Below are 55,480 nucleotides of genomic sequence, written 5' to 3' on the forward strand. Positions count from 1 at the left end.
TTCCACGGAATGAAGCCGAGCAGCTTCGTGCGCGGCGGGCGCGCATTATGGCGGAAGCCGGATTCGGTGTAGATCGTGGCCATTAACACGGCAACGGGAACACCATATTCCCGCTCGGCGCTGTTGGCGGCTCGCCGCCAGTTCTCGAAAAGGCCATCGCGCTGCTCGAAGATGGCACAGGCATTCTGCGTCTGCCTAGGAACGGACGCACAGCCAGTGAGCAGCAGGAGGACGACGATCAACACGCAACGCATCGAAAATCCTCAAAATTTGCGGATATTTATAATTGGTAAATCTTAAGAATTGGTTTTGATTCAATTGCCGCCCATCGCGTCCCATTCATCGGCGTGATCCGCCCATCAAATATGCAAATGCATTATTTTGTTGCGCTTTTTACCCTCTGGGCCTAATCAATCTGCAGCACGCCGGCCCTTCGCGCACGATTGTTCCGGACCGTGAATGAACCCCTTCCCCTCCGGATTCAGGCCAGCGCCATCCGGGCGCGGGATGGTTTTCGACCGGGCCCTCCCAAGGCCATAAGTTCAGGAGAACGACCCATGAAGAAGCCTCTTTTCGCCGCCGCCGCCCTTGCCGCATCCGTCGCCTTCGCGCCGCTGGCGCATGCCGATATCGTCATCGGCCTTATCGCACCGCTGACCGGCCCGGTTGCCGCTTACGGCGACCAGGTCAAGAACGGTGCGGAAGCCGCTGTCGAAAACATCAACAAGAACGGCGGCATCCTCGGCGAACAGGTCGTGCTGAAGCTGACGGACGATGCCGGCGAGCCCAAGCAGGGCGTATCGGCTGCCAACCAGATCGTCGGCGAAGGCATTCGCTTCGTCGTCGGCCCGGTGACCTCCGGCGTCGCCATTCCGGCCTCCGACGTTCTGGCTGAAAACGGTATCCTGATGGTCACCCCAACCGCCACGGCACCGGACCTGACGGCCCGCGGCCTCACCAACGTTCTGCGCACCTGCGGCCGTGACGACCAGCAGGCCGAAGTCGCCGCCGCCTATGTGCTCGAAAAGCTCAAGGACAAGAAGGTCGCCGTGATCCACGACAAGGGCGCCTACGGCAAGGGCCTGGCAGACGCCTTCAAGGCCGCGATCAACAAGGGCGGCATCACCGAAGCGCTCTACGATTCGGTCACGCCCGGCGAGAAGGATTTCAGCGCGCTCTTGACCCGCCTCAAGGCTGACGGCGTCGAAGTGATCTATTTCGGCGGCTACCACCCGGAAGGCGGCCTGCTCGCCCGCCAGCTGAAGGACCTCTCGGTCAACGCCACCATCATCGGCGGTGAAGGCCTGTCGAACAGCGAATACTGGGCGATCGGCAACGAAGCCGCTGCCGGCACGCTCTTCACCAATGCGTCGGACGCGCTGAAGAACCCCGATTCCTCGGCCGCCGTCGCGGTTCTCAAGGAAAAGGGCATTCCGCCGGAAGCCTTCACGCTCAACGCCTATGCCGCCGTCGAAGTTCTGAAGGCCGGCATCGAGAAGGCCGGCAGCGCCGAAGACGCCGCCGCCGTCACGGCAGCCCTGAAGTCCGGTGAAGCCATCCCGACCGCTATCGGCAAGCTCACCTACGGCGAAAACGGCGACCTCACCTCGCAGAGCTTCTCGCTCTTCAAGTGGGAAGACGGCAAGATCGTCGCCGCTGAGTAAGCTTCTGACGGCATGAAATGCGAACGCCGGGGTGAAAACCCCGGCGTTTTTGTTTGGCGGGATGGAAGCGCCCTCACCTTCCCGCGCGAAACTTCTCCTTCAGCCGCGCGATATCCTCCGCACTCCAGTCCGTCACGCCGGTCACGGCAATCCACGGCTCGACATAGTGTTCACCGGCATAGACATGACCCAGGCCCATGGGCGTCGTCGTCGCCATCGCCAGGTCGAGCGTCAGCTGCAGGAAGGTGACGACCGGATACCATTGGAAATCCGGCGAGACATCCGGCCCGCGCGGCGTGTCCATCCAGGCCGGCTGGCGGTAGAAGGCGTAGGGATCGTAAAACGTGATCGGGTCGCTGGCATATTGCAGATAGACGATGCGCATCGGCCCCCAATGGTCGCCCGCTTCGGGCAAGGCATTGCGCTGGCTGGTGAACCGCACATAGGAACCGTCGCGGAAGCGCGGCAACCAGGCCGGCGTGCCGGGGTTGCGATCCGCCGTCATCTTGCGCCAGATGCGGCTCGGGAATGGCGGGCCGGACCAGAGTGCGCCCTGATAGGGATCGCCGATCACCTCGAACAGCTCCGCCGACTGCTCCGACGACAGGGCGCCGAGGCTGAGGCCGTAGAGATAGAGTTTCGGCCGCCTCTCCTTCGGCAGGCTCGTCCAGTGGCCGTAGACCGCCCGGAAAAGTGCGCGGGCCGCTTCCGCGCCATAGTCCGGCTCGGCCAGCAGCGAGAGCCAGCTCGCAAGGTAGGAATACTGGATGGCGATGCTGGCGATGTCGCCGTGGTGCAGATACTCGACCGTATCGATACCCTCCGGATCGACCCAGCCCGTGCCGGTCGGCATGATGACGACAAGTGTCGAGCGCTCGAAACCGCCGACGCGGATCAACTCGTCCAGCGCGATCTTCGCCCGTTCACCCGGCGTCCGGCCGGCATTGAGGCCGGCATAGACCCGCAAGGGCTCCATCGCCGGCTTGCCGGTGAAGGTGGATATATCCGTGGCCGTCGGCCCGCTCGCCACGAAGGAGCGCCCCATGCGACCGAGTTCGTTCCAGCGTACCAGCGAGGCCGCGCTACCCGATTTCAGGGGGTCGGACGGCTCGGCCGTATCGGGCTCGATCACCTGATCCAGCCGGCGGAAGGAGGAGTCGGCGGTGTGCAGCACGAAGCGCACCAGCACGCCATCCGCCAGCGTCCAGAACAGGATCGCCGCCAGCGCCGTGCCGATGACATAGGACAGCCGTCGCGGCGCAGCACGGCGCGACGTGTTGGCAAAGAGCTTGACGAGCAGCGTGAAGAAACGCCCGAGGCCGATGAAAACGACGAAGACGGCCAACGCGATGAGACCGACATAGAACGGATGCGCTGTCTCGATCGGCGGCAGGTTCATCAATGTGCGGATGGAATTCTGCCATTCGGCGGTGCGCCACAGGAAGACGAGCACCACGACGCCGCAGACACCACCCGCCGCCACCTTCAGCCACACCCGCACCCGATCCCTCAGCTCCGGCAACTCAAGCCAGAACCACAGCAGCGACAGCAACACGCCAAGCCCGTATCCGCAGGCCATGGCGACACCGGAGAGCAGGCCTTGGGTGATGTAGGTGCGCGGCAGCAGGCTCGGCGTCAGGGAGGCGGCAAACAACAGTGTGCCAAGCACGAGGCCGGCGGCAGAGAAAGACAGCAGAAAAGACCACAACCGATCCCGCATCCGCACCCTCTCCTTCGCAATCATAAGCAAGCGTTGCACGGCAACGGCCACGAGGCAACCGCCGTCCCGGCGCTTTTCGCGTTTATTCGTCGCGCACGAAGCGTGGGTTGCCAGGCCATGCGGGATGCGGTATCTGCGCGATGTCGATGAGCAATCGGCCGTAAGCGTTTGACGTCAAGCAACGCATCCAGACCTGAAATCGTCCGTGAGGGCGTTTCCGCAAAGGTTCGAGATGCCGACGCCGAAGACGATTTCCCCTTCAAAAGGAAAACTGCCATGCAGCTTACGCGCCTGCCGGCCCGCTATGCCGGCATTCTCATGCCCTTCCTCCTCTCCATCGTCATGACCATGGTCGTGTCGGCCGTCGCCACCTGGCGCAATCTCGGCATGGGAGCCGATTTCCCCACCCATTGGCTGCCGGCCTGGGCGATGTCCTGGACAATCGCCTTCCCCACCCTGCTTCTTGCTCTACCACTCACGCGCCGCCTCGTGCGGCTGCTTGTCCGCGCGGCCTGACGTGGAAACGCAAAAGGCCCGGTCGTAAAACGACCGGGCCCTTGCAAGAATTCGAGACAGGCTTAGCTGTCGAGGAACGAACGCAGCTTACGCGAACGGCTCGGGTGCTTCAGCTTGCGCAGCGCCTTCGCCTCGATCTGGCGAATACGTTCGCGGGTAACCGAGAACTGCTGGCCGACTTCTTCGAGCGTGTGGTCGGTGTTCATGCCGATGCCGAAGCGCATGCGCAGCACGCGCTCTTCGCGCGGCGTAAGCGATGCCAGCACGCGGGTCGTCGTCTCGCGCAGGTTGGCCTGAATGGCGGCGTCGATCGGCAGAAGCGCGTTCTTGTCCTCGATGAAATCGCCGAGATGCGAATCCTCTTCGTCACCCACGGGGGTTTCGAGCGAGATCGGCTCCTTGGCGATCTTCAGGACCTTGCGGACCTTTTCGAGCGGCATGGCGAGCTTTTCGGCCAGTTCTTCCGGGGTCGGCTCGCGGCCGATCTCGTGCAGCATCTGGCGCGAGGTGCGGACGATCTTGTTGATCGTCTCGATCATGTGCACCGGGATACGGATCGTGCGCGCCTGGTCGGCGATCGAACGGGTGATCGCCTGACGGATCCACCACGTCGCGTAGGTGGAGAACTTGTAGCCGCGGCGATACTCGAACTTGTCGACCGCCTTCATGAGGCCGATATTGCCTTCCTGGATGAGATCGAGGAACTGAAGGCCACGGTTCGTGTACTTCTTGGCAATCGAGATCACGAGACGGAGGTTGGCTTCCACCATCTCCTTCTTGGCGATACGGGCTTCGCGCTCGCCCTTCTGCACCATCGAAACGATGCGGCGGAATTCGGCGATCGAGATGCCGGTTTCCGTGGCGAGGTTCTGAATCTCCTGACGGATATCGCGGATCGTCGTGTTTTCCGAACGCGCGAACTCCTTCCAGCCGCGGGCGGCCAGATTGGCGATCGACTTCATCCAGTTCGGATCGAGCTCCGCGCCGGAATACTGCTCGAGGAACGAATCGCGCTTGACGCCGTAGCTTTCGGCAAGGCGCAGAAGACGGCCCTCGTTCTGCATCAGGCGCTTGGAGATGTCGTAGAGCTGCTCGACGAGGCTGTCGACACGGTTCTGGTTGAGCGACAGCGACTTCACGGCCGTGATCAGCTCGTCCTTGAGCTCCTTGTAGCGGCGCTCCTGGGCGGGCGACAGCGTGCCGGTGGCCTGCAGGCGGGCTTCCACCTGCTGGTCCTGCAGCTTGCGCAGCTTCTTGTAGGTCTCGGCGATCGTGTCGAGCGTTTCCATGACCTGCGGACGCAGTTCCGCTTCCATGGCGGCGAGCGAGAGGTTCGACTCGTCGTCGTCCTCTTCCTCTTCCTCCGGCGGCAGGCCTTCGCCGCCGACATTGGTGATGTCGTCGTCGTTGGCGGCGCGCGGCCGGCGGTTCTTTTCCTTCTCTTCGGCCGCCTTGCGGTCGGCCTCGATCTTTTCCGGGCTCTGGAACTGCGGGGCAGCCTTCGCCTCGGGACCGGAATAGGTCGTCTCGAGATCGATGATCTCGCGCAGCAGCGTCTGGCCTTCGTTGAGTTCATCCCGCCAGATGATGATGGCCTGGAACGTCAGCGGGCTCTCACAGAGGCCGGCGATCATCGTCTCGCGGCCGGCTTCGATGCGCTTGGCGATAGCGATTTCGCCCTCGCGCGACAGGAGCTCGACGGAGCCCATCTCGCGCAGATACATGCGCACCGGGTCGTCCGTGCGGTCCGTCGGCTCTTTCTTCTTGGCCGTCGCAAGTGCCGTGCCGCTGGAAGGCGCAAGCTCGCCGCCTTCGCTCTCGTTCTCGTCGTCGCCGCCGTCGTCTTCGGCCTGGGTCGCCTCTTCGGCGTCCTCGTCCTCGATGACATTGATGCCCATGTCGGAGAGCATGGACATCGTGTCCTCGATCTGCTCCGAGGTCACTTCCTCGGAGGGCAGGACGGAGTTCAGCTCATCCATGGTGACGTAGCCGCGCTTCTTGGCGGCCTTGATCATCTTCTTGACGGCATCATCGGAAAGATCGAGAAGTGGGCCGTCGGATGCGCCTTCGCGTTCGTTTTCGACTTCCTCGTTCTCTTTGACCTTTGTCGCCATTTATTTCGTCGCTTTCCTGAGCATCAGTTTCCAAGCGGTCAGAGTTTCCGCAGCCGAGCGCCCTTCGGCTTGCGCAATCGCTTATCAGCGTCCCTGACCTAACGGATTGACAATTAAATCCCGATTAACCACATCCCGGCCTGCGGGACTATGGATATGTTGCCGAGGCAACACAATTGACATGACTTCCCGATCCGCCGTACCCATTCCTTCTCAGCCAACAATGGTGATTCCCAGAATTTTCGGTTCCGTCAAGCTTTTCCGGCAAAAAAGCCGCAAAAGTCTCCGATTCGGGTTCGCGGACATCAAAGTCGGCGGATCCGGGCGATTGAGCCTTCATGTAGGCGTAAATCCCGAAAAAGCAATAGCGATCGTCCCTGCGCGCCCTACACCCCCTGCACCGCGATTCGCACGCCAGGGTTTCAGTCCGGATTTCAGCCGGGACTTCAGAACGAGCGCCCATCCACCTTGTTGATCGTCAATGTCTCAAGATCGAGCGCCGGAATGCAGCGCAGATTGACCGCCGCCATCCTGTTGCCCTTCGGATCCGAACCCTCGCCATAGGGCGCGATGCCGCAATTGGCACAGAAATGATGCTCGATGACATGGCGGTTGAACGTGTAGGTCGAGAGGTTTTCCCTGGGCGTCGTCAGCCGCAGGTTTTCCGCCGGTACGAAGGCGAGCAGCCCGCCGCGCCGCCGGCACATGGAACAGTTGCAGTCGAGCCCGCTATCGAACTCGCCCTCCACCTCGAAGGCGACATTGCCGCAGTGGCAGCTTCCCTCGTACTTCATCTTCAACGCTCCTCCTACTCTTTGCGCATAACGCTATCGCAAAACCGCCGCGCACTTTTGCGCGCCTGCGTCAATGCCAGTCCATGACGACCTTGCCGGAATTGCCCGAGCGCATCGCCTCGAAGCCATCCCGGAATTCATCGATTTTTATGCGGTGGGTGATGATCGGCGACAGATCGAGCCCGCCCTGCACGAAGGCGATCATCTTGTACCAGGTCTCGAACATCTCGCGGCCATAGATGCCCTTGAGCGTCAGCATCTTGAAGATCACCTTGTTCCAGTCGATGCCGAAGCCATCGGGCGCGATGCCGAGAATGGCAATCTTGCCGCCATTGTTCATGGTGTCGATCATCGAACGGAAGGCCGGCGGCGCACCGGACATCTCCAGACCGACATCGAACCCTTCGGTCATGCCGATTTCCGCCATCACTTCGGCAAGGTCCTGCTTCGAGGCGTCGACGACGTAGTCGATGCCGACCTTTCGCGCGAGGTCGAGCCTGATGGGGTTGATATCGGTGATGACGACCTTTCGCGCGCCGGAGCGTTTGGCCACCATCGCACCCATGATGCCGATCGGGCCGGCGCCGGTGACGAGCACGTCCTCACCGACCAGATCGAACGAGAGCGCGGTGTGCACCGCATTGCCGAAGGGGTCGAAGATCGCCGCCACCTCGTCCGGCACCTCGTCGGGGATCGGCACCACATTGTATTCGGGGATGCAGACGAACTCGCCGAAGGATCCCGGCCGGTTGACGCCGACGCCCTTGGTGTAATGGCACAGATGCCCGCGCCCGGCGCGGCAGTTGCGGCACTTGCCGCAGACGATATGCCCCTCGCCCGAGACGCGCTCGCCGACCTTGTACTTGGTGACGGAGGATCCGACCTCGGCGATCTCGCCGACGAATTCATGGCCCACGACCATCGGCACCGGAATGGTCTTCTGGGCCCACTGATCCCAGTTCCAGATATGCACGTCCGTGCCGCAGATCGCGGATTTCCTGACCCGGATCAGCACGTCGTTCGGGCCGACCTCCGGCACCGGGACATTCTCCATCCACAGGCCGACTTCGGGTTTTGCTTTAACCAGCGCGCGCATCATGTTCGACATGACGAAACCTCCGCAAGGGATTCAGAAGATTCAGGCAATCACGCCCAGTTCACGTCCGACTTCAGCAAAGACTTCAATCGCCTTGCGAACATCCGCCTCGCTATGGGCCGCCGACATCTGGGTGCGGATGCGCGCCTGGCCGCGCGGCACGACGGGAAAGGAAAAGCCGATGACGTAAACGCCTTTGGCGAGCATGCGGGACGCCATGTCCTGCGCCAGCGACGCATCGCCCAGCATGACCGGAATGATCGCATGCCCCTCCCCCGCAAGCGTGAAACCGAGCTTCGTCATCTCGCTGCGGAAGAGATTTGCATTGGCATAGAGGCGCTGACGCAACCCATCGCCATTGTCGACGAGGTCGAAGACCTTGAGCGAGGCGGCCGCGATGACCGGGGCGAGCGTGTTGGAAAAGAGATAGGGCCGGGAGCGCTGGCGCAGCCACTCGACGACCTCGCGCTTGCCCGACGTATAGCCACCCGAAGCGCCGCCGAGCGCCTTGCCGAGCGTGCCGGTGATGATATCCACACGCCCCTCGACGCCGCAATGTTCGGCCGAGCCGCGACCATGCTTGCCGACGAAGCCAACGGCATGGCTGTCGTCCACCATGACCATCGCGCCGTATTTTTCCGCGAGGTCGCAGACCCCTTGCAGGTTGGCGATGATGCCGTCCATCGAGAAGACGCCATCGGTCGCGATCATCTTGAAGCGCGAACCCTCGGCCTTCTTCAGCTCCTCCTCCAGCGCGGCCATGTCGTTGTTGGCATAACGGAAGCGCTTGGCCTTGGAGAGCCGCACGCCGTCGATGATCGAGGCGTGGTTCAGCGCGTCGGAGATGATGGCGTCCTCCTCCGAAAGCAGCGTCTCGAAGAGACCGCCGTTCGCATCGAAGCAGGAGGAATAGAGGATCGTGTCTTCGAGCCCGAGGAAAGACGAGATGCGCGCCTCGAGTTGCTTGTGCTCCTCCTGCGTGCCGCAGATGAAGCGGACCGAGGCCATGCCGTAGCCATAACGATCGAGCGCCGCCTTGCCGGCCTCGGCCAGCTCCGCGCTGTCGGCAAGGCCGAGATAGTTGTTGGCGCAGAAATTCAGCACGCGCTCGCCCGAGGCGACAGCGATCTCGCCGGCCTGCTTGGAGGTGATGACGCGCTCCGACTTGTAGAGGCCTCCTGACTTGAGGCCGTCGATTTCGGATTGCAGATGGGCGATGAAGGCGGAGGTCATGGCAGGCACTCGCAGATTACGGGAAGGGTCGGAAGGGTCAGGCCGTGCGCGCGGCATAGGCGCCAAGCAGCGGCTCCATGTCGTCCATGCCGGGGAATTTTTCAAAGCTGTGTTCGGCGGGCGTCTGCGCCCAGACGAGCTTTTCACTCGTATAGGTCTCGACGAAAGGACTGTACCAGCTCGTATCGTCCAACATGGTCGGCCGCACATTGACGAAGAAATCGAGCCCCGCCGGCCGGGTGAACATCCAGGTCATGCAATCCGGACAGAAGTGATGCCCGGCTTCCGGGCTCGCGCCGGCGACGACCGGTTCGCCCGCGATGACGGCGAAGCCCTCCGTCGGGATGGCGGCGCTCAGCGAATAGGCGCTGCCCGACATGCGCTGGCAGCCGGTGCAGTGGCAGGCCATGGTGATGAGTGGCGGCGCGCTGATGCGGATTTTCACCCGCCCGCAGCGGCATGCGCCGTCGAGCGGCAGTTTCGGTCGATCCATGGGCTCGGCTTCCCTTCCGATTGATGCCAGCGTGTCTTTTTAGATCGTAATGCCGGCAAATGGCTCCACGATGATAGTTCTAGCGCAGCAAAAGCCCGCGTAAAGGGCCGCCGTCAGCCTTTCCCGGTTTTCAAGCTCCGCTTTCAGATGCGGTCGCACGCGATCAGCAGGAACATCGGCCTGTTGAGCTCCACTTGCCATTCCGGATGCTCCGCCAGCTGAGCATCGCTCGGCCGCCATTCCTCGACGTGACGGATGGCAAAACCGGCCGCGATGAGCGCGTTCAACGTCGTGCCGAGCGTGCGGTGATATTTGACGACGCCTTTGGCGAGCCAGTCCGTCGTGCGCGGCCCCTCGACCAGATAACCATCCACCGGCCAGACCGTGCGCCCGCCGACCTCCGCCCAGTTCGGTTCCGAGGGTGCCATGTAGAGCGGATGCTCGATGGTGAAGACGAAAGAAGCCCCCGTTGCGAGTGCGGCATGAAGGGTGCGCACCAGCCTTTCGAAATCCGCGATGTAGTGGAAGGCGAGCGAGGAATAGGCGAAGTCGAAGTCGCTCTCCGGCAGTTCCAGATGATCGAGATCGGCGATCGCGTAGCGCACCGACGGCGATGCCGTCTCCGCCTTCGCCCGGGCGATCATGTTTTCAGAGAGGTCGAGGCCGAGCACGCTTGCCGCCCCCTCGTCCGCCGCATAGCGCGCAAACCAGCCGAAGCCGCAGCCGAGATCGACGATACGCTTGCCTTCGAGGCTGGGCAGCACGGCGCGCACCGATTCCCATTCCGCAGCACCAGCGAGGCCATGCACCGAGCGGGGCAAGCCGCTGTAGCCCTCGAAGAAGGCAGGCTGATCGTAGATATTCTGGGCCATCGCAAAAATCCTTTCGACGCCGGACATACGCCTATCTCGCTCTCCGGCAAAGCCGCACTTTCTGGCAGCGCCCTTTTCCGCAGGGTTGACAGGAGCGTCCAGCCGCTATCCGGTGGCACCGCGAAAGGATGGGCGATGACGATACTAGACAGGTTTTCCCAGAAGGGCCGTGTGGCGCTCGTGACCGGCGGCGGACGCGGCCTCGGCTTCGAGATCGCCAAGGGCCTGGCGGAGGCCGGCGCCCATGTGGTGGTGACGGGCCGCACGCGCGCGACGCTTGAAGAAGCCGTGACGAAGATCGCGGCTGCCGGTGGCACCGCCTCGCATGCCGCATTCGACATCGCCGACCGGGCAGCCCAGCGTGCCGCGCTTGCCGAAATCGAGGAAACCCATGGCCGGCTCGACGTGCTCGTCAACAATGTCGGCGCCCGCGATCGCCGGCCGCTTGCCGACATGGATGACGCGGCGATCGACGAGCTGATCCGCACCGATCTCGCTGCCGGGGTCAGCCTGTCACGCGACGCCGCCCGCCTCATGAAGCGCAACGGCCACGGCCGGCTGATCGCGATCACCTCGATCGGCGGCCATGTCGCCATGCCGAACGACGGCGTCTATCCCGCGGCCAAACACGGCCTCACCGGCCTGATGCGCAGCATGGCCGTCGAATACGGCCCGCACGGCATCACCAGCAACGCCATCGCTCCCGGCTGGTTCGCGACGGAAACCAATGCCGTCATGGCCGCCAATGACGACCTGATGCCGTTCGTCCGCCAGCGCATCCCCGTCCAGCGGTGGGCGCGGCCCGACGAGATCGCCGGTGCGGCTCTCTTCCTCGCCAGCGACGCCGCCTCCTTCGTCAACGGTCATGTGCTGGTGGTGGATGGCGGGATGACCGTCAGGATGTAGCCACGAAAAATTTATTGCGCGGCGCTCGTCAGAACTTGAACGCAATGCCGAGACGGGCGCTGTGGGTTTTGAGCGAAATGTTCAATGGCGGCGCACCCAGAACCTCAAACGACTTCGAGCCGAGATCGGAGTACCGATAGTCGGCTCTGACTATGATCTTGTCCGTGACGGCATATTCCGCACCGACACCGGCCGTCCAGCCGGTGTAGTTCGCGTCAAAATTTTCGATGGCACCGACGAGCCTCTGGGATACGCTTGCAAACGCCACGCCGCCCGCGACATAGGGCAGCCAGCGATCCACGGCATACCCGAAGCGTGCCCGCATCGCGCCAGTCCAGTCAATCTTCTGGACGACAGGGTAATCGGCAGGCCAGGGCGCGCCCGTCGCATCATAGACGAGAACGCTGTCTCTGGCGCCGCTCCACGCGATGTCGGCTTCGACGCCAACGACGATGTCGTTCCCGAACTGATAGTTCGCACCGGTGTAAAAGCCGCCGACAAAACCATCCGGCTCAGGGTGTGCGGTATCACCGCTGCCATAAAAATGGCCATTGCCGCCGATGTAACCCGCCTGAGCGCCGATAAATCCGCCAGACCAGTCGAAAGCCGTGCCGGGTTGCCACGCTGTATCGTCCGCCAAGGCCGGTACGGATCCACCAGCCAGCCCGAAAGCCACGGCGATAGCAAGACTGCGCATGAAAACCCCCTCGACCGGTTCAATCGAGAATGATTCTCTCCCGACCAATAAACACCTCCGGTTGATAACCGAAAGGGCAGGCAAAGCAAACATATATCGGGGGCACGGCGTATGCGGGTTGGTATGCGCCGCAGGCGAACCGGGCTGGGGCCGACGAGGTTCGCGGTGCGGCCCGGTCGAACCTCGTCGGCCCCAGCCCTATCCCGCTGCGGCGGCCTCCAATGGCGCGATGTCGAGTTTGACCATCGTCAGCATCGCCTCGGTGACACGCCTGACCTTTTCCTGGTCCGGATCGTTCATCAATTCGCCGAGCCGCGTCGGAGCGATCTGCCAGGACAGGCCCCAGCGATCTTTCAACCAGCCGCATTGTTCCACCGAACCGCCATCCTTCAGTGCGTCCCAGAGACGGTCGAGATCGCGCTGCGTCTCGCATTCGACCATGATGGAAAAGCTGTGATTGAACGGATCGAGCGGGCCCGCTTCGATGGCCATGTACCGCTGGTCGCCGAGGGTGAAGCTGGCAATCCTGACGCTGCCGGGCGGGCCGCTCGGCGTCTCGGCCGGAAGGGCCGAGATCCAGTGGACCGAGGAACCCGGAACAAGCGAGGTGTAGAAGCCGATGGCGGCCTCCATGTCCTTTTCGAACCAGAGATGCTGCGTGACTTTCATCGTGACGTCCTCCTGTGACCATGCTCAAGGACGAACGAAGCCACAACGTTCCGACAGGCCGCCGCAAAAAGCGTCTACCCCGCAAATTCATCGATCACGGCAAGGAAGGCCTCACCGAACCGGTCACGCTTGGAAACGCCGATGCCGGGAATATCCAGCAACTCCTCCAGGTCGCTCGGTCGCTCCTTGGCGAGCGCAATCAGCGTCGTATCTGGGAAGACGACATAGGGCGGCACGTCGAGATCCTTGGCGATGGAAAGCCGTTCGGCGCGCAAAAGCTCGAACAGTTCGCGGTCCGAACCCGAAAGGTTCGAACGCTCGCGCGCGGCGGGCGAATTGCCGGTCTTCGCCTTGCGCCCCGTCTGCGGTCGGTCCTTGCGGAAGAACACCTCCCGCTCGTGGCGGAAAACAGCACGCGCCTCCGCCTCCAGTTTCAGCGCGCCGAACGCCGAATGATCGACGCTGATAAGGCCCATGGCCAGCAATTGCCGGAAGATCGACTGCCAGATGCGCGGCGCGATGTCCTTCCCGGCACCGAAGACAGGCATTTCCGTGTGACCGAACCGCAGCGTCTTCTCGTTTTCGACGCCCATGAGCACATCGATGACATGGGCTGCGCCAAAACGCTCGCCGGTGCGGTAGACGGCAGCCAGGGCCTTGATCGCCGCCTCGGTGCCGTTCCAGGTCTCGACCGGGTTGCGGCAGGTATCGCAATTGCCGCAATGGCCCGCATGGGCCTCGCCGAAATGGGCCAGGATCGCCTTGCGCCGGCAGCCGGCCGTCTCGCAGATGGCCAGCAGCGCCATGAGCTTGGCGCGCTCGATGCGTTTGATCTCCTCGGCCGCGTTGCCCTCGTCGATCATCCGCCGCCGCTGCACGACGTCTGCCATGCCATAGGCCATCCAGACGTCCGACGGCAGGCCGTCGCGCCCCGCGCGGCCCGTCTCCTGATAATAGGCTTCCACCGAACCCGGCAGATCGAGATGGGCGACATAGCGCACATCCGGCTTGTCGATGCCCATGCCGAAGGCGACGGTGGCGACGAGGCAGAGGTTCTCCTCCTTCAGGAAGGCATCCTGATTGGCATCGCGCACCGCCCGGTCAAAGCCCGCATGATAGGGCAGCGCCCGCACGCCCTGCGTGTTCAGCCACTCGGCCGTGTCCTCCACCTTGGCGCGCGACAGGCAATAGACGATGCCGCTCTCGCCCTGGTGCTTCGAAAGAAAACGCAGGAGCTGCTGGCGTGGCTGGTCGCGCTCGGCGATCTCATAGGAAATGTTCGGCCGGTCGAAGCTGGTGGTGAAGACCTCGGCGTCCTCGAGCCCCAGGCGTTCGATGATGTCGTCGCGCGTATGCGGATCGGCGGTGGCCGTCAGCGCGATGCGCGGCACACCGGGATAACGCTCGCCGAGCATGCCGAGCGTGCGGTATTCCGGCCGGAAGTCATGCCCCCACTGCGACACGCAATGGGCCTCGTCGATGGCGAAAAGCGCGATACGGGCATCCGCCACGAGATCGGCAAAACCGTCCGTGACGATTCGCTCCGGCGTGACATAGAGAAGGTCGAGTTCGCCTGCCCGCATCGCGTCGCGCACGGCGAAAAACTCCTCGCGCGACAGCGAGGAATTGAGCCCGGCCGCGCGAACGCCAAGCTGCTTCAGCGCCTCCACCTGGTCGCGCATCAGCGCGATCAGCGGCGAAATGACGATACCGACACCTTCGCGGCAAAGGGCTGGAATCTGGAAGCACACCGATTTGCCGGCACCGGTTGGAAAGAGCACGACGGCATCACCGCCGCCGGTGACGTGCTCCACCACCGCCTGCTGCTTGCCGCGGAAGGCATCGTAGCCATAGACGCGCTTCAGCACGTCGAGGGGCGCGGCAGCCGGCGCGTCAAATAGGGCGGCAAGGGAACTGGAGGATCTGGTCTGGGTCATGGTCAGCACTTTTTCCTCCATTCTGGCCAAGCCCGCCCTCATGGGCAACCACCTTCGCGTCGACTTTTACCGTCACGCACAATGTTCTTGATTTGTTCCTATTTCAAGATAAAGTTGCAATCGAGGAGGAAAAAACATGACGGATGTCTATGCAACACTTGGCGCGAAGGATGCCGCGGCGGCGGCGACCTTCTACGATGCGGTACTCTCGACGATCGGATGGGCCGTGCGGGACGATTTTCCCGGATGGCGAAGTTATTCGAAAGGCGGTGGGCCTGACGGCTTCACGCTGTGGCTTTGCACGCCGTTCGATGGCGCGGCTGCGAGCGTCGGAAACGGCACGATGATCGGCTTCCCGGCCGCCGCGAGGGAGGATGTCCACGCGTTCCACGCGGCCGCGCTTGCCCATGGCGGGACGGATGAAGGCCCGCCCGGCCCGCGCCCGCATTATGGGCCGGACTGGTACTCCGCCTATATGCGCGATCCCTCGGGCAACAAGCTGTCAATCGTCTTCAACGGATGAGACCTGGCAAGCGGGCAAAGCCGGATTTTGACGCCGCCGGCCGGTCGCGAGAACCCTAACGCGCCGAAGGTCCCTTCACGCGGCCGGACATGACGCCAAAGCCCTCGATGATCGCTTCCTGGTTTTCCAGGCGCACGGTCTCGTGCTGCACTTCCTGAAGCGCGCGGAGGATCTGCGGCACGCGTTCGCCATCTCCCTCCTCCGTCGCTAGCGCCAGTTCGCGTTCCAGTTCGCGGCGCTGCCAGAGCAATGCGCGGGTCCGTTTGTGGAGGGCAAGCGCCTGATTGTAGCCTTCGCTGGCATCCTCGGATGCCGCCTCGGCCGTCGCCGTCCAGAGACGGGAGTTGCGAACCTGCTGCTCCAGGCCCTTGAGCAGCATCTCGAAACCGGCGGCTTCCAGTTCCTCGATCAGCCGGTCGCGATCGAGTCGCGCGCCGACAGTACCGGCAATGCCGATGAGCGACGACCAGAGGCGCTGCAGGTCACGGTTTTCGTATTCGATGATGGCGATCTCGTCATAGTCGCTGAAGAGAAGGCCCGGATGATTGACAACGGTCAGCGCCAGAACACTTTCGCGAAGGGCCGGCAGCTCCTGCGTGCCACGCACCAGCGCCGAACGGGCAAGCCGATCGGAAATGCCCGACGGCATCGCGGTGCCCTGTGCTGCGCCGCGCGTCCCGCCGCCTCTCTGCTGGCGGTTGCCGGCAAAGCCGCCGCCGCTGCCGCTCTGGTGGCGCTGGGCAGGACGGAAGAATGTGTTCAGCCTGTCGCGCATGTCCTGCTGGTAATGTCGGCGCACGTCCTCGTCGCCGATAACCGCCGTGATCTGGCGCAGGCGCGCTTCCAGTGCGGCGCGGCTTTCCGGCGTATCAAAGCTTGCGCCCTGCACCTCACGGCTCCAGATCATCTCCGCCAGCGGCCGGGCGCTGGCCATCACCTTGTCGAACGGTGCCCTGCCCTCATGGCGCACGAGATCGTCCGGGTCCTTGCCGTCGGGCAGCAGCGCGAAGCGCACGGTCCGCTCAGGCTTGATGAAGGGCAGCGCGAGTTCGGCGGCGCGGTTGGCCGCGCGAATGCCCGCGCCGTCGCCGTCGAAGCACAGCACCGGCTCCGGCGTCATCTTCCACAGAAGGTCCAGCTGGTTTTCGGTCAGCGCCGTGCCGAGCGGCGCAACGGCATTTTCGATGCCCGCCTGATATAGCGCGATCACGTCCATGTAACCTTCGACGGCGATGATCGTGCCGGCCGCCTTTTCATCCTGCGCGCCGTTGCCAGCGCGGCCGGCCCCTTGCGCGCTCTTGCGGGCGCGCGCGTGATTGTAAAGCACGCCACCCTTGTGGAAGAGTTCCGTCTCGTTGGAGTTGAGATACTTGGCCGGCGCATCGGGCGACATGGCGCGACCGCCGAAGGCGATGACCTTTTCCCTGACGGAGAGGATCGGGAACATGATGCGATCGCGGAAACGGTCGTAGGAGACGGGGATTTCCGGCCCGTGCACGACGAGGCCGCAGGCCTCGATCGCCTCTTTCGGCACGCCCTTGCCGGCCAGAAACTCTTTCAGCGCGTTGCGGCTTTCCGGTGCAAAACCGAGCCGGAAGGTCTCGATGGTGCGGCCGGTCAGGCCGCGGTCGCGCAGATAGGCGCGCGCCTTGGCGCCGGCCGGCGTCTGGAGCTGGTCTTCGAAGAAGCGGGTCGCCATGTCCATGACCTCGACGAGGCCCATGCGCTCCTTTTCGCGCTGCTCGGCCTGCACGTCCGGCTGGGGCATGGCAACGCCCGCCATGTCGGCGATCTGCTGCACGGCCTCGGGGAAGGACAGCCCGTCGAGGTCGGTGAGGAACCGGAAATGATCGCCGGACACGCCGCAGCCGAAACAATGGTAGCGGCCCTTGCGGTTCTCGCAATGGAAGCTCGGCGATTTTTCGCCGTGGAACGGGCAGCAGGCCCAGTAGTCGCCGCGCGAGACGTTGGTCTTCTTGCGGTCGAAGGTCACGCGCCGGCCGATCACGTCCGAAATGGGGACGCGGTCACGGATCTCGTCTAGGAAGGCGTTGGAAAAGCGCATGGCAACCTCGGTTGAGGTTCATATAACCATCCATGGGGCCAGCCGCCAGCGCTACTCGCCCGCCCACAGCAATTCACAGGATGTAGCGGCGTGCGAGCCTGATCGTCATCCGGGCAAAGGCCATGGCAATCTGTTGCAGGCCGCAGGCTTGATGCTACACTTCGCCGGGAGTTTCAACGGAATCCGGTCGGCAATGGCCTTCATAACGACGTATCACAGCGCACACTTTTCCGGCGTGGAAGCTCTCTGGGCAGAAGCATTTCCAAATGACGCGCCCTGGAATGCCACCGCCCCCTCAATCGCGGAAAAACTCCGCTTTCAGCCTGACTTGATGCTGGTCGCCCTTGATGGGACCCAGGTCGTAGGGTCCGTCATGGCCGGTTATGAAGGGCATCGAGGCTGGATTTCGCGCATCGCGGTGCTGAGGTCGCACAGAAGCCGGGGCGTCGGGCAAGACCTTCTCGCAGAAGCCGAGCGTCGCCTCGCTTCACTCGGCTGCGTCAAGGTGAACTTGCAGGTGGTCGAATCAAACGCGCAGACGGTCGAGTTCTACGAAAGATCCGGCTACCGCATCGAGCCTCGGATCAGCATGAGCAAACATCTCCGATCTTAAGCCTCGTTACCCTCGCGAACATCAGATGCAAAGCTTGTGTTTTGCATCTGATGTTCGGCAAGGACAGATCCGCTACTTCAACAGGTCCTTCACCACGCCGGAGGCCTTGGCGAAGTCCATCTGCCCGGGATAGCGCTCCTTGAGCACGGCCATGACCTTGCCCATGTCGCGCAGGCCCTGCGCGCCGATTTCGGCGATCGCACCGGCGATGAGGTCCTTCATCTTGTCTTCGGAAATCTGCTCCGGCAGAAAACCCTCGATGACCTTGATTTCCTCGCGTTCCTGGGCGGCGAGTTCCGGCCGGGCGTTTTCCGAGAAGATTTTCGCCGATTCCTCGCGCTGCTTGATCATCTTGGCAAGAATCTGCAGGATCTCGTCGTCCTCGACGGGGCCTTTGCCCGCACCGCGGTTGGCGATGTCGCGGTCCTTCAGCGTCGCCAGGATCAGGCGCAGCGTGGAAACACGGCAGGCATCCTTGGCCTTGAGGGCTTCCTTGAGGGCATTTGCGAAAATTTCGCGCATCATTTTCTCCATGGAAGGCCGTTGGCGCCGGATGCGCGGCCACGCCTTCTCGTCGTTCTCTTGTGCATGCTCATAGACCGGCAAAGGCCATATCCGCAAACGGATTGCGTAAGTATTTGATTCCAAATACTTCTTAATTCAACGCAATCCACAGGCGGCGGTTGACCCCGTCAGCCGCTTTGTCTATTTTCCGGCACCTGCACGAAAATTGGCAATCAGGGCGAACCAACGCGGGTTTCCGCGCGCCTTTGCCTGCGACCTCAAATGGTGCCTGGTCCTCCGGCTTTCAAGCCGGCGGCGCCCGGGTGCCGGAAACGGGATGAACATGACCTCGACCCCCGCATGGACCACTGAAAAGCCGACCGCCCTGCTCGTCCTCGCCGACGGCACGGTCATCGAAGGCAAGGGCATCGGCGCCACCGGCAAGGTGACCGCGGAAGTCTGCTTCAACACGGCGCTGACGGGCTACCAGGAAATCCTGACCGACCCCTCCTATCTCGGCCAGATCGTCACCTTCACCTTCCCGCATATCGGCAATATCGGCGCCAATGACGAGGATATCGAAGACCTGACCCCCGCCGCGCGCCACGGCGCCGTCGGCACGATCTTCAAGGCGGACATCACCGCCCCCTCGAATTACCGCTCGGCAAAACATCTCGATGCATGGCTGAAGGCCCGCGGCATCATTGGCCTCTCCGGCATCGACACGCGCGCGCTGACCGCCTGGATTCGCGAGAACGGCGCGCCGAACGCGGTGATCGCCCACGACCCGAACGGTGTCTTCGACATCGAGACGCTGAAGGCCGAAGCGAAGGCCTGGAGCGGCCTCGTCGGCCTCGACCTCGCCAAGGTGGCCTCCTCCGGCCAGTCCTCGCGCTGGAGCGAGAAGCCCTGGGTATGGAACGAGGGGGCGGAAGACCTCGCGGACGGCGACGTGAAATATCATATCGTCGCCCTCGACTATGGCGTGAAGCGCAACATCCTGCGCCTCTTCACCGGCCTCGGCTGCAAGGTCACGGTCATGCCCGCGACATCCAGCGCCGAGGACGTGCTGGCGCAGAAGCCGGATGGCATCTTCCTCTCCAACGGCCCGGGCGACCCGGCTGCAACAGGAGAATATGCCGTGCCGGTCATCCGCAAGCTGATCGAAAGTGGCCTGCCGATCTTCGGCATTTGCCTCGGCCACCAGATGCTGGGCCTCGCCGTCGGCGCAACGACCGAAAAAATGCACCAGGGCCACCACGGCGCGAACCACCCGGTGAAGGACCACACGACTGGCAAGGTGGAAATCGTCTCGATGAACCACGGCTTCGCCGTCGCCTCGACGTCGCTGCCCGAGGGCGTGGAAGAGACCCACGTCTCGCTGTTCGACGGCACGAATTGCGGCCTTCGCCTCGTCGGCAAGCCGGTCTTTTCCGTCCAGCACCACCCGGAAGCCTCCCCCGGCCCGCAGGACAGCCACTACCTCTTCCGCCGCTTCATCAATCTGGTGCGCGAGAAGAAGGGCGAAGAAGCCCTGCCGGAACGGGCGTAAGCGATCCCAATCCATCGACATTCGAAAGGCCCCGCCCCCCTGCGGGGCCTTCTCATTTACGGGCCAAGGCTTTAGCGACGAAACAACCAGAGAATGAAAGAGCCGATCTCGGATGAGTATTGCCCGCTGTACACTCCTCGTCTTGATGGTCCTAAGTGGGGCAAAATCTGCCTTTGCAGCAGCAGAACTGAGATCCGCGCAGCCGGAAATCGTTTGCCACAACGAAATTGTTTTCCTCGATATCTGGCAAGCGCTGAACACCATCTCTCACATGGAATACAGCGGCGCCAAAGCGCGCATCATCGTCCATGGCAAGGCTTGGCGCAAAAGCACGGCAGAGCTGCGGAAGAAAATTGCACTCGCCGCTTATTGCAGAATCCGTGTGGAATACGGTGGCGGAACGGTCGATGTCATGACGAGCGTCACCGGCCCCAGCCGTGGAACTGTGACTGACGGCTATTGGCATGACTCGCTGACGGATTGAACGCCTCACCGAACGTATTGATTCGCGGGCAGCGCCTATTCGCCGCCGGCCGACGGTACGCCCATCAGGCGACCCGCCGCACCAGTCGATAGAAGCGCCAGTTGAGCAGGGCGGCCGCTGCGGCGAGACCGCCGACGAAGCCGAACCAGATGCCGACGCCGCCGAAACCGGCCGGGAAGGCGAAGAACCAGGCGCAGAAGAAGCCGATCGGCCAATAGGAGATCAGCGCCATGACCATCGGGATGCGGGTATCCTTGAGGCCACGCAGCAGGCCGGCAGCGATGGCCTGAAGGCCATCGACCAGCTGGAAGATACCGGCAATCACCACGAAGGGGCCGGCGATGGCCAGAACCGCGGCCGAATCCTTGCCCGCCTCGTCGAGGAAGATCGCGGCAAGCGTCGTGGGGATCGTGGCAAAGAGCAGACCGCCGCCAACGGAAATGACCGCCGCGACGGCAAGGACGGCCAGCGAGGCGCGCACGACGGCGAGGTGATCGCTGCGGCCATGGGCGACGCCGACGCGCACCGTACCGGCCTGGGCGAGGCCGAGCGGAATCATGAAGGCGATGGAGGCAAGCTGCAATGCGATGCCATGGGCTGCCAGCTCCAGCGTGCCGATGTTCCCCATGAGGAGCGAGGCGCCGGTAAAGAGGCTGACTTCGGCCAGCATGGTGAAACCGATCGGCAAGCCGAGATGCACGACCTCGCGAAAAGCCGGCCAATCCGGCCGCCAGAAACGCACGAAGAGCTCGTAGCGGCGCAGTTCCGGCCGCCACTGGATATAAGCCGCGAGGAGCAGGAAACTCAGGATGTTGACGGCAAGCGAGACGACGGCGGCGCCCTGGATGCCCATGGCCGGAAAGCCGAAACGGCCGAGCACCAGCGCATAGGCGAAGAAGGCATTGATCGTCAGGATCGTGATCGTGACATAGAGCACGATGCCGGCGCGGCCATGGGCGCTGACGAGGCCACGCAGCGTCATGAACAGCAGCGCCGGAGCCATGCCCCACTGCACGACCTCCAGGTAGCGGCCGGCAAGGGCCGCCACTTCCGGCTTCTGGCCGGCATAGAGCAGGATGTTTTCAGCACTGTAGAAGATCGGTACCATCAGCGCCGAATAGATCAGCACCACCCACATGCCCATGCGCACCGAGCGGCGCACCGACACCGTATCGCCACGCCCATAGGCCTGCGCGACCATCGGCATGACGGCATTGGCAAAGCCGGAGCCGAGAATGAACAGGGTGAAGAAGAACTGGCTCGACAGCACGAGTGCCGCCAGATGCGCCGCGCCAAGACGGCCGACGATGACCACATCCGTCGTGTGAATGCCGAGCTGGGCGAGCTGCGCGCCGATCAGCGGCACGCCGAGGGTGAACGTCGCCCGGAAATGGGCGCGCCAGCTGTTGTCCTCGCGATGCGTTGCCATGTGCATAATAGTTCTCACTTTCGCATCGCTTCCGATCACAAGTTCCGGTCGCGATCAATCGACTAGGATTGATGTTTTCATCAAAAATGCGCGATTGCGGCCCAACCGGCCGGTTTTCTCGAAAATTTCGTTGAAATGTCACGTTTGAAAGCGGCTTAAGCGCTTCCCGACACGATTTTTCCCACGGGACCGGCTCCCGCCCCGCGCAGCTTCATGACGAAGATCATGAGACCGACGAAGAGGATCAGCGCCGCCACCGCATAGGGCGCCCCGGCAAAGACGACGGGCGCATGCGGCCCGGTGAAATGACTAAAGGCCTGCGTGAAGATCAGCGGCCCGATGATGGTGGTAATGCTCGAGACGCTGGTGAGCGCACCCTGCAACTCGCCCTGCGCCGAGGGCGACACGCGGGCCGACGCAATGGAACGCAGCGGCGGGTCGGCGAGACTTTCGAGTGCGGTCAGCACGATTACCACATAGACCATCCAGCCCTGCCAGGCCGCCGCATATCCCGCGAGGCCGAGAACCGCGAAGGAAAGCCCGATGACGGCCGTGCGGAACTCCCCGAGCTTCGGCACGACGCGCGGCAGGACGAAGGCCATGACGACAGCGCCACCAATGCCAAAGATGCCGAGTGACAGGCCGATCTGCCCTTCGCTCCAGCCGTAGCGCAACGCGGCGACGAAGGGCCAGACCGAAGGATAGACGGCGTGCGCCAGCCAGTAGCAGAAGAAGACGAGCCCGACCCAGAGCACACCGGGATACTGGCGCATCTGGAGAAGCGCACCGAGCGGATTGGCCCGGGAAAGCTCGAACCGTCGGCGGTTTGCCGGTTGCAGGCTTTCCGGCAACAGGAAATATGCGGCCACGAAGTTGAGAAAGGCGAGCACGGCCGCGCCGTAGAAAGGGATGCGCGGCCCGAACTCGCCGAGCAGCCCGCCGATGACAGGGCCGAGCGCAAAGCCCGTACCGAAGGCGATGCCCATCAGGCCGAAGTTCTTGGCGCGCGTCTCCTCCGTCGAGACGTCAGCGATATAGGCCGCCGCCGTGCCGAAACTCGCACCGCTGATACCCGCCAGCACCCGACCGACGAAGAGCATCCAGTAGCTCGCCGCGAGCGCGCAGATGAGATTGTCGACAGCGAAGGTGAAGATGCAGGCCAGCAACACCGGCCGGCGGCCAAAGCGGTCCGACAGATTGCCGATGAATGGCGCGAAGAGGAACTGCATGCCGGCATAGACGAGCAGCAGCCAGCCGCCATCGATCGCCGCCTGGCTGAGATCGTCGCCGGTAAGCTCGCGCAGATAGCTCGGCAGGACCGGCATGATGATGGCGATGCCGATCACGTCGAGAAACATGATCATGAAGACGAGAAAGAGCCCACGCCGGGTGGACCTGGCATCGATCATGGAATGACCTCGAAAAAAGAACGGCACCCGCACCGGCGGACAAAAAAGTCAGGCGACGACTTCTAGTTCAGTTTTTCCAGCGAAACAATCCGTGAACATCGCAAACTTCCTGAGCGTTGCTACGTGTCTGCCTGAGATACCGGCGTGCAATCGCCGGCAGATGACGGGACACGCAAACCGTCAGCGCAGTGTCAGGTTGTTCATGAAAGAAGGTCGGCACGGATCCGATCCACCCTCAGGGAAACCGGGACCGGCATTCCATCGCGAGGCCACCATGTCATCCCAGAGCCGCCATTCCTTCGTCTACAGACCGGCCTTCTCAAGCCAGACCATCGGCATTGCCACGGGCCTGTATCTCTTCCTTCTCACCAGCCGCGACTTCTGGCCGGAGACCCAGGCGTTGCTCGGCAGGCAGCCGGGCACACTGACGCTTCTGGCGGCGGGGCTCGCCTGTCTCTTCATCGGGACCTGCGTGATCGTCTCGTGGAAGAAAATGAGGATGAAGCCATTGTTCGTCGTTTTGGTGCTTCTAACCGCCAGCGCGGTCTGGCTCCTGGATCAGGACAGCCCCTTCCGGGCCAATGGCGGCACTGCCGGCGATTTCGCCGCGCACATGGTGCTCTTTGGTCTCGTGCCGATGGCTCTTCTTCTCTGGGCCCGGGTCCGGCACGGCTCGTTCTTCTGGCAGATGCGCGGCAATCTCGCAGTCGCCGTTCCGGCGCTCGCCATCGCGCTTTGCGTGATGGCGACGCACCTGACGGATTACATCTCGATTGTCGGAGAAGAGATGGGAATCGCCGGTGTCGAGGACACCTGCGCCAATGTCACGGTTCACCCTTGAACGTATCGCAGGCATCGACCCGGCCGGTGTCGAAGCCGCGCTTGAACCAGCGGCGGCGCTGGTCAGACGTGCCGTGGTTGAAGCTTTCTGGAACGACATAACCCTGCATGCGCTTCTGCAGCGTGTCGTCGCCGATCTGCATGGCGGCGTTCAGCGCCTCCTCGAGATCGCCGCGCTCCAGAATGCCCTTCTGCTCCGTATATTTGCCCCAGATGCCGGCGTAGCAATCGGCCTGAAGCTCGACGCGGATCGACATCTGGTTGGCTTCGACTTCGCTCATGCGCTGGCGCTGCTGGTTGAAGCGCGGCAGCACGCCGGTGAGGTTCTGGACATGGTGGCCGACTTCGTGGGCGACCACATAGGCCTGCGCGAAGTCGCCGGCCGCATCGAACTTGTTGGCGAGCTCGTCGAAGAAGCTCATGTCGAGATAGACCTTGCGGTCGCCCGGGCAATAGAACGGACCGGATGCCGCGGAGGCAAAGCCGCAGGCCGATTGCACGGAGCCGGAGAAGAGCACCATCTTCGGCTCCTCGTAACGCTCGCCCGCCGCCTGGAAAATGCCGTTCCAGGTGTCTTCCGTCTCGGCGAGAACCGTCGCCATGAAGGCCTTGGTTTCCTCTTCCTTCGGCGACGAGCGCTGGCTGGCGTTGTCTGTCTGCTCGATGCCGGGTCGGCTGACCTGCCCGCCGCCATCGCCCATCACCTGCAGGAGATCGATGCCCATCGCCTTGAAGATGAAATAGATGACGACGAGGAAGATGATGGTGCCGATGCTCATGCCGCCGCCCGCACTGCGTCCGCCCCCCATGGGGATGCGGAAGCCGCCATTGCCGCGGCCGAAGGGATTGTTCCCGCCCGCAGAAGGCCCGGCTCCGCGCTGGTCCTCGATATTGCCCGACTGGCGACGACCTTTCCATTCCATGGCGCATTCCCCGCATTGATTGCCAACGAACGTCCACGGCGTGAATTCGTTCCTCAGCAACGACTTATAGGGCCAGCCGCGCCGCCTTGCAAAATGAAAAGCAGCGTTTCATCGCCGACGAAAGACGGCGTTGAAACGCGCGCGCCAGCCAGCCTCGCGGATGGCTAGCGCACCGGCCGCCACGAGCAGGATACTGACGACGGCGGCAGCGATCCCGCTCGCAAGACCGGACGTGCCGTCGAAAATGATCATGCCCATCACCCGGTGCGGAACCAGCGTGAAAAGTCCCGCCACCACGATGCCGCCGAAATACATGCTGGCGACGTGAGCGCGGTGGGCGCGGATGTTGCGCTGGCGCGCGGTCTGGATCGTCCTGATGCTGCCGACGATGACGTAGATGGAAAGCAGATGGATGGGGCTGAAACCGCCGACCGTGTTGATGTCGTGAATGAAGAAGGTCGAAAAACTCGTCATGACCATCAGCACCAGCCAGATCTTCCCCAGCAGCCGGTGGGCCGGCGTGCCCTTCGGGCGGGCGAGCAGAACGGCACCGAGCACGGCGGCCGGCAGCACGGTTGCAACATGAAACTGGATGGCGAAGGGGGCATTGATGAGCGGTTCGAAGGTCATGGCAAACTCCGGGACGGTTGAATTCGCCACCGTCTTCAGCCAATGATCAGGCCGCCTCAAACGCTTTGGCCCGAATGGACGGAATACTTCGTGGAACGCACCTTCCTGCAATCCGCGCTTCGTGAACTGCAGGTCTTCCTGCGCGCACCGCGCTTCTGGGCGACCTTCGGCGCGGTCGTCCTGATCTTCTGGGTAACAGGCCCCTATGGCACGGCCGAGCGCCTTGCCACCGCACCCCGCCTTGGCTTCTGGCTTGTCCAGCACGCCGTCGCCTGGGGCATCGCCATCGTCTCCATCGTCCTTGTGAACACGCTTCTCCTCACGCGCGTGCCGAGCCTTCCTGGACGCATGGCAATCGGAACGCTCGTCGCCGGCGCGCCCGTGGGGCTTGCCACAGAGGCGATCAGCCTCGCCACCTTCGGCGGCGCGTCCACGGTTGCGACCATCGCGCAAAGCATCGGAAGCGGCCTCCTCCTTTCCGCCCTGTTCTGCGGCCTCACCTTCCTGACGATGAGCAGCAAGCAGGCGGAAGCCCTTTCCCCGGCATCCGCATCCCCACCGGGGGCAACGGAAGACCGCGCCGAGGTGCAACTGCTGCGCCGGCTGAAACCGGAGAACCGCGGCCCGATCCTGCACATGACCGTCGCCGATCACTATACGGAAGTGACGACAAGCCGCGGGCGGGAGCTGGTGCTGCTGCGCTTTTCCGATGCGCTGGAGGAATTGGGCAATACAGCCGGCCTGCAGGTGCATCGCTCTCATTTCGTCGCCGATGCCCATGTGGACACGCTAACGCGTGCCGAGGGCCGGCTGGCGATCCTAATGAAGGACGGGCGGGAAATTCCAGTCAGCCGCAGCCGTATGGAGGCAGTCCGCAACCGCTGGGGCTGAAGGATTTTTCCACGCCATCTGTCGGATCGACCGTTTGCCGTTCGTCTCTGGGTATCACGTCAACGAACCTGCCAGGAGAAACCCCATGAGAAAGATCATTGTCGGTGCCTTTATCAGCCTCGACGGCGTCATGCAGGCACCGGGCGGACCGGAGGAAGACCCGATCGGCGGCTTCAGGTTCGGCGGCTGGGTCGCACCGCTCTTCGACGAGAAGATGGGCGCCGCGATCGGCGAGATGTTTGCAAAGCCTTTCGATCTGCTGCTCGGCCGCAAGACCTACGACATCTTCGCCGCCCACTGGCCCTATGCCGACAAGAACGACCCGATCGGCCCGCTCTTCGACCGCATCAACAAATATGTCGCGACCCGCAATCCCGGCTTCAGGACCACGTGGCAGAACAGCCATGTGCTGGGTTCCGATACGATCGCGGCGGTGAAGGCGCTGAAGAGCGAGGATGGCCCGGACCTGCTGACGCAGGGCTCGACGGACCTCCTCAAGGCGCTGTTCGAACACGACCTCGTCGACGAGATCAACGTCTTCACCTTCCCGGTCATCCTCGGCAAGGGCAAGCGGCTGTTCGGCGATGCGTCCTTCCCGCGGGCGCTGACGCTTGTGGCCTCGAGCACCAGCGAAAACGGTATCGTTATCAGCAAGTATGCCCGTGCGGGAGACGTCACCACGGGCTCGTTCGAGTTCGAAACGCCGACCGATGCCGAGCTGGAACGCCGCCGCAATCTCACCTGAGCGGCGGCAGCCTTGACCGCCGTCACCTTTGCCGCTCCTATTTGCCGGAGAAAAGCGGGAGGACGGCATGAAAGCGGCGCGGCTGGAGGCGATCGGCAGGTTTAGCGTGCGCGAGGTGGAAAAACCGCTGCCTGGCCCGGACGATCTGCTCGTGCGCGTCGAGGCCGCCGGCATCTGCGGCACCGACCGTCATCTCTTTCACGGCGAGTTTCCCTGTCGTCCGCCGGTGACACTCGGTCACGAATTTTCCGGCATCGTCGAGGCAATCGGCGACGCCGTGCTCCAGATCCGTCCCGGCATGCGCATCACCGGCGATCCGAACATTTCCTGCGGCCGCTGTGCGCAATGCCGGCGCGGCCGCGTCAATCTCTGTGAAAACCTGCAGGCAATCGGCATCCACCGCGATGGCGGCTTTGCCGAATATGTGCTCGTGCCGCAGCGGCAGGCCCATGAACTGCCGCTTTCGCTGCCGCCAGAACATGGCGCTTTCTGCGAACCGCTCGCCTGCTGCCTGCATGGCATCGACATCGCGGACATCCGTCCGGGTAGCACGGTCGTGGTGCTCGGCGGCGGGGTGATCGGCATGCTCACGGTTCAGCTCGCCCGTCTTGCCGGCGCGACATCCGTCGTGCTCGTCACGCGCCAGGCGGCGCGCCGGAAACTGGCCGAAGAAATCGGCGCCACCCATTCCTTCGATCCCGGCGCAGGGGATGTGATCGCAGGCGTCGCGGGCAGGAACGGTCTCGTGCCAGGTGGTGCAGACGTGGTGATCGAATGCGCTGGCGTGGCGGAAACCATGACGCAGGCACCGAAACTTGCCCGCAACGGCGGCACGGTCGTCATTCTCGGCGTGATGCCGCAGGGCAAAAAGGTGGAGATCGAGCCGTTCGATCTGCTCTTCCGCGAGATCAGGATCCTGACGTCCTTCCTCAACCCGCATGTCCATGGCCGTGCCGCCGCGCTGATTGCGTCGGGCACGATCAAGGTCGACCCGCTGATCTCCCGCCGCATCGGCTTCGAGGGCCTGCCGGATGCGGTTGCGAACCCGCCGCGCCCCGGCGAGGTGAAGGTGCTGGTCATGCCTGGCCTCACATAGAGGTCAGGCCAGCCCCTCCCCCGCCACCGTTTCCTCCAGCCATGCCGAAAAGGCCGCCATGGCAGGCGTAACGCTGCGCGACTGCAGGCGCGTCAGCCAGTAGCTGCCGAGCGCGACGCTCGTCCTGAACGGCTGGACGATCGCACCGGAGGAGAGGAGCCGCGAGAACATCAGGGGCGGCGCGAGGCCGACACCGAGGCCTTGCAGCACCGCCTCCATCATGGCGAGCGAGGTATCGAAGACGATGGCATTCTGCGGCGGCGGCGTGCGCGGCAGGCCGACAGCCTCGAACCAGCGGGTCCACTCGTCGCTGCGATAGGAACGCAGCAGCGTCAGGCCCAACAGGTCTTGCGGGCTTTTCAGGTCGCGCGCGACATTCGGGATGGCGAGCACTGACAGCGGGGCGTCAAAAAGGCGGATTGCGTCCGTGCCATGCCAGGCGCCGGCGCCGAAGCGGACGGCGAAATCGAGGCCTTCGGCGGCGAGATCGACACGGTTGTTGTTGGTGGACAGCCGGATCTCCACGAAGGGATGGCGCTCGCGGAAGCCCGCAAGTCTTGGCAGCAGCCAGCCGACGGCGAAGGTGCCGACGGCGCCGATCGTCAGGATTTCCCGCACATGGCCGCCGCGAAAACGCTCCACCACATCCGCCATGCGGTCGAAACTGTCGCGCAGCACCGGCAGCAGGCTTTCTCCCTCCGCCGTGATCATCAGCCCGCGCGGCAGGCGCTTGAAAAGCACGACGCCGAGCTGATCCTCGAGGCTTTTCACCTGGTGGCTGACGGCGGCCTGGGTGACGTTCAGCTCGATCGCCGCGCGGGTAAAACTCAGATGCCGGGCCGAGGCCTCGAAGGCGCGAAAGGCGTTCAATGGAAGATATGGCCGAACCATAGCGATGCCCTAATTTTCCTATTGGCTAAAACCGGTATTGATCTTTTGCCGGCTCATCAAGCCGTTGTTGTCAACACCGCGTAAACCATTCAAAACTCGGGGAAACGGGATGGGCAAACGTCTTTTCGCGGCTGCCGCCATGTTGGCTGCAATTCTGTCTTCGCCGGCTGAGGCCCGCATAATTTATACCATCGTTGCCGATGCCGGCAGCAACGAGGTCATCATGGAAAAGGGTGACGGCAAGACCCGCGTCACTCCCGCCTCCATCTTCAACGCGCCGCTTGCCGTGATGGGCTATGATTCCGGCTTTCTGGAAAGTGGACTATCGCGCCCGAAGATTCAGCCCGTTACCTGAAAAGGGCAAGCACGTTTTCGGAGTTGGAATTCGCTATCTGCAACGCTTGAATGCCAAGTTGCTGCTGCGTTTCAAGTGCCTTGAGACGTGTGGATTCTTCGCTCATATCCGCATCGACCAGCCGGCCTATACCCGACGTATAGGCATCCATGAGGGTGAAGTTAAAATCGCCCGCCATTTCCAGTCGATGTTGAACAGAGCCCAACTTCGCCTGAGCGGAAACTACGCTCTGAATCTTCTGATCGAACTCATTGAGGAAGTGGTCGTACGCGCTGTCTCGAGTGAATCCAGACAATTGAATGACTGATTCCAGATCATATATGACGCTTATACCGACATTGTCGTGAGATTCGTCAAAAATCGTAGAATTGAATATATCAATCGGAGCACTTGTCCACCACCAAGAACCGTCCGGCATCTGTGCTTTGATATTTATATCACCGTCGAGAATACCGGTGTTATTTTCCGTTTCCGCGACTGTTCCGTAACTTGCATAATTGGCGTTGAATAGTACGAGATCCCGCGACGCCACATTGAGTTTCTGCACGTCGCCTTGCGCGTAACCTACGACGAATTTCGCGGCAATGGCGTCATCCAGATCAACCCCATCCTTCGGTTTTGCGAGCAAATTAACGCCGTTGAAACTCGCGGAATCGACCGCACTGTTGATCGCCATGATGTGCTGCAACATATCCACGTCGAGTTTGTGCAGCAATGATCCCGCATATTTCGGATCCACTCGCTTTTCAGCACCAGCGTCCGGGAAATATGTAGAACTGTAGTAAGAAAAGTCAGTGATATCGACAGGCTCCATCGAACGTGCGGAGACGAACAGCGACTTCATCGCGTCAAGATGCTCAACGACGGTATCAAGAGCGGCATAAGCGGTGTCCGCGATTGCCTGAGCCAGGCCGATACTATCGCTGACTGCCGAAAGCACCATGTTTTCCGATCGCATTGTGGTTGCGATCGACCAGTAAGCCGCATTGTCAGCAGCATATTGAACACGCAATCCCGACGACACCCTTCCTTGAGCAGTCGCCATATCCGAGTTTATCGAGCGCAAAGTTTGGAGCGCAGAAATCGCGCCCACATTCGTAAGAATGCTGGTCATATAGGCACACTGGTGAATTGAAGTTTGCCCTTCATGGGCGATCAGGTTGCGTCTATCTAATCGCCAGCATGGCTAACAATGTATTAACAGATAAAATTTTTCCAATGAAACCAGTATTTTAGCATATATTAAATTTGTGCTGCGGCGCCGGCGCATTTTGCCGGGGCTTCCGCTGATGCCACGATGGCGTTCTCGCAACGGAGTGGGCAAAGCTCAGCGCGGCGGAACCATGCCCGCCCCCTTGCGGGCAAGACCCGAGATGTTGAGCGCGAGCTTGCGCCGGAATACCGGCGAGGCACCGATGATACGGAGGGCGAGATTGCGCAGCATGCGGCCGAAGGAACTGCGCACCATCGCCAGCCTTGTCAGGCGATCGGCGAGTTCCAGAACCTCCACCGCGGCGGGGCGGCGCTTTTCCTCGTAAAGATCGAGCGTCGCCTCCGGCGCCTTGCCGTTGATGACATCAGCCAGCAATTGCCCGAGCACGACAGCATCGACGATTCCCGTATTCATCCCCTGCCCGCCGGCCGGACTATGCACATGCGCGGCATCGCCGATGACGAAGAACGGACCGGAACGGTAGCGCGAGGCGATGCGGTGATGCACGCGGAAGCGCGAACTCCAGATCACATCCCGCACGCAGCCAGGCACCTTGCGCGGGCCCCGCGCATCGAGGAGGCCCTGTATGAACGCGGTATCCGGCGCAACAGGTGCGTCCTCGACCGGCGCCACGATGCGAAAATGACCGCCGGGCAACGGCGCGACGACACCCATGCCTTCCGGCGAGAAGAGCAATGTCACCTCGTCGCTGAAACCCCAGTCCATATGCACGTCGGCAAGCACGAAAGCGCCATCGTAGGTCTCGCCATCGAAAGGAATGCCAGCCGCCTCGCGCACCATGCTGTGCATGCCGTCAGCACCGACGACATAGCGGGCGCGGACCGCGTATGCGCCCGCCGTCGATACGAGATGAACGATTGTGCCGCTCGCATCCGTCTCGACCTTCGACGCCGTCACGCCGCGCGCGACGCTGCCGCCCAGCGCCTCCAGCCGCTCGGTGAGAACAGCTTCCGTCTCATCCTGCGGTATCATCAGCACCTCTGCATAGCGCGAAGGGAGCATGGAGAAATCCAGCTCGAGCAGCGCGTTGTCATGATCGCGAAGCGCGAAGCGGGTGAGCGGCAGGCCACGCCGCTCCAGCGCATCCGTGACGCCGATGCGCTGGAGCACTTCGAGCGTATGGGCATGAACGACAGCGGCTCGCGATGTATTCTCGCCAGCGGCGAGGCGGTCCACGATCAAGGAGCGCACGCCTGCCTGGTGCAGGGTGACGGCAAGGGCAAGGCCTGTCGGCCCTGCCCCGACGATGAGCACGTCGGTTTCCAGCGGCAGCATGGGTCCCTCCCGGAATCGATACGCGGCGTAAAGAAGCGGGCCGCTTGATCGCCCGTTATATCGTTGGCGGAGCAGACTGGAACAGCCCCCGCACTTTTCCTGTCGATTGGGTGATTTTCGGGGTTCCGCTTGCCTCCGCATTTGCCTATAAGCCGCTTCTAGCCTTGAAAGACCATTTTGCGCGCCCGGCCCGGTGAACCCATCACCATGGCCGGCTTTTCGCGCACGCGGAAGAACGGATAGAGAGATGCCCAAGCGCCAAGATTTGAAATCGATCCTCATCATCGGCGCGGGGCCGATCGTCATCGGTCAGGCCTGCGAATTCGACTATTCCGGCACCCAGGCCTGCAAGGCGCTGAAGGAGGAAGGCTACCGCGTCATCCTCGTCAACTCCAACCCGGCAACGATCATGACCGACCCGGGCCTCGCCGACGCGACCTATGTCGAGCCGATCACCCCGGAAGTCGTGGCAAAGATCATCGCCAAGGAACGGCCGGACGCGCTGCTGCCGACCATGGGCGGCCAGACGGCGCTCAACACCGCGCTTTCCCTGAAGCGCATGGGCGTGCTCGACCGCTACAATGTCGAGATGATCGGCGCCAAGCCCGCCGCCATCGACATGGCCGAAGACCGCGCGCTGTTCCGTGAAGCGATGGCCCGCATCGGCCTTGAAACGCCGCGGTCGCTGCTCGCCAACGCCACCGAGATCAAGGACGTCGACCGCAAGGCGCATGAGGCCGAGCGCGCCAAGGTGAAGGCGCAGCTTTCCGGCGACGCGCTCGACAAGGCGCTGGACGAGCTGGAAAACCAGTGGAACCTCGGCGAGACCGACCGCAAGCAGCGCTATATGAGCCATGCGATGGCGATCGGCGCGCAGGCGCTCGACACGATCGGCCTTCCCGCCATCATCCGCCCGTCCTTCACGATGGGCGGCACCGGCGGCGGCATTGCCTACAACCGCTCGGAATTCTTCGAGATCGTCAATTCCGGCCTCGACGCCTCGCCGACGACCGAAGTGCTGATCGAAGAATCGGTGCTCGGCTGGAAGGAATACGAGATGGAGGTCGTCCGCGACACGGCGGACAACTGCATCATCATCTGCTCCATCGAAAACATCGACCCGATGGGCGTGCACACGGGCGATTCGATCACGGTCGCCCCTGCCCTGACGCTGACCGACAAAGAATACCAGATCATGCGCAACGCCTCGATTGCGGTGCTGCGCGAGATCGGCGTCGAGACCGGCGGCTCGAACGTACAGTTCGCCGTCAACCCGGAGAACGGCCGCCTCGTCGTCATCGAGATGAATCCGCGCGTCTCGCGCTCCTCCGCGCTTGCCTCCAAGGCGACCGGCTTCCCCATCGCCAAGATCGCGGCAAAACTCGCCATCGGCTACACGCTGGACGAACTGGAAAACGACATCACCGGCGGCGCGACGCCGGCCTCGTTCGAACCGTCCATCGATTACGTGGTGACAAAAATCCCGCGCTTCGCCTTCGAAAAATTCCCGGGCGCCGAACCCACGCTGACCACCGCCATGAAGTCGGTCGGTGAAGTCATGGCCATCGGCCGCACCTTCGCCGAATCGTTGCAGAAGGCGCTGCGCGGCCTCGAAACGGGCCTGACCGGCCTCGACGAGATCGAAATCCCCGGCCTCGGCGACGGCAACGACAAGAACGCCATCCGCGCCGCCATCTCGCGGCCGACGCCGGACCGGTTGCGCATGGTCGCTCAGGCACTGCGCCTCGGCCTTTCGCTGGAAGAAGCACATGAGGGTTCGAAGATCGATCCCTGGTTCCTCGAGCAGTTGAAGGCGATCGTCGACATGGAGGCCCGCATCCGCGAGCACGGCCTGCCGCAGGACGCCACAAACCTTCGCATGCTGAAGGCCATGGGCTTCTCCGACGCCCGCCTCGCCACCCTTTCGGCCAAGCGGCCGAAGGAAGTCGCGGAACTGCGCAACCGCCTCGACGTGCGCCCGGTCTTCAAGCGCATCGACACCTGCGCTGCCGAATTCGCCTCGCCGACCGCCTATATGTACTCGACCTACGAGACACCGTTTGCCGGCGCCACCCGCTCGGAAGCCGAGATTTCCGACCGCAAGAAGGTCGTCATCCTCGGTGGCGGCCCGAACCGTATCGGCCAGGGCATCGAGTTCGACTATTGCTGCTGCCATGCCGCCTTCGCGCTGAAGGATGCCGGTTATGAAGCGATCATGATCAACTGCAACCCGGAGACGGTCTCGACCGACTACGACACCTCCGACCGTCTCTATTTCGAGCCGCTGACGGCAGAAGACGTCATCGAGATCCTGAAGGCCGAGCAGACCAACGGCGAACTCGTCGGCGTCATCGTGCAGTTCGGCGGCCAGACGCCGCTGAAGCTTGCCGAAGCGCTCGAAAAGAACGGCATCCCGATCCTCGGCACCGCGCCCGACATGATCGACCTTGCCGAAGACCGTGACCGCTTCCAGAAACTGCTGCAGAAACTCGATCTCGCCCAGCCGAACAACGGCATCGCATACTCCGTCGAGCAGGCCCGCCTGGTCGCCGGCGAAATCGGCTTCCCGCTCGTCGTGCGCCCGTCCTACGTGCTCGGCGGCCGCGCCATGCAGATCATCCATTCGGAATCGATGCTGCAGACCTACCTGCTCGACACCGTGCCGGAACTGGTGCCGGAAGACATCAAGCAGCGCTATCCGAACGACAAGACCGGCCAGATCAACACCCTGCTCGGCAAGAACCCGCTGCTCTTCGACAGCTACCTGTCGAACGCGGTGGAAGTCGATGTCGACGCGCTCTGCGACGGCAAGGACGTCTTCGTCTCCGGCATCATGGAGCATATCGAAGAGGCAGGCATCCACTCCGGTGACTCGGCCTGCTCGCTGCCCGTGCACACGCTCTCCAACGAGATCGTTGACGAGCTGGAACGCCAGACCAAGGCGCTTGCCAAGGCGCTTCATGTCGGCGGCCTGATGAACGTGCAGTACGCAATCAAGGACGGCACGATCTACGTGCTCGAAGTGAACCCGCGCGCCTCGCGCACGGTGCCCTTCGTGGCAAAGACCATCGGCGCGCCGATCGCCAAGATCGCCGCCCGCGTTATGGCCGGCGAGAGCCTCGACGTGGCGATCGCCGCCTATGGCGAAAAGCCGGACCCGCGCAACCTCAAGCACATCGCCGTCAAGGAAGCCGTGTTCCCCTTCGCCCGTTTCCCGGGCGTCGATACGCTGCTCGGCCCGGAAATGCGCTCGACCGGCGAGGTCATCGGCCTCGATACGGATTTCGCGCTGGCCTTCGCCAAGTCGCAGCTCGGCGCCGGCGTAGACCTGCCGCGCGAAGGCACGGTCTTCGTGTCGGTGCGTGACGAGGACAAGGACCGCGTGCTGCCCGCCATCAACATCCTGACCGGCATCGGCTTCAAGGTCATGGCAACGTCGGGCACCGCCCGCTTCCTCGCGGAAAAGGGCATCGAGGCGATCAAGATCAACAAGGTGCAGGAAGGCCGTCCCCACATCGAGGACGCCATCCGCAACCGCCAGGTTCAGCTCGTCATCAACACCACCGATGGCAACAAGGCGATCTCGGACTCGAAGTCGCTGCGCCGCGCCGCCCTGATGCAGAAGGTGCCCTATTACACGACCATGGCCGGCGCGCTTGCCGCCGCCCAGGCGATCCGGGCCCTCAAGCAGGGCCAGCTCGAAGTGCGCCCGCTGCAATCCTACTTCTGAGCCATAGACTTTCCGGTCTCTCGAGAGCCGGGCGGCCCCGCCGCCCGGCTCTCTTCTATGTGCGACCCGACAGCCGATCAGACAGGATCGGCTTCGAATGGGTCCATATCCTTCGTATCCTACCCTCCGGCAAGATGTCCTGCCGTGGTGCATTTTCATTGAAGCCGGCCGACCAGTCGCGGTCGGGGGCCTCCATGCCCGGCGGCACGCGGCATGGCGCTGACGGCACCGTCATTGGTGCGGCTAGCCTGCGACACGGCAATCGTGGCAGGGGGAGATCGTTCCGGAGCTTGTGGGCGCCGGGCCGCGCTGCGGCAAAAAAACTGGCTTTTGGCGGCCACGATCTGCTATAAGGATCGTTCAAACGCTTTCGACGGTTCCGGAGATTCTTCCCCGGAGACCGTTTTCTTTTGCGTTCTTGCTGGCGGGAGCCTGCTCGACGCGGTCTGAAGGACGGGAAAAAATGGTTGAAAAGGTACCGATGACTCACGGCGGTTTCGTCAAGCTGCAGGAAGAACTGCGCTGGCGTCAGCAGGAAGAGCGTCCGAGAATCATCGAGGCGATTGCTGAAGCGCGCGCGCACGGCGACCTTTCGGAAAATGCCGAGTACCATGCCGCCAAGGAAGCCCAGAGCCACAATGAAGGCCGCGTCACGGAGCTTGAAGACTATGTCGCCCGTGCCGAGGTCATCGACCTCTCCAAGATGTCCGGCACGAAGATCAAGTTCGGCGCCAAGGTGAAGCTCCTCGACGAGGACACCGAGGAAGAAAAGGCCTACCAGATCGTCGGTGACCAGGAAGCCGACGTGAAGCAGGGCCGGATCTCCATCTCCTCGCCCATCGCCCGTGCCCTCATCGGCAAGGAAGTCGGCGATTCGATCGAGGTGCACGCGCCCGGCGGCTCCAAGGCCTACGAGATTCTCGCGGTTACCTGGGGGTAACCGCCGCCTCATGCCGGTTGTAGAGGACATGCGGGACGCCAAAGTCATCGCGCCGAATTTCAAGCGCCGCCTGTCGGGCGTCACGTCCACGATCATTCAGCTCGTCCCGGTTCAAAACAGGCTCGGGCAGAAGGTTGTGACCCTCGGCAGCGGCCTGCCGGCTACCTTGCCCAAAATGCGCTGGCTCGACCTGCCGGCCCTTTGGTCTGACGGCATGCGTGTCTGGCACGCGCGACGCAACATCGAAATGCTGGCCGGGATCGTCCTTCGCGATCTCCTGCGTATGCGGCTGAAACTCGTCTTCACCTCTGCGTCTCAACGCCGCCATACGGGCTGGACGAAATTCCTGATTTCCCGGATGGACGCGGTCGTCGCCACCAGCGCCAGGACCGCCTCCTATCTGGAGGTTCCAAGCACCGTGGTCATGCACGGCATCGACCCGCAACGCTTCTCCCCACCCGCGGAAAAGGGCGCGGCGAAAGCGCTGCTGGGCCTCGATCCCGCTCGCAACTATGCAGGCTGCTTCGGTCGTGTGCGCCACCAGAAAGGCACGGACCTCTTCGTCGACGCCATGATCCGGCTTCTGCCGGATCAACCGGCATGGTCGGCCATCGTGGCGGGGCGGGCGACGACACAGCACGTCGACTTCGAAAACGAGTTGAAGAAGCGCGTCCAGGCGGCGGGGCTTGCCGACAGGATCCTCTTCGTCGGGGAACACACCAACATCAACGACTGGTACCGCGCCCTCGACCTGTTCATTGCGCCGCAACGATGGGAAGGCTTTGGCCTTACGCCGCTGGAGGCGATGGCGACCGGTATTCCCGTGGTGGCCACGGACGTAGGTGCTTTCAACGAAATCGTCACTCCCGACACGGGCGACGTGGTATCTGCCGACAATCTCGAGGCTCTAACGCAAGCCGCAAAGCGATATATGGACGACGCCTCGCTGCGACAGCTCGCTGGCGAGCAAGGCCGGCAACGCGCGGAGGCACATTTCAGCATCGAGGGAGAAGCAGCCGCTCTCGGGCGGATTTACGCATAAGGCGATCAAGCGTGAACAACACAGTGGCGACTTTCTGGTATGGCGCTCCCTTCGGCCCTGTCGAGCAGATCAGCGCGCTGTCGATGCTGGACGCCGGCCACAAGCTGGTTGTTTACACGCGCGGCACCATCGAGGGCGTTCCCCCGGGCATTGACGTCCGCGATGCCGGCGAGATCCTGGATACGGGCGAGATCGTCCGGCACCGCAAGAGCGGCAGTGTCGCTCTTTATTCCGACCTTTTCCGATATGCGCTTTTCAACAAGACGGATTTTACCTGGGTCGATCTCGATGTCGTAGCGCTGCGCCCCCTGCCGATGGAGACGCCTTACCTCTTCGGTTACGAAAGCAACGACGAGGTGAACGGCGCCGTTCTCCGGCTGCCCAGGCAATCCCCCGCTCTCGCCGAGCTTTCGAAGTTCACCGTCGATACGCGCGGCTATCCCCCGACCTTGCAGGGTCTGCGCCGTTTGAAATACGTCGCGAGGTCCTTCGGCAGGGGACTACCGATATCCCAGTGGCCCTGGGGATCTCTTGGGCCCCGCGCGCTGACGCATTTCCTCGGAAAAACCGGGGAAATATCGCACGCCCTCGGCATCGAGGCCTTTTATCCCGTGCCGTTCCAACAGGCCGCGCGTTTCGCCACCCCCGACGATCTTTCGCTGGACAGTTTCCCCGAACAGGTTTTGGCGGTGCATTTATGGGGAAAGGCGCTCCGCCAGCACGTGCGCGAGCACCATGGCGGCCGGGTCCCTTCAGGGTCGTTTCTCGAAAAGGCGGCCAATCATTATGCCGCACGGTTTGATTTCGAAATTTCTGTCCTATTTTAGATGGCCCCGCTGCCAACAGCAGGACGCGACATGCAGGCAATCCGTACCTATGTTATCAATCTCGACGGCAGCGAAGCCCGACTGGCCGACATTCGAAGAAAACTCGATGCTTACGGCATCGCGTTCGAGCGTGTCGCGGCGGTGGACGGCCGCACCTATGACATGGATTCCCTGCCGGACTACGACCTTGCGGCCGCCAAGCGATTTATGGGGCGCGGCCTCGTCGGTGGCGAGATCGGCTGCTATTACAGTCACCTGAAGGCAGCCAAGGCGTTCCTCCAGTCGGACGCCCGCCATGCGCTCATCCTCGAGGACGACGCGGAACCTCTCTGCAACGTAATCGAGCTGCTCAAGGCCGCATTGCCGGATATCGACATCCTCGATCCGGATTGGCTTCTCCTCAATATCGGCAACAACCGATTGAAGCTCAGCACCACCATCGATGAATATCCGGTGGGAGGCACGAACTACGAACTCGTCGCCGCGCACTATTTTCCGATGACGACAAACGCCATTGTCTGGTCGCGCGAAGGCGCCCGACGTTTCGTGGCGGAGCACACGACGATTTTTGCGCCGGTCGATAACTTCTTTCGCTATTGGTTGACGCGGGAGGGACACGGATACAGCTTCCGCCCGGCGCCGGTCACGACGACGGGCGCCGATAGCCTTATTTTATCGGATAAGGGAGCGCGCCGGCAAACCGGCAATCGTTCGTGGTTCTATCAACTGGCGAAACAAAAACGGCTGGCGGAAGAGAAACTGCTGGCTTGGCGAAAAAAGAGAAACTTCAGGCTTTTGCGGAAGCCGGTTCCGGACGACAAATGAACATTGCCATATACGACACGTCCATAGCCTCCCCGAATGTCGGCGACCAGATCATCATGGATGCCGTCAACCGTGAAATCGAGGCAATGTTTCCTGACGCCTTCGTGGAGCGCATCCCCAGCCATGACCGGATTTCGGTGCGTGGACGGCGCATCCTGAAACACGCTGACTACATCATCGCCGGCGGCGCCAATCTGCTTTTCTCTCATTGGACCAGGCAGCGGCATTGGAAGATGGGCTGGCGCGACCTTCCACGGATGAAGAACAAGCTCGTCCTGCTGGGCACCGGCTGGGCCGCCTATGCCGACCCTCCGGATTTTCTGACCGCCCGGATCTATCGAAGCATTCTCTCGGACAAGTCACACCAATCCGTCCGGGACGCATATTCCGCACGCTACCTGTCCGCGGTCGGGATCAAGAACGTCGTCAACACCGGCTGCCCGACCCTCTGGCAGCTGACCCCTGCCCATCTCGCCACGGTTCCGCAGAACAAGGCGCGCGATGTCGTGGCGACTTTGACGGACTATGCTCCAGCGCCGCAAGAAGACCGCCTCATGCTGGAGACGCTCAAGGCGCTGTACCGCAACGTTCATGTCTGGATACAGGGAAAACAGGACAAGTCCTATTTGAAGTCCCTCGGGGTGACCGGCCTTCTCGAGGTTCCGTCCCACCTTTCCGCCTACGATGCGCTCCTGCGCTCGGAAGACGATCTGGATTTCGTCGGCACGCGCCTGCATGCCGGCATCCGGGCCCTGCAAGCGGGACGGCGCAGCATCATCGTCAGCGTGGACAATCGTGCCCGCGAAATGGGGCGCGACTTTCATCTTCCGATCATCGAACGCGCGGACATCGCAAAGCTGCATGCGCTGATAGAATCGACAATGCCGATAGCGATCAAGCTTCCGCAGGACCGGATCGACCTCTTCAGGAAGCAGTTCTCAAAGCCGGAACGATAGAACGAGGGGCGGGCCGCAGCCTATAGCTCGACCAGCCCGACCTTCTTGACCTGCCGGATCGTCAGCATCGTGCGCACGGTATCGACCTGCGCATTCGCCGTCAGTTCCTCGATCACGAAGTCCTGGAAGCGGGTGAGATTTTCGGCGACGCAATGGAGCAGGAAGTCGCTGTCGCCGGAGACCATCCAGGCCTGACGCACCATCGTCCATTCGCCGGTGGCGGCGGCAAAAGCCTTGAGGTTGGCTTCGGACTGGTGCTTGAGGCCGACCATGCAGAAGGCGACGAGGTCGTAGCCGAGCGCCGGCGCGTTCAGCAGCGCGGTATAGCCCTCGATAATGCCGGCCTCTTCCAGCTTGCGCACGCGGCGCAGGCATGGCGGCGCGGAAATGCCGGCGCGCGCGGCCAGCTCCACATTGGTCATCCGGCCGTCGCCTTGAAGTTCCTTCAGGATGCGGATGTCGATGGCGTCGAGTTCGGCGCGAAACATGGGAATTGTCAGACCTTTCGGGATGGCGACCGGAAGTGACCCGAATCGCCGCATCAGCGCAACATTGTTACTGCAAGCGGCACAAATATGTCACGCGCCTTCGCTTGTCTGTTGGCAACAGATCGCGCGCACTTGAAACTGGGCGCACTCCGCTCATAAATGAGAGTGGAAAAATGACACGCTGGCCCTGCCCTTGCGCGAGATCGCGCGGCTCGGCCCATTGGGGCCTGATGCCCCGGAAGGAACGACCATGTCCGCCCCCTCCCTGTCCGCGCGCCACGTCAAGGTGCTGATCATCGGGTCCGGCCCCGCCGGCTACACCGCCGCGATCTATACCGCCCGCGCCATGCTGGAACCGGTTCTCATCGCCGGCATGGAACAGGGCGGCCAGCTGATGATCACCACGGATGTCGAAAATTATCCGGGTTATGCCGATCCGGTTCAGGGCCCGTGGATGATGGAGCAGATGCTGAAGCAGGCCGAGCATGTCGGCGCCGAGATCGTCAACGACCTCGTCACCAATGTCGACATGAGCGTTCGCCCCTTCCGCATCTCCACCGACAACGGCACCGAATGGACGGCCGATGCGCTGATCATCGCCACCGGCGCCAAGGCGAAGTGGCTCGGCATCGAGACCGAGCACAAGTTCATGGGCTTTGGCGTTTCGGCCTGCGCCACCTGCGACGGCTTCTTCTATCGCAACAAGGACGTGATCGTGGTCGGCGGCGGCAACTCCGCCGTCGAGGAGGCGCTCTACCTTTCCAACCTCGCCAAGACCGTGACTGTCGTGCATCGCCGCGACGGTTTTCGCGCCGAAAAAATTCTCCAGGAGCGCCTGTTCGCCAAGGAGAATGTCAAGATCGTCTGGGACCACGAGGTCGTCGAGTATCTTGGCAGCGATCCCAAGCCGCCGATGCCGGCTTCCGTCAACGGTGTGAAGCTGCGCAATGTGAAGACGGGCGAAACGCGCGACGTCACCATCGACGGCGTGTTCGTGGCGATCGGCCATGCGCCGGCAGTCGAACTGTTCAAGGGCAAGCTGCGCCAGAAGCCGAACGGCTATCTGTGGACGGCGGCCGATTCCACGGCGACGGACGTGCCGGGCGTCTTTGCCGCAGGCGACGTCACCGACGACATCTATCGCCAGGCGGTCACGGCTGCCGGCATGGGCTGCATGGCAGCGCTTGAAACCGAAAAATACCTTGCAGGTCATATGCCTGTCGCAATTGCGGCCGAGTAGAAGCCGCCAACTAAGGGCGGCGGATTCGATCCGACCGCCCACGTGGGAACAGCAAGATCAGCGACCAGGCGGGAAGCGAGCGCTCCCCGCCTCACAGACATATGGGGGATAGAATGGCGCTCGACTGGGACAAGCTGCGGATTTTTCATGCCGCGGCCGAGGCGGGCTCGTTCACGCATGCGGCGGACAAGCTGCATCTTTCGCAATCGGCCATCAGCCGTCAGGTGAGCGCGCTGGAGCAGGATGTCGGCATCAAGCTCTTTCACCGCCATGCCCGCGGCCTGATTCTGACCGAGCAGGGCGAAATCCTCTATCGCACCGCGCATGACGTGCTGATGAAGCTGGAAAGCGTGCGCGTCCAGCTCACCGAGAACACCGAAAAGCCAAGCGGCAAGCTGCGCATCACCACCACCGTCGGCCTCGGCCAGGGCTGGCTGACCGACAAGGTGCAGGAATTCCTGGCGCTCTATCCCGACATGCAGGTGCAGCTCATCCTCGACAACGAGGAGCTGGACGTGAACATGCGCCATGCCGACTGCGCGATCCGCCTGCGTGAACCGCAGCAATCGGATCTCATCCAGCGCCGGCTGTTCACCGTGCACATGCACATCTACGCCGCGCCGTCCTATATCAACCGCTACGGCGAGCCGCAGTCGATCGACGATCTCGACAACCACAAGATCATTTCCTTCGGCGAACCGGCACCGAGCTATCTGCTCGACGTGAACTGGCTGGAAATCGCGGGCCGCGATTCCGACAATCCACGCCCCGCGGTTCTGCAGATCAACAGCCAGACCTCGATCAAGCGCGCGGCCCTGCTTGGAATCGGCATCGCGATGCTGCCGGACTATATTGTCGGACGCGATCCGGGACTTATCCAGCTGCCCGTCAGCGCCGACATTCCCTCGTTCGACACCTATTTCTGCTATCCGAGCGAGATGAAAAACTCCGCGAAACTGAAGGTTTTCAGGGACTTCATCGTGGCGAAGGCGCGCAACTGGAACTTCTGAGACAGGCTCCTCGCAAGACCTGCGCCTTACGCATGGCTGACATGCACATTAAAAGATTGATGGATGCCCAAAAAACCATCATATCGCACGCAGCTGATGCATTTCGGTGGCTTTTTCCTCCCAGTGCCACCGCACCAGCTGTTCCCCTCTGGAGGTTTTATTACCTTCAAAACTATAAAGGGCCCAAGTTGATCTTGCGGCCCTCTTTTTTTGCCTTGGGACAGGTGAAACAGATTTTCAACCTTGCTGTGAAACTTGGCACGCGCTTCTCTTGAAGAAACGCAACCCCTGCCCCATATCTAGGACAGCCAATGCACATGCGGTCTTTCTCCTCCCAGTGCCGCGCGTTGGCTGTTCCCCTCTGGAGGTTTTCAACCTTCAAACTTGCAGGGCCCAAGCTTCGCTTGTGGCCCTCTTTTTTTGCCGATTTTTCTTTTGCAGATTTTTGGGGGTGCCTCTTGTATCGGCAACGCGCGAACCCAATATCGTCATTATACGATACACCAATCGCCGGACCACGATAGACATGGACACGCCCGACACCGACGAAATCCTCAAAGCGCTCGCCCATCCGAAGCGGCTGGAGATTCTCGCCTGGCTGAAGGAGCCGCAGGTCCATTTCGCCGGGCAGGAACATCCCCTGGAATTCGGCGTTTGTGCCGGACAGATCGAAAAGCGCTGCGACCTCTCGCAGTCCACCGTCTCCGCCCATCTCGCCACCCTGCAGCGTGCCGGTCTCGTGACGACGCGCAAGGTCGGCCAGTGGGTGTTCTTCAAACGCGACGACGAAAAGATCGCGGCCTTTCTCCACCACATCAACAGCGCCCTGTAGGCGCGCCCTCTCCCAGCAGAAGAAGGACTACCCATGACCTCGCTCTTCGACCCTCTCAAGATCGGCGACATCCAGCTTGCCAACCGCATCGTCATGGCGCCGCTGACGCGCAACCGCTCGCCGGGCGCCGTGCCGAACACGCTGAATGCCGCCTATTACGAACAGCGCGCCTCCGCCGGCCTGCTGATCACGGAAGCAACCGCCATCTCCCACCAGGGCCAGGGCTATGCCGACGTACCCGGCCTCTACAAGCCGGAAGCGCTCGAAGGCTGGAAGCAGGTCACCGACGCCGTGCACAAGGCCGGCGGCAAGATCGTCGTGCAGATGTGGCATGTCGGCCGCATCTCGCACGATACGCTGCAGCCCGACGGCGGCAAGCCGGTCGCCCCGTCGGCAATCCGCGCCAAGTCCAAGACCTACCTGATCAACGCGGACGGCACCGGCAGCTTCGCCGAGACGTCCGAGCCCCGCGCCTTGGAGAAGGACGAACTCCCCGGCATCATCGAGGACTATCGCCGCGCCGCACGCGCTGCCATCGATGCCGGCTTCGACGGCGTCGAAATTCATGCTGCCAACGGTTATCTGATCGACCAGTTCCTGCGCTCCGGCAGCAACCAGCGCACGGATGAGTATGGCGGCTCGATCGAAAACCGCGCCCGCCTGCTCTTCCAGGTGGTCGATGCCATCACCGCGGAAATCGGCGCCGGCCGCACCGCGATCCGCATCTCGCCGGTCACCCCGGCCAATGACGCCTCGGATCCGAACCCGCAGCCGCTCTTCACCCATGTGGTCGAAGGTCTCGCCAAGTATGACCTCGCCTACATCCACATCATCGAAGGCGCCACCGGCGGCCCGCGTGACCATCAGCAGGGCGACACGCCCTTCGACTATGTCGCACTGCGCGCAGCCTACCAGGCGGCCGGCGGCAAGGCGGCCTGGATGGTCAACAACGGCTACAACCGGGAACTCGCCATCGATGCCGTGGAAAGCGGCAAGGCCGATCTCGTCGCCTTCGGCAAGCTCTTCATCTCCAACCCCGACCTGGTGGAGCGCCTGAAGAACGACACCGTGCTGAACGCTCCGGATCAGGCGACCTTCTACGGCGGCGGCGCCAAGGGCTATACGGACTATCCGGTGCTGGAAAACGTCGCCTGACGTTTCCGCTCCTTAACGGCGGCTAGCCGCACCTTCCCGGCCTGCCTCGCCTCACGAGGGCCATGACCGGAACGGAGCAGGCACTGCCTGACGCCCGCGGAATCCTGCTCCGCGGGCGTTTTCTTTTTGCGCGCCTCGTCTACATCTACGGTTAGACATTTGAGGAGCCCACCGCCCATGCTCTACAGCCTCTCGAAGGAACGTTTCCTCTTCGTCGGCCTTGCCGCCGCGATCGCCGCCTATGCGACGGAGCACAACGTTCTGGAAATGGGGCGCCTCCCTATGCTGATGGCCGCCTTCGCGCTGGTCGTTGCCATCATCCTCGTCTCGACACGCATCGCCCACCATGCGGAAATCCTCGCCTCCAAGGTCGGCGATCCCTACGGCACGATGATCCTGACGCTCTCGGCGGTGCTGGTTGAGGTGGTGGTGCTCGCCATCATGATGCAGGGCGAGAGCTCGCCGACACTGGTGCGCGACACGATCTACGCGGCTGTTATGCTCGACATCAACGGCATCCTCGGCCTGGCCGCGCTGCTCGGCGGCATCCGCCATGGCGAGCAGCCCTACAACGACGATTCGGGAAAGACCTACGGTGTGATGATCCTGACCGCCATGGGCATTTCCATGGTCGTGCCGGAATTCGTGCCGCGCGAAAGCTGGCACCTCTATTCCGCCTTCACCATCGGCGCCATGATCGCGCTCTATGGCGTCTTCCTGCGCATGCAGGTCGGGCCGCACAGCTACTTCTTCAGCTACGCCTATCCCCGCGCCGAGCGGAAGGAAGGTCTGCCGAGCAAGGCGCCGGACGAAAGCGAGCCCACCACCTTCTCGATCGTCGTCATCCTCATCGGCGTGGTGCTGATCGGTGCGCTCGCCGAGGTCATGTCCGTGCTGCTCGGCGCCGGTCTGAAGGGCTCCGGCGCACCCCCGGCGCTGATGGCCGTCATCGTCGCCGCCATCTCCGCCGCCCCGGAAATCCTGACCGCGTTGCGCGCGGCCCTTGCCAACCGCATGCAGTCCGTCGTCAACATCGCCATGGGCGCGTCGCTCTCGACGGTCATCCTCACGGTTCCCGTCATGGAGGCGATCGCCCTCTATACCGGCCAGCCCTTCGTCATGGCCATGTCGCCGACCCAGACGGTAATGGTCGCCATCACGCTCATTGCCGCGGCCATCAATCTCAACGACGGCGAGACGAACGCCATCGAAGGCATGACGCACTTCATCCTCTTTGCCACCTTCATCATGCTGACGGCGATCGGGCTTTGACGAAAAAACCCGCCGTCTCCGGCGGGTTTTTCATTTCAGATCGACGGAGGTGCTTACTTGCAGGCCGCGCAGAAACGCTGGATGCGCTTGCCGGCTTCCTCGAGCTGGGCTTCCGAGGTGGCATAGGAGATGCGGAAGTTCGGGCCGAGGCCGAAGGCCGAACCGTGCACGACCGCCACACCTTCCGATTCCAGGAGTTCCGACACGAAGTCCTCGTCGGTCTCGATAACCTTGCCCGACGGCGCGGTCTTGCCGATCAGGCCCTTGCAGGACGGATAGACGTAGAAGGCACCTTCCGGCGACGGGCATTCGATGCCCTTGGCCTGGTTGAGCATGGAGACGATGAGATCGCGGCGACCCTCGAAGATCTTCTTGTTTTCCGGAATGAAGTCCTGCGTGCCGTTGAGCGCTTCGACGGCGGCCCACTGGGCAATCGAGCAGGCGCCCGAGGTCTGCTGGCCCTGGATCATGTCCATCGCCTTGATGAGGGCGAGCGGGCCGGCAGCATAGCCGATACGCCAGCCGGTCATGGCATAGGCCTTGGAAACGCCGTTCATGGTGAGCGTGCGGTCATAGAGGCCGGGCTCGACCTCAACCGGGGTCGCGAACTTGAAGTCGCCATAGGTCAGGTGCTCGTACATGTCGTCGGTCAGCACCCAGACATGCGGATGGCGCATCAGAACGTCGGTCAGCGCCTTCAGCTCGTCATGCGAATAGGCGGCACCCGACGGGTTGGACGGGGAGTTGAAGATGAACCACTTGGTCTTCGGCGTGATCGCCTTTTCCAGGTCTTCGGCCTTCAGCTTGAACTTGTTTTCCTGGGTCGTCGCCACGAAGACCGGCGTGCCGCCGCACAGCGACACCATTTCCGGGTAGGAAACCCAATAAGGCGTCGGGATGACGACTTCATCGCCGGGGTTCATCGTCGCCATGAAGGCGTTGAAAAGAATCTGCTTTCCGCCCGTGCCGACGATCGTCTGCGCGGCGGTGTAGTCGAGGCCGTTCTCGCGCTTGAACTTCTTGACGATGGCTTCGCGCAGTTCCGGGATGCCTGCGACCGGCGTGTACTTCGTCTCGCCGCGATTGATCGCGTCGATGGCGGCCTGCTTGATATTGTCGGGTGTGTCGAAATCCGGTTCACCCGCGCCAAGCCCGATGACGTCGCGGCCCTTGGCTTTCAGTTCGCGCGCTTTCTGGGAAACGGCGATGGTGGCGGAAGGCTTCACACGGGAAAGGGCGTCGGCAAGAAAGGCCATGATGGAGATGTCCTCATCGGGTTCAAAAACGGCTTGACGCCATGGACCCGGAGCGCCGGGCTCCATAGCGGTTAGGTCTATGTCGAATGTGAACAGGTCTTGCAAGCGCGAAGGGCGAAAAAAGCGGGAAATGCCGGGCGACGCGCGAAATTTCATAGACCCCATCAGCGCTGCGAATGAATGAGGCGCCGCTCAGGAATTCACAACACCAATAAGTTGAAGCGCGAAAAAACAATCAAGGTTTTTACGCGAAAGATTAAGCCCGCCTTAACGGGTGCGGCGTAGGATCGCGGCGTCGGGATCGTTCAGCTGATGGTGCGCCGTATGAGCATCTTTTCCAATCTCGTCCGGCAGGCGGACGGCGCCTTCAGTGCTCTTTACGGGCCGTATCTTCTGCAATCGGCACTTCAGCCAATCTTCACCGAACGGGCGGATGGTCGTTTGCAGATCGCCGTGCTGAAGGGCCTTGTTCGCGCCAGCACCAATGGCGTGCCCTGCTCGCCGACCGACTTTTTCCAATATGTGCCGGAAGACGAGCGCGCGGCGGTGGACGGCCTCTGCCGCAGCCTGCATATCCTGAACGCCGGCGCGCTCGGCCGCCGCGATGCCGCGCTCATCGTCAATTTCAACGGCGGGCTCTACAGGACGCCCCAGGCGATCCGTCATGAACTCGAACGTCTCCGGCTTTCGGCGCACGAGGCCGGCCTGCCGCCGGCGCGCATCGCCTGCGAGCTCCGCGAGCACCCCGAAGACGAGCCCGACGAGCTCGCCCATTTCGCCGCACGGCTGCACGAGGGTGGTTTTTCCATCGCCATCGACGACTATACCGGCGAGGATCATGACCTCGCGCGGCTGCAAAGCCTCCAGCCGCAATTCGTGACCTTCGACACAGCCTGGCTGCAGGATTTTTCCGAGAACTCCGCGGGCCTTGCCCTGCTCAGGGTTCTCATCGGCCAGTTCAACACCAAGAACATCCGTGCCATCGTCACCGGCATCGAGGATCCCGACATGATCGCCCGCTGCCGCGACATGGGCGGACCGCTGATGCAGGGCTATTTGCTCGCCCGCCCGGAAATCGCCCCGACGAGCTTCAATCTCACCTTCCCCGAGATTGAGGACGAGCCGCGGGAAACCATCCGTGAAGCCCCCTTCGCAGGCCATTCGACGGCGCCTGAGCCGCGCGCCCTGCGGCCCCTCAGGCAATTTGGCAGAAGGGGTGCCTAGAACGGGAAAGCAGGCCGCTCTATTCGCCGGAAAGGACTGAAAATCCTGCTTTTTCGATCCGCCATCTTTTCGCCGCAATAAATGTCGGCCCTTGCCGCAATTCGGTCCTTGTCGCGCCGATTTCGGCGGGCCTTTTCAGTATTGCAAAAAGCGAGGAAGACTGGGGGATGACGATGTTTCTGGATGATGAAAAGGTGGGCAGCAGCCCAAAGGCACGAGAGTCCCGCGCGCTGTTCCTGATCGCCATGACGGCGCTGGTCGCCTGCATTGCCATGGTCATCGGCCTCATGTCGCCGCCATCAGCCGCAATCGGGCTCGACGCCATCACCACGTCGGGCATCCCGACCACCGCTTCACAGCTCGACCCCACGCAAAAGTGACCCCACCCGCCGGCATCGCCCTTGAAAGCGATCCGGCTCTGGGCCAGTTATCGGCAAAGGGTTGGAGACTGCGATGCGTCGGCATGGACTGGACTTAAAGGGCATTTTTGCGGGCGTGATGATCCCCCTCCTCCTCGCAGCCACCCTCGGCACCGCATACGCCGCTGATCCCATCGAAATCCCCAGCAAGAAAGTTTCCCTCGTTGTCGAGACGCTGGCGACCGGTCTCAAGCAGCCCTGGTCCGTCGAGGTCCTGCCCGATGGCAGCTATATCGTCTCCGAGAAACAGGGCACGCTTCGTCTTGTGAAGGACGGCACGGTCTCGTCGCCGGTCGGCGGCGTCCCGCCGGTCGCGACCGAGGGCCAGGGTGGCCTGCTCGACATTGCACTTGCCCCGGATTTTGCCACCAGCCGCACGCTTTACTTCACCTACAGTGCCAGCGACAGCGGCGGTGCCGGCACCGCGCTCGCCAAGGCGCGGCTGTCAGACGACGGCACGCGGCTTGAGGATGTAGCACGCCTGTTCCTGATGAGCCGCCTCACCACCCGCGGCCAGCATTTCGGCTCGCGCATCGCCATCGCCAAGGATGGCAGCCTGTTCTTCGGCATCGGCGACCGGGGCGAGGAGATGCGCGCGCAGGATCCGCGCGACCACGCCGGCGCCATCCTGCATATCAATCCGGACGGCACCCCGCATGCCGACAATCCCTTCCTCGGGGCAGCCGATGGTCTGGCGGAAATCTGGTCAAAGGGTCACCGCAACCCGCAGGGCCTGACCATCGATCCCAAGGACGGCATGCTGCTTTCGGCCGAACACGGCGCGCGCGGCGGCGACGAGGTGAACGTGCCACAGCCCGGCCGCAACTACGGCTGGCCGCGCGTCTCCTATGGCCGACACTATTCCGGCGCGGAATTCGAGCTTGGCTCCTCCGCCGAAGGCTACGAACCGCCACTCTATTACTGGGATCCGTCCATCGCGCCCGGTGCGATCGCCGTCTATCGCGGCGCGATGTTCCCGGAATGGGACGGCAATCTTCTCGTGGCCGCGCTGAAGTTCCAGCTGCTCGCCCGACTGGAACGCGACGAGAGCGGCGCGGTGATCTCGGAAGAACGCCTGTTTGACGGGCAATTCGGTCGTATCCGCGACGTCGTCGTCGCCCCGGACGGCGCCCTTCTGCTCCTGACCGACGATGCCGAGGGCGCATTGCTGCGCGTCTCGCGCGCCAGCGCAACCGAGTAACTTCCGTTTGGCCGGAAAACCGTGCAGCTGACAGCAGGCACGCCCCCCATTGCGATGCTTGCTGTAGAAATCCGGACCGGAGCTCCGCAAAGCTACAGCGACCGGCCGATCCAAGTATGACGACATCAATGCACCGCCGCATGTCTTTCGGCGGCGCAATATAAATCATACTAAAACGAGCAAAGCCTCGTAAAATCTGCGGTATTTTTCGGCAGTCGCCCGGAAATTGGCCAAAGTGAGGCGCGCCCCGCGCATGTTAAAACTTTTGCTTGCCAATTCAAGATAAACACATCAATCTTGCGCCGTTCGGGCAATTTGCGAACACGGGAAGACCTTGAATAAAAGCGCGCCGGAGACGCGAAACAATTCCGGGCAGCCAAGATCTGGATGGTTCCTATGGGAATCGTGCGGTTGGCTGGCTGCGGTGAAAACAGGACCCTTTCCTCAACCTCGAGAACTGCCTGCCTAACGCCCCTCGGGGCAAAACTACATGCTGCCCGCCGCCAATATACGGGCAGAGAGAAAAGGACCTGACGCATGGCCGAGACTGGCACTGTTAAATTCTTCAACACCGAAAAGGGCTTTGGCTTCATCAAGCCCGACAACGGTGGTGCGGACATCTTCGTACATATTTCCGCTGTACAGGCTTCCGGCCTGAACGGCCTTTCTGAAAACCAGAAGGTAAGCTTCGACACGGAACCCGATCGCCGCGGCAAAGGCCCGAAGGCGGTCAACCTGCAGATCGACGGCTGAGCCGGAACAATCTCAGGATTTTCAAGTTGAAGCCCGGCAGTGATGCCGGGTTTTTTTGTTCAGCCTCCGTTCAGCCTCACTCTTCTAGTTTTTTCCCATCGACCGGCGATGGGGCCGGGTCCAAAGGATTAACGTCATGAACACAGTCCTCAAGACAATCGTGCTCTCGCTTGCCGTTGCCGCAACGACACTCACCGCCACGGCCGGCGTCGTCGAAGCGCGCGATCGCAACCGGGATGGTTACTGGCGCGAAGGCAACGACGGTTATCGCGACCGCAGGCCGCGTCGCCATCACCGTGACCACAATGGCCGCGACGCCGTCATCGGCGGTGCGCTCGGTCTTGCCACCGGTGTCATCATCGGCGGTGCACTGGCCAACCAGCCGCGCTACAGCGAGCCTCGCTATGTGGAACCGGACTATTATCCGGAACCCGAACCCCGCGTGATCTATCGCCGCCAGCCGGTCTACACGCCGAGCTACGAGCCCTGGACCCAGTCCTGGTTCGATTATTGCTCGCAGCGCTACCGCTCGTTCAACCCGCGCAGCGGCACCTTCGTCGGCTATGACGGTCGCGAGCATTTCTGCACCGCCGGCTGATAGCTGGTCGGTTCCATCAAAAAGGCGGGTGCCATTCGGCACCCGCCTTTTTCGTTTTAGAGCCCCTTGAGGTAGGGATTGGTTCGCCGTTCCTCGCCGATCCTGCCGCCAGGACCGTGGCCGCACAGGAAACCGACCTCGTCGCCAAGCGGGAAGACCTTGTCGCGGATCGAATCCAGCAGCTGCTGATGGTTGCCGCCCGGCAGGTCCGTACGGCCGATCGAGCCCTGGAAGAGCACGTCGCCCAAATGGGCGAAAGCCTGGTTGCGATTGAAATAGATGACATGGCCCGGCGCATGGCCCGGCGTGTGATAGACCTCGAATTCGTGCTCGCCGAAGGAAACCTTGTCGCCATCCTCAAGCCAACGGTCGGGCAGGACATTGCTGACCTTCATCGGCACGCCGAACATCGAGGCCTGCGCCTCCAGCCGTTGCAGCAAAGAGAGATCGTCCTTGTGCGGGCCGATGATGTCGATGCCGAGCGCGTCCTTCAGTTCCTTCGCGCCGCCGGCATGGTCGATATGGCCGTGCGTCAGCCAGATCGCCTGCAATGTGATGCCGTTCTGCTTGACGGTATCGAGGATCACCTCGACATCGCCGCCGGGATCGACGATCACGCCCTCCTTCGTGTCCGTATCGAAGAGAATGGTGCAGTTCTGCTGGAAGGGGGTGACGGGAATGATGCCCGCCTGAAGCATGCCCATGGGGTCCTCGCTCGATTGCCGCGTTGCGACCGGTATAGCCGCTCGGATCGACGAAAACCAAGGCGAATTAACGCAGGCTCGCCATCTCCTGCGAACCGGTGGCATGCGCCGGAGCAGTTGCCAGCGTGGGCGAGACGGTGGAGACGAGCAGCGCAACGACGGCAAGGTTGATCGCGACATAAACGTAAGCCACCGGGCGAAGGCGCACAGCGACGGTGTCCTGCTGTTTCATCGAATTGAGCTGCATCGGTCTGTTCCCTGAACCTAGCGAGGCGGCGATACGCGCCTTCTGTTGTCTGGTATTTACAACGGCTCAGGAGTCCCGTCTGTTCCGGCGGGAACAGCAATGCGAAAGACTGTGGCATCCATGCCACATTTCTCAGAGCGGCAACGCGGTCGTTTCCTTTAGCGTATCGAGCACGATCGCCGTCTTCACATGCGAGACGGATTCATGCGGCAGCAGCACGTCGTTGACGAAGGCTGAAAGCGCTTTCAGGTTCGGCACCACGACCTTGATGATATAGTCCATTTCGCCCGTCAGCGAATAGGCCTCCAGCACCTCCGGCAGGTTGGAGATGAGGCGCGCAAAGCGCACGGCGTTGTCGCGGTTATGCGTCGCCAACGTCACCGTCACGACGATGACGATGCCGAGATCGAGTTTTTCACGGTCGAGCTCCGCCCTGTAGGCACGGATGATGCCCTCCTCCTCAAGCCGGATACGCCGGCGCGAACATTGCGAGGGGGACAGGTTGATGCGCTCGGAGAGCTCGTTGTTCGTCAGGCGCGCATCCTCCTGCAAATGCGCGAGCAGTTTACGGTCGAAAGCGTCGATATGCACGGTTTACCCTCCAATAAGCCATTCCATGCATGAACATCGCATGGATTTATCAAAGCGCAAGCACTATGCACGCACATTGCATGGCAAACGCGCCATACTCTCCTTCACAAGCTTTCGTGGAGGACGAACGATGGGCCCTTTCCCGCATGATGCACCGCCGGCACTGATCACCGCTGACAATCCGGCCGGCACCGATGGCTTCGAGTTCGTCGAATTTGCCCATCCCGAGCCGGAAAAACTCGAAGAGCTGTTCTCACGCATGGGCTACAGCAAGGTCGCGACGCATCGCACCAAGGCGATCTCCGTCTGGCGCCAGGGCGACATCAATTACGTCGTCAATGCCGAGCCCGGTTCGCATGCCATGACGTTCTCCGGAGAACATGGCCCCTGCGCGGCCTCCATGGCCTGGCGCGTGGTCGACGCGAAGCACGCCTTCGCGCATGCCGTATCCAAGGGCGCGACGCCCTATGAAGGCGACGACAAGGCACTCGATGTGCCCGCTATCGTCGGAATCGGCGGCTCGCTGCTGTATTTCGTCGAAAAATATGGCGCCAGGGGCTCGGCCTATGACGCCGAATTCGAATGGACGGGCGAGCGCGACCCGAAGCCTGCCGGCGTCGGCTTCTACTTCCTCGATCACCTCACCCACAATGTCTATCGCGGCAACATGGACAAGTGGTGGGATTTCTATCGCGAGCTGTTCGGCTTCAAGCAGATCCACTTCTTCGACATTGACGGCCGCATCACCGGCCTCGTGTCCCGTGCCATCACCTCGCCCTGCGGCAAGATCCGCATACCCTTGAACGAATCCAAGGACGAGACGAGCCAGATCGTCGAGTATCTCAAGAAGTACAAGGGCGAAGGCATCCAGCACATCGCCGTCGGCACGGATGCGATCTACGACGCGACCGACCGGCTCGCGGCCAACGGCGTGAAGTTCATGCCCGGTCCGCCGGACAATTATTACGACCGCTCCTATGTCCGGGTCGTCGGCCACGAAGAGCCGGTCGAGCGCATGAAGAAGCACGGCATCCTGATCGATGGCGAAGGCGTCGTCGATGGCGGCATGACGAAGATCCTGTTGCAGATCTTCTCCAAGACCGTTATCGGGCCGATCTTCTTCGAGTTCATCCAGCGCAAGGGTGACGAAGGTTTTGGCGAGGGCAACTTCCGGGCGCTCTTCGAATCGATCGAGGAAGACCAGATCCGCCGGGGCGTCATCGCAGCAGAATAAAAACCGCGGCAACCAAGCCATGCGGGGAAGGAAGAGGCGGTCGCGGTGCGGCCGCCTCTTTACATTGAATACTCCGGCAAAACTCCGGTGCACCAAGCGCACGGGTAAATTGACTTATCCCAGTTTTATCCGCACGTTGCAGATGCCGAATTTTTCGGCGACGGGCGCGCGGGCTCCAGACCGCTGCCCGGTAGCGAGGCAAGTGTCCGACCCGGCCACTCTGATTTCGGGCGGACCTTTCGGAGGGGAACTCATGGAAGCATTGATGCCCATCATCACACAGCTCATCGCCGGCGCCGTCGGCGGCAATGTGGCGGGCGCCGCCTTGAAACAGCAGGCCGTGAGCGTGATCGTCCGCACCATCGTCGGCGCCATCGGCGGCATCGGCGGCGGCTTCCTTTTGCAGATGCTGGGCGGTGAAGCCGGTCTTTCGGGCCTCGTGGCCAACGGCATCGGCGGTCTCGTCGGCGGCGGCGTGCTGACGGGCATCGTCGGCGCGGTGCTCGGCAAGAAATAGGCCCGCAGGCTTCGCAAACAAAAGGCGGCCCGAAAGGGCCGCCGATTTCGTTCGATATCCTGAAAGCCGCTTATTCGGCGGCTGCGGCGACCGGATAGACTTCCTTCATGTAGTCGTTCATCAGGTTTTCCGAGATCGTGCCCGGCGTGAAGCGATACGGACCGATCTCCGAGACCGGCGTCACTTCGGCGGCCGAGCCGGTCAGGAAGCATTCGGAGAAATCCGACAGTTCCTCCGGCATGATCACGC

The 55,480-nt window shown here is 62.4% G+C and carries 56 protein-coding genes (2 of these 56 running past the window's edge); 30 read left to right on the top strand and 26 right to left on the bottom strand.

The annotated features are described in order from the left end of the window. Positions 1–254, bottom strand: partial view of a transglycosylase SLT domain-containing protein gene (locus MUO32_RS14055; RefSeq protein ID WP_257948936.1) — the start only. Its footprint begins 319 nt before the window's first position; 254 of the gene's 573 nt are visible here — the first part of the coding sequence; the start codon lies at positions 252–254; its stop codon lies beyond the left edge, outside the window. A 303-nt stretch (positions 255–557) separates the two neighbouring features. On the opposite strand from MUO32_RS14055, the gene MUO32_RS14060 reads away from it, so the two are divergent. Further along, positions 558–1,664 (top strand): branched-chain amino acid ABC transporter substrate-binding protein, encoded by a 1,107-nt coding sequence (locus tag MUO32_RS14060; RefSeq protein ID WP_257948938.1) that lies wholly within the window; start codon positions 558–560, stop codon positions 1,662–1,664. 73 nt (positions 1,665–1,737) lie between these two features. On the opposite strand, the gene MUO32_RS14065 is transcribed toward MUO32_RS14060, so the two are convergent. Beyond that, complete coding sequence (locus tag MUO32_RS14065) at positions 1,738–3,384, bottom strand: alpha/beta-hydrolase family protein (protein WP_257948939.1); 1,647 nt, start codon at positions 3,382–3,384, stop codon at positions 1,738–1,740. A gap of 276 nt (positions 3,385–3,660) precedes the next feature. On the opposite strand from MUO32_RS14065, the gene MUO32_RS14070 reads away from it, so the two are divergent. After that, on the top strand, positions 3,661–3,900 hold the full coding sequence (locus MUO32_RS14070) for a DUF2798 domain-containing protein (protein WP_257948940.1): 240 nt from the start codon (positions 3,661–3,663) through the stop codon (positions 3,898–3,900). 62 nt (positions 3,901–3,962) lie between these two features. Here the strand turns inward: MUO32_RS14070 and rpoD are convergent, their stop codons facing one another. From rpoD to MUO32_RS14100, 6 genes are all read right to left on the bottom strand, one after another. Continuing rightward, the gene (gene rpoD / locus MUO32_RS14075; RefSeq protein WP_257948941.1) at positions 3,963–6,014 is read right to left on the bottom strand and encodes an RNA polymerase sigma factor RpoD; all 2,052 of its coding nucleotides are present in this window, start codon (positions 6,012–6,014) and stop codon (positions 3,963–3,965) included. A 446-nt stretch (positions 6,015–6,460) separates the two neighbouring features. After that, positions 6,461–6,808: a GFA family protein gene (locus MUO32_RS14080; RefSeq protein WP_257948942.1), complete on the bottom strand. Its 348-nt coding sequence runs from the start codon at positions 6,806–6,808 to the stop codon at positions 6,461–6,463. A 70-nt stretch (positions 6,809–6,878) separates the two neighbouring features. Further along, on the bottom strand, positions 6,879–7,916 hold the full coding sequence (gene tdh / locus MUO32_RS14085) for an L-threonine 3-dehydrogenase (protein ID WP_257948943.1): 1,038 nt from the start codon (positions 7,914–7,916) through the stop codon (positions 6,879–6,881). 30 nt (positions 7,917–7,946) lie between these two features. Continuing rightward, a complete protein-coding gene (locus MUO32_RS14090) occupies positions 7,947–9,137 on the bottom strand; it encodes a glycine C-acetyltransferase (protein ID WP_257948944.1) in 1,191 nt (396 codons plus the stop codon). A gap of 37 nt (positions 9,138–9,174) precedes the next feature. Beyond that, a complete protein-coding gene (locus tag MUO32_RS14095) occupies positions 9,175–9,630 on the bottom strand; it encodes a GFA family protein (RefSeq protein WP_257948945.1) in 456 nt (151 codons plus the stop codon). Positions 9,631–9,773: 143 nt separating this feature from the next. Beyond that, the gene (locus MUO32_RS14100) at positions 9,774–10,502 is read right to left on the bottom strand and encodes a bifunctional 2-polyprenyl-6-hydroxyphenol methylase/3-demethylubiquinol 3-O-methyltransferase UbiG (protein WP_257948946.1); all 729 of its coding nucleotides are present in this window, start codon (positions 10,500–10,502) and stop codon (positions 9,774–9,776) included. A 135-nt stretch (positions 10,503–10,637) separates the two neighbouring features. Between MUO32_RS14100 and MUO32_RS14105 the strand changes: the two genes are divergently transcribed. Then, positions 10,638–11,408, top strand: coding sequence for an SDR family oxidoreductase (locus MUO32_RS14105; protein ID WP_257948947.1), 771 nt, complete (start codon positions 10,638–10,640; stop codon positions 11,406–11,408). A gap of 28 nt (positions 11,409–11,436) precedes the next feature. Here the strand turns inward: MUO32_RS14105 and MUO32_RS14110 are convergent, their stop codons facing one another. The 3 genes from MUO32_RS14110 to recQ form a co-directional block, all read right to left on the bottom strand. Next, positions 11,437–12,153 (bottom strand): outer membrane protein, encoded by a 717-nt coding sequence (locus MUO32_RS14110; protein ID WP_257948948.1) that lies wholly within the window; start codon positions 12,151–12,153, stop codon positions 11,437–11,439. A 150-nt stretch (positions 12,154–12,303) separates the two neighbouring features. Continuing rightward, entirely contained in the window at positions 12,304–12,774 is a 471-nt protein-coding gene (locus MUO32_RS14115; RefSeq protein ID WP_257948949.1) for a VOC family protein, read from the bottom strand. A 74-nt stretch (positions 12,775–12,848) separates the two neighbouring features. Continuing rightward, complete coding sequence (gene recQ / locus MUO32_RS14120) at positions 12,849–14,711, bottom strand: DNA helicase RecQ (RefSeq protein ID WP_257948950.1); 1,863 nt, start codon at positions 14,709–14,711, stop codon at positions 12,849–12,851. Positions 14,712–14,847: 136 nt separating this feature from the next. Here recQ and MUO32_RS14125 point away from each other — a divergent pair, with 136 nt between their 5' ends. Then, the gene (locus tag MUO32_RS14125; protein ID WP_257948951.1) at positions 14,848–15,234 is read left to right on the top strand and encodes a VOC family protein; all 387 of its coding nucleotides are present in this window, start codon (positions 14,848–14,850) and stop codon (positions 15,232–15,234) included. A gap of 55 nt (positions 15,235–15,289) precedes the next feature. On the opposite strand, the gene dnaG is transcribed toward MUO32_RS14125, so the two are convergent. After that, entirely contained in the window at positions 15,290–17,299 is a 2,010-nt protein-coding gene (gene dnaG, locus MUO32_RS14130) for a DNA primase (protein ID WP_257948952.1), read from the bottom strand. Here dnaG and MUO32_RS14135 point away from each other — a divergent pair. Continuing rightward, positions 17,298–17,912 (top strand): GNAT family acetyltransferase, encoded by a 615-nt coding sequence (locus tag MUO32_RS14135; RefSeq protein WP_257948953.1) that lies wholly within the window; start codon positions 17,298–17,300, stop codon positions 17,910–17,912. The genes dnaG and MUO32_RS14135 overlap by 2 nt on opposite strands. Positions 17,913–17,984: 72 nt before the next feature. Here the strand turns inward: MUO32_RS14135 and MUO32_RS14140 are convergent, their stop codons facing one another. After that, on the bottom strand, positions 17,985–18,434 hold the full coding sequence (locus tag MUO32_RS14140; RefSeq protein WP_257948954.1) for a GatB/YqeY domain-containing protein: 450 nt from the start codon (positions 18,432–18,434) through the stop codon (positions 17,985–17,987). A gap of 325 nt (positions 18,435–18,759) precedes the next feature. On the opposite strand from MUO32_RS14140, the gene carA reads away from it, so the two are divergent. Together carA and MUO32_RS14150 are read left to right on the top strand one after the other, a co-directional pair. Beyond that, positions 18,760–19,968: a glutamine-hydrolyzing carbamoyl-phosphate synthase small subunit gene (gene carA, locus MUO32_RS14145; protein WP_257948955.1), complete on the top strand. Its 1,209-nt coding sequence runs from the start codon at positions 18,760–18,762 to the stop codon at positions 19,966–19,968. 112 nt (positions 19,969–20,080) lie between these two features. Further along, a complete protein-coding gene (locus MUO32_RS14150; protein ID WP_257948956.1) occupies positions 20,081–20,452 on the top strand; it encodes a hypothetical protein in 372 nt (123 codons plus the stop codon). A gap of 64 nt (positions 20,453–20,516) precedes the next feature. Here the strand turns inward: MUO32_RS14150 and MUO32_RS14155 are convergent, their stop codons facing one another. Together MUO32_RS14155 and MUO32_RS14160 are read right to left on the bottom strand one after the other, a co-directional pair. Further along, positions 20,517–21,887: an MATE family efflux transporter gene (locus MUO32_RS14155; RefSeq protein ID WP_374708646.1), complete on the bottom strand. Its 1,371-nt coding sequence runs from the start codon at positions 21,885–21,887 to the stop codon at positions 20,517–20,519. A gap of 149 nt (positions 21,888–22,036) precedes the next feature. Beyond that, a complete protein-coding gene (locus MUO32_RS14160) occupies positions 22,037–23,290 on the bottom strand; it encodes a TCR/Tet family MFS transporter (protein WP_257948959.1) in 1,254 nt (417 codons plus the stop codon). Between the two features lie 274 nt (positions 23,291–23,564). Between MUO32_RS14160 and MUO32_RS14165 the strand changes: the two genes are divergently transcribed. Next, the gene (locus MUO32_RS14165) at positions 23,565–24,131 is read left to right on the top strand and encodes a phosphoethanolamine transferase domain-containing protein (RefSeq protein WP_257948961.1); all 567 of its coding nucleotides are present in this window, start codon (positions 23,565–23,567) and stop codon (positions 24,129–24,131) included. On the opposite strand, the gene MUO32_RS14170 is transcribed toward MUO32_RS14165, so the two are convergent. After that, a complete protein-coding gene (locus MUO32_RS14170) occupies positions 24,115–25,053 on the bottom strand; it encodes a neutral zinc metallopeptidase (protein ID WP_257948962.1) in 939 nt (312 codons plus the stop codon). The two genes, MUO32_RS14165 and MUO32_RS14170, sit on opposite strands and share 17 nt — an antisense overlap. A gap of 108 nt (positions 25,054–25,161) precedes the next feature. Further along, positions 25,162–25,683 carry a DUF2306 domain-containing protein gene (locus MUO32_RS14175; RefSeq protein ID WP_257948964.1) on the bottom strand — a complete coding sequence of 174 codons (522 nt, stop codon included), beginning with the start codon at positions 25,681–25,683 and terminating at the stop codon, positions 25,162–25,164. 42 nt (positions 25,684–25,725) lie between these two features. Here MUO32_RS14175 and MUO32_RS14180 point away from each other — a divergent pair, with 42 nt between their 5' ends. The 3 genes from MUO32_RS14180 to MUO32_RS14190 all read left to right on the top strand — a co-directional run bounded on the left by MUO32_RS14180 (position 25,726) and on the right by MUO32_RS14190 (position 28,415). Continuing rightward, positions 25,726–26,574 carry a LytTR family DNA-binding domain-containing protein gene (locus MUO32_RS14180; protein WP_374708647.1) on the top strand — a complete coding sequence of 283 codons (849 nt, stop codon included), beginning with the start codon at positions 25,726–25,728 and terminating at the stop codon, positions 26,572–26,574. Between the two features lie 85 nt (positions 26,575–26,659). Further along, entirely contained in the window at positions 26,660–27,319 is a 660-nt protein-coding gene (locus MUO32_RS14185) for a dihydrofolate reductase family protein (RefSeq protein ID WP_257948966.1), read from the top strand. Between the two features lie 67 nt (positions 27,320–27,386). Beyond that, on the top strand, positions 27,387–28,415 hold the full coding sequence (locus tag MUO32_RS14190) for a zinc-dependent alcohol dehydrogenase family protein (RefSeq protein ID WP_257948967.1): 1,029 nt from the start codon (positions 27,387–27,389) through the stop codon (positions 28,413–28,415). Positions 28,416–28,418: 3 nt separating this feature from the next. Here the strand turns inward: MUO32_RS14190 and MUO32_RS14195 are convergent, their stop codons facing one another. Then, on the bottom strand, positions 28,419–29,306 hold the full coding sequence (locus MUO32_RS14195) for a LysR family transcriptional regulator (RefSeq protein ID WP_257948968.1): 888 nt from the start codon (positions 29,304–29,306) through the stop codon (positions 28,419–28,421). Positions 29,307–29,415: 109 nt separating this feature from the next. Between MUO32_RS14195 and MUO32_RS14200 the strand changes: the two genes are divergently transcribed. Further along, on the top strand, positions 29,416–29,661 hold the full coding sequence (locus MUO32_RS14200; RefSeq protein ID WP_257948969.1) for a hypothetical protein: 246 nt from the start codon (positions 29,416–29,418) through the stop codon (positions 29,659–29,661). Here MUO32_RS14200 and MUO32_RS14205 read toward each other — a convergent pair. Further along, positions 29,654–30,775, bottom strand: a complete 1,122-nt coding sequence (locus tag MUO32_RS14205) for a flagellin (protein ID WP_257948970.1) — start codon at positions 30,773–30,775, stop codon at positions 29,654–29,656. The genes MUO32_RS14200 and MUO32_RS14205 overlap by 8 nt on opposite strands. A 213-nt stretch (positions 30,776–30,988) precedes the next feature. Then, positions 30,989–32,170 carry an FAD-dependent monooxygenase gene (locus tag MUO32_RS14210; RefSeq protein WP_257948971.1) on the bottom strand — a complete coding sequence of 394 codons (1,182 nt, stop codon included), beginning with the start codon at positions 32,168–32,170 and terminating at the stop codon, positions 30,989–30,991. Between the two features lie 247 nt (positions 32,171–32,417). On the opposite strand from MUO32_RS14210, the gene carB reads away from it, so the two are divergent. From carB to MUO32_RS14240, 6 genes are all read left to right on the top strand, one after another. Continuing rightward, on the top strand, positions 32,418–35,900 hold the full coding sequence (gene carB, locus MUO32_RS14215) for a carbamoyl-phosphate synthase large subunit (RefSeq protein WP_257948972.1): 3,483 nt from the start codon (positions 32,418–32,420) through the stop codon (positions 35,898–35,900). Between the two features lie 463 nt (positions 35,901–36,363). Beyond that, complete coding sequence (greA, locus tag MUO32_RS14220) at positions 36,364–36,840, top strand: transcription elongation factor GreA (RefSeq protein WP_257948973.1); 477 nt, start codon at positions 36,364–36,366, stop codon at positions 36,838–36,840. A gap of 10 nt (positions 36,841–36,850) precedes the next feature. Further along, positions 36,851–37,882, top strand: coding sequence for a glycosyltransferase family 4 protein (locus MUO32_RS14225; protein WP_257948974.1), 1,032 nt, complete (start codon positions 36,851–36,853; stop codon positions 37,880–37,882). Positions 37,883–37,893: 11 nt separating this feature from the next. Next, positions 37,894–38,709, top strand: a complete 816-nt coding sequence (locus MUO32_RS14230) for a hypothetical protein (protein ID WP_257948975.1) — start codon at positions 37,894–37,896, stop codon at positions 38,707–38,709. A 30-nt stretch (positions 38,710–38,739) separates the two neighbouring features. Next, positions 38,740–39,534: a glycosyltransferase family 25 protein gene (locus MUO32_RS14235; protein WP_257948976.1), complete on the top strand. Its 795-nt coding sequence runs from the start codon at positions 38,740–38,742 to the stop codon at positions 39,532–39,534. Beyond that, a complete protein-coding gene (locus MUO32_RS14240; protein ID WP_257948977.1) occupies positions 39,477–40,490 on the top strand; it encodes a polysaccharide pyruvyl transferase family protein in 1,014 nt (337 codons plus the stop codon). The genes MUO32_RS14235 and MUO32_RS14240 overlap by 58 nt, the downstream gene beginning before the upstream one ends. A gap of 20 nt (positions 40,491–40,510) precedes the next feature. Here the strand turns inward: MUO32_RS14240 and MUO32_RS14245 are convergent, their stop codons facing one another. Beyond that, complete coding sequence (locus MUO32_RS14245) at positions 40,511–40,978, bottom strand: Lrp/AsnC family transcriptional regulator (RefSeq protein ID WP_257948978.1); 468 nt, start codon at positions 40,976–40,978, stop codon at positions 40,511–40,513. A 265-nt stretch (positions 40,979–41,243) separates the two neighbouring features. Here MUO32_RS14245 and trxB point away from each other — a divergent pair, with 265 nt between their 5' ends. The 5 genes from trxB (at position 41,244) to MUO32_RS14270 (ending at position 46,487) form a co-directional block, all read left to right on the top strand. Further along, entirely contained in the window at positions 41,244–42,218 is a 975-nt protein-coding gene (gene trxB, locus MUO32_RS14250) for a thioredoxin-disulfide reductase (RefSeq protein WP_257949224.1), read from the top strand. Between the two features lie 113 nt (positions 42,219–42,331). Continuing rightward, the gene (locus MUO32_RS14255; RefSeq protein WP_257948979.1) at positions 42,332–43,228 is read left to right on the top strand and encodes a LysR family transcriptional regulator VtlR; all 897 of its coding nucleotides are present in this window, start codon (positions 42,332–42,334) and stop codon (positions 43,226–43,228) included. Positions 43,229–43,754: 526 nt separating this feature from the next. After that, positions 43,755–44,060, top strand: a complete 306-nt coding sequence (locus MUO32_RS14260) for a helix-turn-helix transcriptional regulator (RefSeq protein ID WP_257948980.1) — start codon at positions 43,755–43,757, stop codon at positions 44,058–44,060. Between the two features lie 33 nt (positions 44,061–44,093). Next, complete coding sequence (locus tag MUO32_RS14265; RefSeq protein ID WP_257948981.1) at positions 44,094–45,215, top strand: alkene reductase; 1,122 nt, start codon at positions 44,094–44,096, stop codon at positions 45,213–45,215. Between the two features lie 177 nt (positions 45,216–45,392). Then, positions 45,393–46,487 carry a calcium:proton antiporter gene (locus tag MUO32_RS14270; protein WP_257948983.1) on the top strand — a complete coding sequence of 365 codons (1,095 nt, stop codon included), beginning with the start codon at positions 45,393–45,395 and terminating at the stop codon, positions 46,485–46,487. Between the two features lie 53 nt (positions 46,488–46,540). Here the strand turns inward: MUO32_RS14270 and MUO32_RS14275 are convergent, their stop codons facing one another. After that, positions 46,541–47,743, bottom strand: coding sequence for a pyridoxal phosphate-dependent aminotransferase (locus MUO32_RS14275; RefSeq protein WP_257948984.1), 1,203 nt, complete (start codon positions 47,741–47,743; stop codon positions 46,541–46,543). A gap of 324 nt (positions 47,744–48,067) precedes the next feature. Here MUO32_RS14275 and MUO32_RS14280 point away from each other — a divergent pair, with 324 nt between their 5' ends. The 5 genes from MUO32_RS14280 to MUO32_RS14300 all read left to right on the top strand — a co-directional run bounded on the left by MUO32_RS14280 (position 48,068) and on the right by MUO32_RS14300 (position 51,938). Next, positions 48,068–48,967 carry an EAL domain-containing protein gene (locus MUO32_RS14280; protein WP_257948985.1) on the top strand — a complete coding sequence of 300 codons (900 nt, stop codon included), beginning with the start codon at positions 48,068–48,070 and terminating at the stop codon, positions 48,965–48,967. A 167-nt stretch (positions 48,968–49,134) separates the two neighbouring features. Further along, complete coding sequence (locus MUO32_RS14285; RefSeq protein WP_257948986.1) at positions 49,135–49,347, top strand: hypothetical protein; 213 nt, start codon at positions 49,135–49,137, stop codon at positions 49,345–49,347. A gap of 73 nt (positions 49,348–49,420) precedes the next feature. Next, a complete protein-coding gene (locus MUO32_RS14290) occupies positions 49,421–50,587 on the top strand; it encodes a PQQ-dependent sugar dehydrogenase (protein WP_374708648.1) in 1,167 nt (388 codons plus the stop codon). Between the two features lie 537 nt (positions 50,588–51,124). Continuing rightward, positions 51,125–51,340, top strand: coding sequence for a cold-shock protein (locus MUO32_RS14295; protein WP_069058105.1), 216 nt, complete (start codon positions 51,125–51,127; stop codon positions 51,338–51,340). 136 nt (positions 51,341–51,476) lie between these two features. Then, positions 51,477–51,938 carry a BA14K family protein gene (locus MUO32_RS14300; RefSeq protein WP_257948987.1) on the top strand — a complete coding sequence of 154 codons (462 nt, stop codon included), beginning with the start codon at positions 51,477–51,479 and terminating at the stop codon, positions 51,936–51,938. Positions 51,939–51,994: 56 nt separating this feature from the next. On the opposite strand, the gene MUO32_RS14305 is transcribed toward MUO32_RS14300, so the two are convergent. From MUO32_RS14305 to MUO32_RS14315, 3 genes are all read right to left on the bottom strand, one after another. Continuing rightward, positions 51,995–52,636 carry an MBL fold metallo-hydrolase gene (locus MUO32_RS14305; RefSeq protein ID WP_257949226.1) on the bottom strand — a complete coding sequence of 214 codons (642 nt, stop codon included), beginning with the start codon at positions 52,634–52,636 and terminating at the stop codon, positions 51,995–51,997. Positions 52,637–52,709: 73 nt separating this feature from the next. Then, positions 52,710–52,889, bottom strand: coding sequence for a hypothetical protein (locus MUO32_RS14310; protein WP_257948988.1), 180 nt, complete (start codon positions 52,887–52,889; stop codon positions 52,710–52,712). Positions 52,890–53,021: 132 nt separating this feature from the next. Continuing rightward, on the bottom strand, positions 53,022–53,480 hold the full coding sequence (locus tag MUO32_RS14315; protein ID WP_257948989.1) for an Lrp/AsnC family transcriptional regulator: 459 nt from the start codon (positions 53,478–53,480) through the stop codon (positions 53,022–53,024). Positions 53,481–53,610: 130 nt separating this feature from the next. Here MUO32_RS14315 and hppD point away from each other — a divergent pair, with 130 nt between their 5' ends. Further along, the gene (gene hppD, locus MUO32_RS14320) at positions 53,611–54,714 is read left to right on the top strand and encodes a 4-hydroxyphenylpyruvate dioxygenase (protein ID WP_257948990.1); all 1,104 of its coding nucleotides are present in this window, start codon (positions 53,611–53,613) and stop codon (positions 54,712–54,714) included. Positions 54,715–54,967: 253 nt separating this feature from the next. Continuing rightward, positions 54,968–55,231, top strand: a complete 264-nt coding sequence (locus MUO32_RS14325; RefSeq protein WP_257948991.1) for a hypothetical protein — start codon at positions 54,968–54,970, stop codon at positions 55,229–55,231. 70 nt (positions 55,232–55,301) lie between these two features. On the opposite strand, the gene MUO32_RS14330 is transcribed toward MUO32_RS14325, so the two are convergent. Then, on the bottom strand, positions 55,302–55,480 hold the end of the coding sequence (locus tag MUO32_RS14330) for a branched-chain amino acid aminotransferase (protein WP_257948992.1). The gene runs 709 nt beyond the window's last position; 179 of the gene's 888 nt are visible here — the last part of the coding sequence; the start codon falls outside the window, past its right edge; its stop codon occupies positions 55,302–55,304.

Origin of the sequence: Shinella sp. CPCC 101442 (assembly GCF_024704725.1) — a bacterium.
GTDB lineage: Bacteria > Pseudomonadota > Alphaproteobacteria > Rhizobiales > Rhizobiaceae > Shinella.

Bases quoted from the DNA above. Each gene is read 5' to 3' on its own strand.
- MUO32_RS14205 (WP_257948970.1), bottom strand. From the start codon at position 30,775: ATGACCAGCATTCTTACGAATGTGGGCGCGATTTCTGCGCTCCAAACT.
- MUO32_RS14285 (WP_257948986.1), top strand. From the start codon at position 49,135: ATGACGATGTTTCTGGATGATGAAAAGGTGGGCAGCAGCCCAAAGGCA.
- MUO32_RS14235 (WP_257948976.1), top strand. From the start codon at position 38,740: ATGCAGGCAATCCGTACCTATGTTATCAATCTCGACGGCAGCGAAGCC.
- MUO32_RS14080 (WP_257948942.1), bottom strand. From the start codon at position 6,808: ATGAAGTACGAGGGAAGCTGCCACTGCGGCAATGTCGCCTTCGAGGTG.
- MUO32_RS14185 (WP_257948966.1), top strand. From the start codon at position 26,660: ATGAGAAAGATCATTGTCGGTGCCTTTATCAGCCTCGACGGCGTCATG.
- MUO32_RS14155 (WP_374708646.1), bottom strand. From the start codon at position 21,887: ATGCACATGGCAACGCATCGCGAGGACAACAGCTGGCGCGCCCATTTC.
- MUO32_RS14310 (WP_257948988.1), bottom strand. From the start codon at position 52,889: ATGCAGCTCAATTCGATGAAACAGCAGGACACCGTCGCTGTGCGCCTT.
- recQ (WP_257948950.1), bottom strand. From the start codon at position 14,711: ATGACCCAGACCAGATCCTCCAGTTCCCTTGCCGCCCTATTTGACGCG.
- hppD (WP_257948990.1), top strand. From the start codon at position 53,611: ATGGGCCCTTTCCCGCATGATGCACCGCCGGCACTGATCACCGCTGAC.
- MUO32_RS14065 (WP_257948939.1), bottom strand. From the start codon at position 3,384: ATGCGGGATCGGTTGTGGTCTTTTCTGCTGTCTTTCTCTGCCGCCGGC.
- MUO32_RS14305 (WP_257949226.1), bottom strand. From the start codon at position 52,636: ATGCTTCAGGCGGGCATCATTCCCGTCACCCCCTTCCAGCAGAACTGC.
- MUO32_RS14325 (WP_257948991.1), top strand. From the start codon at position 54,968: ATGGAAGCATTGATGCCCATCATCACACAGCTCATCGCCGGCGCCGTC.
- greA (WP_257948973.1), top strand. From the start codon at position 36,364: ATGGTTGAAAAGGTACCGATGACTCACGGCGGTTTCGTCAAGCTGCAG.
- MUO32_RS14170 (WP_257948962.1), bottom strand. From the start codon at position 25,053: ATGGAATGGAAAGGTCGTCGCCAGTCGGGCAATATCGAGGACCAGCGC.
- MUO32_RS14255 (WP_257948979.1), top strand. From the start codon at position 42,332: ATGGCGCTCGACTGGGACAAGCTGCGGATTTTTCATGCCGCGGCCGAG.
- MUO32_RS14260 (WP_257948980.1), top strand. From the start codon at position 43,755: ATGGACACGCCCGACACCGACGAAATCCTCAAAGCGCTCGCCCATCCG.
- rpoD (WP_257948941.1), bottom strand. From the start codon at position 6,014: ATGGCGACAAAGGTCAAAGAGAACGAGGAAGTCGAAAACGAACGCGAA.
- MUO32_RS14210 (WP_257948971.1), bottom strand. From the start codon at position 32,170: ATGCTGCCGCTGGAAACCGACGTGCTCATCGTCGGGGCAGGGCCGACA.
- MUO32_RS14270 (WP_257948983.1), top strand. From the start codon at position 45,393: ATGCTCTACAGCCTCTCGAAGGAACGTTTCCTCTTCGTCGGCCTTGCC.
- MUO32_RS14115 (WP_257948949.1), bottom strand. From the start codon at position 12,774: ATGAAAGTCACGCAGCATCTCTGGTTCGAAAAGGACATGGAGGCCGCC.
- MUO32_RS14295 (WP_069058105.1), top strand. From the start codon at position 51,125: ATGGCCGAGACTGGCACTGTTAAATTCTTCAACACCGAAAAGGGCTTT.
- MUO32_RS14090 (WP_257948944.1), bottom strand. From the start codon at position 9,137: ATGACCTCCGCCTTCATCGCCCATCTGCAATCCGAAATCGACGGCCTC.
- dnaG (WP_257948952.1), bottom strand. From the start codon at position 17,299: ATGCGCTTTTCCAACGCCTTCCTAGACGAGATCCGTGACCGCGTCCCC.
- MUO32_RS14175 (WP_257948964.1), bottom strand. From the start codon at position 25,683: ATGACCTTCGAACCGCTCATCAATGCCCCCTTCGCCATCCAGTTTCAT.
- MUO32_RS14095 (WP_257948945.1), bottom strand. From the start codon at position 9,630: ATGGATCGACCGAAACTGCCGCTCGACGGCGCATGCCGCTGCGGGCGG.
- MUO32_RS14060 (WP_257948938.1), top strand. From the start codon at position 558: ATGAAGAAGCCTCTTTTCGCCGCCGCCGCCCTTGCCGCATCCGTCGCC.
- MUO32_RS14190 (WP_257948967.1), top strand. From the start codon at position 27,387: ATGAAAGCGGCGCGGCTGGAGGCGATCGGCAGGTTTAGCGTGCGCGAG.
- MUO32_RS14180 (WP_374708647.1), top strand. From the start codon at position 25,726: ATGATCAGGCCGCCTCAAACGCTTTGGCCCGAATGGACGGAATACTTC.
- tdh (WP_257948943.1), bottom strand. From the start codon at position 7,916: ATGTCGAACATGATGCGCGCGCTGGTTAAAGCAAAACCCGAAGTCGGC.
- MUO32_RS14105 (WP_257948947.1), top strand. From the start codon at position 10,638: ATGACGATACTAGACAGGTTTTCCCAGAAGGGCCGTGTGGCGCTCGTG.
- MUO32_RS14265 (WP_257948981.1), top strand. From the start codon at position 44,094: ATGACCTCGCTCTTCGACCCTCTCAAGATCGGCGACATCCAGCTTGCC.
- MUO32_RS14280 (WP_257948985.1), top strand. From the start codon at position 48,068: ATGAGCATCTTTTCCAATCTCGTCCGGCAGGCGGACGGCGCCTTCAGT.
- MUO32_RS14275 (WP_257948984.1), bottom strand. From the start codon at position 47,743: ATGGCCTTTCTTGCCGACGCCCTTTCCCGTGTGAAGCCTTCCGCCACC.
- MUO32_RS14135 (WP_257948953.1), top strand. From the start codon at position 17,298: ATGGCAACCTCGGTTGAGGTTCATATAACCATCCATGGGGCCAGCCGC.
- MUO32_RS14160 (WP_257948959.1), bottom strand. From the start codon at position 23,290: ATGATCGATGCCAGGTCCACCCGGCGTGGGCTCTTTCTCGTCTTCATG.
- MUO32_RS14225 (WP_257948974.1), top strand. From the start codon at position 36,851: ATGCCGGTTGTAGAGGACATGCGGGACGCCAAAGTCATCGCGCCGAAT.
- MUO32_RS14165 (WP_257948961.1), top strand. From the start codon at position 23,565: ATGTCATCCCAGAGCCGCCATTCCTTCGTCTACAGACCGGCCTTCTCA.
- carB (WP_257948972.1), top strand. From the start codon at position 32,418: ATGCCCAAGCGCCAAGATTTGAAATCGATCCTCATCATCGGCGCGGGG.
- MUO32_RS14100 (WP_257948946.1), bottom strand. From the start codon at position 10,502: ATGGCCCAGAATATCTACGATCAGCCTGCCTTCTTCGAGGGCTACAGC.
- MUO32_RS14245 (WP_257948978.1), bottom strand. From the start codon at position 40,978: ATGTTTCGCGCCGAACTCGACGCCATCGACATCCGCATCCTGAAGGAA.
- MUO32_RS14290 (WP_374708648.1), top strand. From the start codon at position 49,421: ATGCGTCGGCATGGACTGGACTTAAAGGGCATTTTTGCGGGCGTGATG.
- MUO32_RS14300 (WP_257948987.1), top strand. From the start codon at position 51,477: ATGAACACAGTCCTCAAGACAATCGTGCTCTCGCTTGCCGTTGCCGCA.
- MUO32_RS14195 (WP_257948968.1), bottom strand. From the start codon at position 29,306: ATGGTTCGGCCATATCTTCCATTGAACGCCTTTCGCGCCTTCGAGGCC.
- MUO32_RS14140 (WP_257948954.1), bottom strand. From the start codon at position 18,434: ATGCGCGAAATTTTCGCAAATGCCCTCAAGGAAGCCCTCAAGGCCAAG.
- MUO32_RS14150 (WP_257948956.1), top strand. From the start codon at position 20,081: ATGAGTATTGCCCGCTGTACACTCCTCGTCTTGATGGTCCTAAGTGGG.
- MUO32_RS14125 (WP_257948951.1), top strand. From the start codon at position 14,848: ATGACGGATGTCTATGCAACACTTGGCGCGAAGGATGCCGCGGCGGCG.
- MUO32_RS14070 (WP_257948940.1), top strand. From the start codon at position 3,661: ATGCAGCTTACGCGCCTGCCGGCCCGCTATGCCGGCATTCTCATGCCC.
- carA (WP_257948955.1), top strand. From the start codon at position 18,760: ATGACCTCGACCCCCGCATGGACCACTGAAAAGCCGACCGCCCTGCTC.
- MUO32_RS14200 (WP_257948969.1), top strand. From the start codon at position 29,416: ATGGGCAAACGTCTTTTCGCGGCTGCCGCCATGTTGGCTGCAATTCTG.